The 56,988-nt window shown below is 62.8% G+C and carries 54 protein-coding genes and 1 tRNA gene; 47 read left to right on the forward strand and 8 right to left on the reverse strand.

The window, feature by feature from the left end; all coding sequences use genetic code 11:
* The 6 genes from DC522_RS35985 to hemB all read right to left on the reverse strand — a co-directional run.
* Window positions 1-110 (reverse strand): flavodoxin domain-containing protein (locus tag DC522_RS35985; RefSeq protein WP_371679798.1); only part of this gene is annotated, 110 nt, incomplete at its 3' end.
* A gap of 102 nt (window positions 111-212) precedes the next feature.
* On the reverse strand, window positions 213-959 hold the full coding sequence (locus DC522_RS16610; protein ID WP_116529790.1) for an arginyltransferase: 747 nt from the start codon (window positions 957-959) through the stop codon (window positions 213-215).
* 103 nt (window positions 960-1,062) lie between these two features.
* A complete protein-coding gene (locus DC522_RS16615) occupies window positions 1,063-1,548 on the reverse strand; it encodes an RDD family protein (RefSeq protein ID WP_116529791.1) in 486 nt (161 codons plus the stop codon).
* Between the two features lie 12 nt (window positions 1,549-1,560).
* A complete protein-coding gene (locus tag DC522_RS16620; protein WP_116529847.1) occupies window positions 1,561-2,802 on the reverse strand; it encodes a threonine ammonia-lyase in 1,242 nt (413 codons plus the stop codon).
* Between the two features lie 30 nt (window positions 2,803-2,832).
* Window positions 2,833-4,188 carry a branched-chain amino acid ABC transporter permease gene (locus DC522_RS16625; protein ID WP_116529792.1) on the reverse strand — a complete coding sequence of 452 codons (1,356 nt, stop codon included), beginning with the start codon at window positions 4,186-4,188 and terminating at the stop codon, window positions 2,833-2,835.
* A 19-nt stretch (window positions 4,189-4,207) separates the two neighbouring features.
* Window positions 4,208-5,248 (reverse strand): porphobilinogen synthase, encoded by a 1,041-nt coding sequence (gene hemB, locus DC522_RS16630; protein WP_116529793.1) that lies wholly within the window; start codon window positions 5,246-5,248, stop codon window positions 4,208-4,210.
* Between the two features lie 319 nt (window positions 5,249-5,567).
* Between hemB and DC522_RS16635 the strand changes: the two genes are divergently transcribed.
* From DC522_RS16635 to DC522_RS16690, 12 genes are all read left to right on the forward strand, one after another.
* Complete coding sequence (locus DC522_RS16635) at window positions 5,568-6,620, forward strand: enoyl-CoA hydratase/isomerase family protein (protein ID WP_116529794.1); 1,053 nt, start codon at window positions 5,568-5,570, stop codon at window positions 6,618-6,620.
* Window positions 6,620-7,078: a DUF6163 family protein gene (locus DC522_RS16640; protein ID WP_116529795.1), complete on the forward strand. Its 459-nt coding sequence runs from the start codon at window positions 6,620-6,622 to the stop codon at window positions 7,076-7,078. The genes DC522_RS16635 and DC522_RS16640 overlap by 1 nt, the downstream gene beginning before the upstream one ends.
* A 288-nt stretch (window positions 7,079-7,366) precedes the next feature.
* Window positions 7,367-8,623: a murein L,D-transpeptidase gene (locus DC522_RS16645; protein ID WP_116529796.1), complete on the forward strand. Its 1,257-nt coding sequence runs from the start codon at window positions 7,367-7,369 to the stop codon at window positions 8,621-8,623.
* Between the two features lie 175 nt (window positions 8,624-8,798).
* Complete coding sequence (gene glyA / locus DC522_RS16650; protein ID WP_116529848.1) at window positions 8,799-10,103, forward strand: serine hydroxymethyltransferase; 1,305 nt, start codon at window positions 8,799-8,801, stop codon at window positions 10,101-10,103.
* Between the two features lie 15 nt (window positions 10,104-10,118).
* Window positions 10,119-10,625 carry a transcriptional regulator NrdR gene (gene nrdR, locus DC522_RS16655; protein ID WP_116529797.1) on the forward strand — a complete coding sequence of 169 codons (507 nt, stop codon included), beginning with the start codon at window positions 10,119-10,121 and terminating at the stop codon, window positions 10,623-10,625.
* Window positions 10,622-11,737 carry a bifunctional diaminohydroxyphosphoribosylaminopyrimidine deaminase/5-amino-6-(5-phosphoribosylamino)uracil reductase RibD gene (gene ribD, locus DC522_RS16660; protein ID WP_245444241.1) on the forward strand — a complete coding sequence of 372 codons (1,116 nt, stop codon included), beginning with the start codon at window positions 10,622-10,624 and terminating at the stop codon, window positions 11,735-11,737. The genes nrdR and ribD overlap by 4 nt, the downstream gene beginning before the upstream one ends.
* Entirely contained in the window at window positions 11,737-12,372 is a 636-nt protein-coding gene (locus DC522_RS16665) for a riboflavin synthase (RefSeq protein ID WP_116529798.1), read from the forward strand. The genes ribD and DC522_RS16665 overlap by 1 nt, the downstream gene beginning before the upstream one ends.
* Window positions 12,373-12,463: 91 nt before the next feature.
* A complete protein-coding gene (ribH, locus tag DC522_RS16670) occupies window positions 12,464-12,952 on the forward strand; it encodes a 6,7-dimethyl-8-ribityllumazine synthase (protein ID WP_116529799.1) in 489 nt (162 codons plus the stop codon).
* Between the two features lie 5 nt (window positions 12,953-12,957).
* Window positions 12,958-13,440, forward strand: a complete 483-nt coding sequence (gene nusB / locus DC522_RS16675) for a transcription antitermination factor NusB (RefSeq protein ID WP_116529800.1) — start codon at window positions 12,958-12,960, stop codon at window positions 13,438-13,440.
* A 28-nt stretch (window positions 13,441-13,468) separates the two neighbouring features.
* Complete coding sequence (thiL, locus tag DC522_RS16680; protein WP_116529801.1) at window positions 13,469-14,458, forward strand: thiamine-phosphate kinase; 990 nt, start codon at window positions 13,469-13,471, stop codon at window positions 14,456-14,458.
* Window positions 14,433-15,635 (forward strand): MFS transporter, encoded by a 1,203-nt coding sequence (locus tag DC522_RS16685; protein ID WP_116529802.1) that lies wholly within the window; start codon window positions 14,433-14,435, stop codon window positions 15,633-15,635. The genes thiL and DC522_RS16685 overlap by 26 nt, the downstream gene beginning before the upstream one ends.
* Window positions 15,636-15,791: 156 nt before the next feature.
* Window positions 15,792-17,918, forward strand: coding sequence for a sodium-translocating pyrophosphatase (locus DC522_RS16690; protein WP_116529803.1), 2,127 nt, complete (start codon window positions 15,792-15,794; stop codon window positions 17,916-17,918).
* Window positions 17,919-18,038: 120 nt separating this feature from the next.
* Here the strand turns inward: DC522_RS16690 and DC522_RS16695 are convergent, their stop codons facing one another.
* A complete protein-coding gene (locus DC522_RS16695; protein WP_116529804.1) occupies window positions 18,039-18,494 on the reverse strand; it encodes an outer membrane protein assembly factor BamE in 456 nt (151 codons plus the stop codon).
* A 101-nt stretch (window positions 18,495-18,595) separates the two neighbouring features.
* On the opposite strand from DC522_RS16695, the gene DC522_RS16700 reads away from it, so the two are divergent.
* From DC522_RS16700 to DC522_RS16860, 33 genes are all read left to right on the forward strand, one after another.
* A complete protein-coding gene (locus DC522_RS16700; protein ID WP_116529805.1) occupies window positions 18,596-19,141 on the forward strand; it encodes a ubiquinol-cytochrome C chaperone family protein in 546 nt (181 codons plus the stop codon).
* Window positions 19,138-19,653: a DUF177 domain-containing protein gene (locus DC522_RS16705; protein ID WP_116529806.1), complete on the forward strand. Its 516-nt coding sequence runs from the start codon at window positions 19,138-19,140 to the stop codon at window positions 19,651-19,653. Before DC522_RS16700 ends, DC522_RS16705 begins: the two co-directional genes overlap by 4 nt.
* Window positions 19,654-19,797: 144 nt before the next feature.
* Window positions 19,798-20,832, forward strand: coding sequence for a phosphate acyltransferase PlsX (gene plsX, locus DC522_RS16710; RefSeq protein WP_116529807.1), 1,035 nt, complete (start codon window positions 19,798-19,800; stop codon window positions 20,830-20,832).
* Entirely contained in the window at window positions 20,807-21,823 is a 1,017-nt protein-coding gene (locus DC522_RS16715) for a beta-ketoacyl-ACP synthase III (protein WP_371679781.1), read from the forward strand. The genes plsX and DC522_RS16715 overlap by 26 nt, the downstream gene beginning before the upstream one ends.
* A gap of 140 nt (window positions 21,824-21,963) precedes the next feature.
* Window positions 21,964-22,275, forward strand: a complete 312-nt coding sequence (locus DC522_RS16720) for an integration host factor subunit alpha (RefSeq protein ID WP_116529808.1) — start codon at window positions 21,964-21,966, stop codon at window positions 22,273-22,275.
* 22 nt (window positions 22,276-22,297) lie between these two features.
* Window positions 22,298-22,792, forward strand: coding sequence for a MerR family transcriptional regulator (locus DC522_RS16725; RefSeq protein ID WP_116529851.1), 495 nt, complete (start codon window positions 22,298-22,300; stop codon window positions 22,790-22,792).
* Window positions 22,793-22,956: 164 nt separating this feature from the next.
* Window positions 22,957-23,033, forward strand: a tRNA-Asp gene (locus DC522_RS16730).
* Window positions 23,034-23,219: 186 nt separating this feature from the next.
* Complete coding sequence (locus tag DC522_RS16735) at window positions 23,220-23,648, forward strand: low affinity iron permease family protein (protein ID WP_116529809.1); 429 nt, start codon at window positions 23,220-23,222, stop codon at window positions 23,646-23,648.
* 176 nt (window positions 23,649-23,824) lie between these two features.
* A complete protein-coding gene (locus DC522_RS16740; RefSeq protein WP_116529810.1) occupies window positions 23,825-24,190 on the forward strand; it encodes an NADH-quinone oxidoreductase subunit A in 366 nt (121 codons plus the stop codon).
* The gene (locus DC522_RS16745; protein WP_116529811.1) at window positions 24,181-24,765 is read left to right on the forward strand and encodes an NADH-quinone oxidoreductase subunit B family protein; all 585 of its coding nucleotides are present in this window, start codon (window positions 24,181-24,183) and stop codon (window positions 24,763-24,765) included. Before DC522_RS16740 ends, DC522_RS16745 begins: the two co-directional genes overlap by 10 nt.
* A gap of 14 nt (window positions 24,766-24,779) precedes the next feature.
* Entirely contained in the window at window positions 24,780-25,382 is a 603-nt protein-coding gene (locus DC522_RS16750) for an NADH-quinone oxidoreductase subunit C (RefSeq protein WP_116529812.1), read from the forward strand.
* Between the two features lie 18 nt (window positions 25,383-25,400).
* Window positions 25,401-26,591: an NADH-quinone oxidoreductase subunit D gene (locus tag DC522_RS16755; protein ID WP_116529813.1), complete on the forward strand. Its 1,191-nt coding sequence runs from the start codon at window positions 25,401-25,403 to the stop codon at window positions 26,589-26,591.
* A gap of 119 nt (window positions 26,592-26,710) precedes the next feature.
* Entirely contained in the window at window positions 26,711-27,763 is a 1,053-nt protein-coding gene (gene nuoE, locus DC522_RS16760) for an NADH-quinone oxidoreductase subunit NuoE (protein ID WP_116529814.1), read from the forward strand.
* Window positions 27,764-27,779: 16 nt separating this feature from the next.
* Window positions 27,780-29,081 carry an NADH-quinone oxidoreductase subunit NuoF gene (gene nuoF, locus DC522_RS16765; RefSeq protein WP_116529815.1) on the forward strand — a complete coding sequence of 434 codons (1,302 nt, stop codon included), beginning with the start codon at window positions 27,780-27,782 and terminating at the stop codon, window positions 29,079-29,081.
* 8 nt (window positions 29,082-29,089) lie between these two features.
* Window positions 29,090-31,168 carry an NADH-quinone oxidoreductase subunit NuoG gene (gene nuoG, locus DC522_RS16770; protein WP_116529816.1) on the forward strand — a complete coding sequence of 693 codons (2,079 nt, stop codon included), beginning with the start codon at window positions 29,090-29,092 and terminating at the stop codon, window positions 31,166-31,168.
* Between the two features lie 14 nt (window positions 31,169-31,182).
* On the forward strand, window positions 31,183-32,208 hold the full coding sequence (nuoH, locus tag DC522_RS16775; RefSeq protein WP_116529817.1) for an NADH-quinone oxidoreductase subunit NuoH: 1,026 nt from the start codon (window positions 31,183-31,185) through the stop codon (window positions 32,206-32,208).
* Window positions 32,209-32,222: 14 nt separating this feature from the next.
* Entirely contained in the window at window positions 32,223-32,711 is a 489-nt protein-coding gene (gene nuoI, locus DC522_RS16780; protein ID WP_116529818.1) for an NADH-quinone oxidoreductase subunit NuoI, read from the forward strand.
* Between the two features lie 142 nt (window positions 32,712-32,853).
* Window positions 32,854-33,468: an NADH-quinone oxidoreductase subunit J gene (locus DC522_RS16785; RefSeq protein WP_116529819.1), complete on the forward strand. Its 615-nt coding sequence runs from the start codon at window positions 32,854-32,856 to the stop codon at window positions 33,466-33,468.
* 11 nt (window positions 33,469-33,479) lie between these two features.
* Window positions 33,480-33,788 (forward strand): NADH-quinone oxidoreductase subunit NuoK, encoded by a 309-nt coding sequence (gene nuoK / locus DC522_RS16790; RefSeq protein WP_116529820.1) that lies wholly within the window; start codon window positions 33,480-33,482, stop codon window positions 33,786-33,788.
* A gap of 84 nt (window positions 33,789-33,872) precedes the next feature.
* Window positions 33,873-35,912 (forward strand): NADH-quinone oxidoreductase subunit L, encoded by a 2,040-nt coding sequence (gene nuoL / locus DC522_RS16795; protein WP_116529821.1) that lies wholly within the window; start codon window positions 33,873-33,875, stop codon window positions 35,910-35,912.
* On the forward strand, window positions 35,913-37,424 hold the full coding sequence (locus DC522_RS16800; RefSeq protein ID WP_116529822.1) for an NADH-quinone oxidoreductase subunit M: 1,512 nt from the start codon (window positions 35,913-35,915) through the stop codon (window positions 37,422-37,424).
* Window positions 37,425-37,431: 7 nt separating this feature from the next.
* On the forward strand, window positions 37,432-38,871 hold the full coding sequence (gene nuoN, locus DC522_RS16805; protein ID WP_116529823.1) for an NADH-quinone oxidoreductase subunit NuoN: 1,440 nt from the start codon (window positions 37,432-37,434) through the stop codon (window positions 38,869-38,871).
* Window positions 38,871-39,677, forward strand: a complete 807-nt coding sequence (locus DC522_RS16810) for a biotin--[acetyl-CoA-carboxylase] ligase (RefSeq protein ID WP_116529824.1) — start codon at window positions 38,871-38,873, stop codon at window positions 39,675-39,677. The genes nuoN and DC522_RS16810 overlap by 1 nt, the downstream gene beginning before the upstream one ends.
* Window positions 39,678-39,705: 28 nt before the next feature.
* Window positions 39,706-41,379: a ribonuclease J gene (locus DC522_RS16815; protein ID WP_116529825.1), complete on the forward strand. Its 1,674-nt coding sequence runs from the start codon at window positions 39,706-39,708 to the stop codon at window positions 41,377-41,379.
* A gap of 124 nt (window positions 41,380-41,503) precedes the next feature.
* The gene (mce, locus tag DC522_RS16820) at window positions 41,504-41,908 is read left to right on the forward strand and encodes a methylmalonyl-CoA epimerase (RefSeq protein WP_116529826.1); all 405 of its coding nucleotides are present in this window, start codon (window positions 41,504-41,506) and stop codon (window positions 41,906-41,908) included.
* Window positions 41,909-41,918: 10 nt separating this feature from the next.
* Complete coding sequence (locus tag DC522_RS16825) at window positions 41,919-42,254, forward strand: DUF1467 family protein (protein WP_245444243.1); 336 nt, start codon at window positions 41,919-41,921, stop codon at window positions 42,252-42,254.
* Between the two features lie 513 nt (window positions 42,255-42,767).
* The gene (gene proS, locus DC522_RS16830; RefSeq protein ID WP_116529827.1) at window positions 42,768-44,096 is read left to right on the forward strand and encodes a proline--tRNA ligase; all 1,329 of its coding nucleotides are present in this window, start codon (window positions 42,768-42,770) and stop codon (window positions 44,094-44,096) included.
* A 6-nt stretch (window positions 44,097-44,102) separates the two neighbouring features.
* Window positions 44,103-45,377, forward strand: coding sequence for a lipoprotein-releasing ABC transporter permease subunit (locus tag DC522_RS16835; RefSeq protein ID WP_116529828.1), 1,275 nt, complete (start codon window positions 44,103-44,105; stop codon window positions 45,375-45,377).
* 2 nt (window positions 45,378-45,379) lie between these two features.
* Complete coding sequence (locus DC522_RS16840) at window positions 45,380-46,075, forward strand: ABC transporter ATP-binding protein (protein ID WP_116529829.1); 696 nt, start codon at window positions 45,380-45,382, stop codon at window positions 46,073-46,075.
* A 380-nt stretch (window positions 46,076-46,455) separates the two neighbouring features.
* Window positions 46,456-49,929 carry a DNA polymerase III subunit alpha gene (gene dnaE / locus DC522_RS16845; RefSeq protein WP_116529830.1) on the forward strand — a complete coding sequence of 1,158 codons (3,474 nt, stop codon included), beginning with the start codon at window positions 46,456-46,458 and terminating at the stop codon, window positions 49,927-49,929.
* A 185-nt stretch (window positions 49,930-50,114) separates the two neighbouring features.
* Window positions 50,115-51,167, forward strand: a complete 1,053-nt coding sequence (locus DC522_RS16850) for a type III polyketide synthase (protein ID WP_116529831.1) — start codon at window positions 50,115-50,117, stop codon at window positions 51,165-51,167.
* Window positions 51,164-51,670 (forward strand): isoprenylcysteine carboxyl methyltransferase family protein, encoded by a 507-nt coding sequence (locus DC522_RS16855; RefSeq protein ID WP_116529832.1) that lies wholly within the window; start codon window positions 51,164-51,166, stop codon window positions 51,668-51,670. The genes DC522_RS16850 and DC522_RS16855 overlap by 4 nt, the downstream gene beginning before the upstream one ends.
* Window positions 51,671-51,674: 4 nt before the next feature.
* Entirely contained in the window at window positions 51,675-53,231 is a 1,557-nt protein-coding gene (locus tag DC522_RS16860; RefSeq protein ID WP_116529833.1) for a DHA2 family efflux MFS transporter permease subunit, read from the forward strand.
* 46 nt (window positions 53,232-53,277) lie between these two features.
* Here DC522_RS16860 and DC522_RS16865 read toward each other — a convergent pair whose 3' ends face one another.
* On the reverse strand, window positions 53,278-54,498 hold the full coding sequence (locus DC522_RS16865; protein ID WP_116529853.1) for an MFS transporter: 1,221 nt from the start codon (window positions 54,496-54,498) through the stop codon (window positions 53,278-53,280).
* A 178-nt stretch (window positions 54,499-54,676) separates the two neighbouring features.
* Between DC522_RS16865 and DC522_RS16870 the strand changes: the two genes are divergently transcribed.
* Together DC522_RS16870 and DC522_RS16875 are read left to right on the forward strand one after the other, a co-directional pair.
* Window positions 54,677-55,669: a LysR substrate-binding domain-containing protein gene (locus DC522_RS16870; protein WP_116529834.1), complete on the forward strand. Its 993-nt coding sequence runs from the start codon at window positions 54,677-54,679 to the stop codon at window positions 55,667-55,669.
* 197 nt (window positions 55,670-55,866) lie between these two features.
* Complete coding sequence (locus DC522_RS16875) at window positions 55,867-56,883, forward strand: 30S ribosomal protein S2 (protein WP_116529835.1); 1,017 nt, start codon at window positions 55,867-55,869, stop codon at window positions 56,881-56,883.
* Window positions 56,884-56,988: the final 105 nt, after the last annotated feature.

Genomic DNA, 56,988 nt, shown 5'->3' on the forward strand with positions numbered 1-56,988 from the left:
TTGAGGGCGACCTCGGTGCCCGGCACCGCGCGCGCGCCTTCCGCAATGGCCTGCGCCATCGTCTCGATGTGACCGTACGACGAGTAATAGACGACCAAGATCCTTGCCATTGCGCATCCCTTTATGCTTGAGGGTCACGCAACGAACGAGCGGCTGGTGCCGTTGTTCCGGCGGGTTTCGGAAACCTCTTTATGCTCACGTTTGAGCTAGGCTTAATCGACGCGCACCCAGCCGTGGCCCCCTAAGCGCTCCTGAGGAGTGAAGCGGGCCTTGTAGCCCATCTTCTTCGAGCCCTCGACCCAATAGCCGAGATAGAGATAGGGCAGGCCCATCATCCGCGCGCGGCGGATGTGATCGAGGATCATGTAGGTGCCGAGGCTTCGGTCTTGATGGTCCGGGTCATAGAAGGAATAGACCATCGACAGGCCGTCGCTCATCACGTCCATCAGGCTGACGGCGATGAGATCGCCTTCGCCCCTGCCGGTGATGCCGCTGTCGATGCCGCGACGGCGATACTCGATGAGCTTCGTGTCCACATGGCTGTCTTCAACCATCATGGAGTAGTCGAGCACGGACATATCCGCCATGCCGCCGTCAGCGTGGCGCGCATCCACGTAGCGGCGAAAGAGCGCGTATTGGTCCGAGGATGGGCGGTTGGGAATTTCGTAGCCGATCAGGTCGGTGTTGTTTTTCAGAACACGCTTCAGATTGCCCGAGGGCTCGAATTCATCGACGAGAACGCGAACGGACACGCAGGCGCGGCACGTATCGCAGGCGGGGCGATAGGCGATCGTCTGCGAGCGGCGGAACCCGCCTTGCGTGAGGATCTCGTTCAACTCGCGACCGCGCCGGCCGACGATATGCGTGAAGACTTTTCGCTCCTCCTTGCCCGGCAGATAGGGGCACGCGGATGGCGAGGTGAGATAGAATTGCGGTGCGTCGCGGGAGTGACTCGTCAAGCCGGAAAGCCTTGTGGAGAAACCTTGAGCGCTGATTCAACGCCCAAAGAATAACATTGGTGCCCGCCTCGTCCAGGAAAAGAGGAGGGATATCGCCGTCTCCTTAGTCGACGCGAATGATCATCATGCCCGTGAGAAGATCGCGGATGAACCGTCCGTCGTTGCGCAGGAAGCCGACGAGCACGTCGCAGAGCCAGAGCAGGAAGGTCGAGATCGCGACGTAGAAGAACAGGGCATGCACGGCAGCCGCGAGCATGGAGACGCCTCGTCCGGTCGCAGGATCGATGACGCGAAGGCCCATGATGCGCATGCCCACCGTCGCCTGATTGGGGCCGCCGATGGTCACCGCGTTGTAGACGATGAAGATGAGGGCGGTGAGGGGCAGGGCGAAGAACAAGCCCCACCCGAGCCCCAGGGTGATGATCCCGAGGAAGAAAATACCGATGGAGATCAGCACCACCCAGAGGGCAATCACGAACAGGTCGATGAGATAGGACCAGAACCGGCGCGCGATGACGCCTTCCGTCAGGCGGGTGTCGACCTGATAGGTGTTGTACTCGATGGTCGGCGGGTAGGGCCGATTGACCATTGTCTTAAGTCCTCAATAGGCGGTCTCCGACAGGCAGCGGGAGTCGATCCGCTGCGGAGCGAGGCCTTCCGCCTTCAAGGCCTCGAATACCTCCAATGTATGCTGTCTGTCGCGAGTTTCGATAGTGATGTCGATCGAAACACCCTTCGCGGGCACATCAAGGAAGAGACGGCCGTGCGAAACCTCGAGGATGTTCGCGCCGAGGCTGCCGAGAAGGCTCGCCACCCGGCCGAGCAGGCCCGGCCTGTCGTGGGAGGTGATGCGGAAGGAGGTGATACGGTCGTCGCGCTCGAGCTCGCGCACCATGACGGATGCGAGGATGCGCGCGTCGATATTGCCGCCGCAGAGCACGAGACCCACCCGCTTGCCCTCGAAGCGCTTCGGCTCGGCGAGCATCGCGGCAAGGCCCGCCGCGCCCGCGCCTTCGGCCATGGTCCGCTGCAAGGTAGCGTAGGCGTTCACCGCACGCTCGATCAGCGGCTCCTCGACAAGGATGATGTCGGAGACGAGCTCGCGCACGATAGGCAGAGGCAGTTGCCCCACAGTTTTCACTGCGATGCCTTCAGCCAGCGTCGCGCCGCCGATAGGGCGGTCTTCGTTCCTGATGGCGTTGGTGAAGGACGGATAGAGCGACGCCTCGACGCCGACGATCTCGATGGAGGGTTTCAAGGCCTTTGCGGCGATGGTGATGCCGGAGATCAGGCCGCCGCCGCCGATCGGCACGATGATCTGGTCGAGATCGGGCGCGTCCGCCAGCATCTCCATGGCGATCGTGCCTTGGCCCGCCATCACCTTTGGATCGTCGTAAGGATGGACGAGGACGAGGCCTTCCGTCTCGATGATTTCGCGGACGCGGTGAGCGGATTCGTAGAGGGTCTCACCGTAAAGAATGACGCGCGCGCCGTAAGAGCGGGTGTTTTCTGCCTTCACCAGGGGGGCGCTTTCCGGCATGACGATGGTGGCCGGGATGCCGAGGCGGCGAGCATGATAGGCCACGGCCTGGGCATGATTGCCTGCCGACATGGCGATGACCCCGCGCTTGCGCTCATCGGGGGCGAGGCTCTCCAGTTTGTTCACGGCGCCGCGCTCCTTGAAGGAGCCGGTGGGCTGCATGTTCTCGTGCTTCACGCAGACATTCGCGCGGGTCATCTGGGACAGGCGCGGAGCGGGCACGAGCGGCGTGCGCAGAACCTGCCCATGGATGGTGCTGGCGGCGCGCTCCACATCCTGCAGGGTGATAGCGTAATCGGCCAAGGTTTCCTCCAATACTTTTCATTATAGCTCTTAAACGGGTCTTGGTGTTGGTTCCTGAAAGCCCAGCAGGCCACCGGGACGGAAAATCAGGAAGACGACGAGCGCGGCATAGAGAGCTATGTCACGCGCTTCGATGGGTAGATAAGCCGACCAGACGGTTTCGAACAATCCTATAATGAAACCTCCTAACAGCGCGCCGGGCACAGAACCGATCCCGCCGATGATCGCGCCGATCAGGGCCTTGAGGCCGTATTGGAAGCCTCCGGCGAAGCCCAAGCCTCCGTATTGCACCACGATCAGCATGCCGGAGAGGCCGGCCATTCCGCCTGCCAGCGCCAGCGTCATGGTGAGAAGGCGAGGGCCGTTGACGCCCATGAGTGCCGCGGCTTTGGCATCGTCCGCATAGGCGCGCCATGACCGCCCGAAGCCTGTTGCCTTCATCAGCCAAAGAAGGGCAAGTGCGGCAGCAAGGCCCAGGCCTGATGTGAGAAGGCTTATCGGCGTGAGGCTGACCAGAAAGTCTTCCGAGCGGGCGACGGGCAGGGCTTCCGACCAGACCGGAGGCAGCCAGACCGTCACGGGGCTCTGCACGAGGCGCAGGTATTCCATCAGCGCGAGCGACAGGCCGACGGTGGCGATGAGGCTCGGCTGGGTGCCGGCAGTGGTGATGCGGCCGATCGTGAAATATCCGCCGACGGCACCGTGCATGGCACCTGCAAACAACGCGCCAACGAAGCCAATTGCGATGCCAAGAGGCGGGGAGTTCAACCCGGACACCAGGACCAGTGAGGCTCCTGCGACCGTTGCCGCCGAACCGACAGCGGCCAGCTCGCCGAAGGCCAAGTTGACCCGCCCGCTCAAGCCGAAGACGAGGGCAAAGGCGACCGAGAGCAGCGCATAGATGGCGGTGCGTGGCAGGCTGACCAGGATCTGCTGCGCCCAGTAGGCAAGGCCGGGGGGAAGCTCGATCACATCCGCCGCAGGCGGACTCCCCGGATCGGCCGCAACACCTTCCGGTGTATTGAGATAGTACTGCTTCAGGAGATAGAGGCTCGCGCCCGAGATCGGTCCTTCCTCCGTGGCAAGGCCGGTCAGTTCCGCTTTGTTGAGCGAAAGTCCCTCGGCGGCGAAGGTGCAGACTGCAAAGCGGTCGAGCGGCGGGCGATCTGGATATTGGGCCGTATAAAGGACCCTCAGGCTTCGCGGGGTGAGGCCCTCTTGAACGCGGTGCACGATGATCACCGCACCGGGATTGAGCGCAGGCAAGGCGGACCGGCACACGCGCGCCTGATCTGCATCGATGGACAAGCCACAGGCCGAAAGGAGGCTCAGGCCCACAAGACAGGCAATCAGTCGCGATGCCTTCAGAAAGCCTGCCCCCTTCATGCAGCGGCCTTGCCGGCGATCAGGCTTGAGCCTTCAGCTTCTCCGCCACCCGCGGCGCGAAATAGGTGAGGATGCCGTCGGCGCCAGCGCGCTTGAAGGCGAGCAGGCTTTCCATCATGGCGCGGTCGCCGTCGATCCAGCCGTTCTGGGCAGCCGCCTGGATCATCGCGTATTCGCCGGAGACCTGATAGGCGAAGGTCGGGACCGCGAAGGTCTCCTTCACCCGATGCACGATGTCGAGATAGGGCATGCCCGGTTTGACCATGATCATGTCCGCCCCTTCCTCGAGATCAAGGGCAACTTCGCGCAGGGCCTCGTCCGTATTGGCCGGGTCCATCTGATAGGTGCGCTTGTCGCCGACGAGCGTGGCGTTGGTGCCGATGGCATCGCGGAACGGGCCATAGAAGGCCGAAGCGTATTTCGCCGCATAGGACATGATCTGCACGTCCTGGAAGCCGGCCTCGTCGAGCGCAGCGCGGATCGCGCCCACACGCCCGTCCATCATGTCGGAGGGGGCGATGATGTCGGAACCGGCTTCCGCCTGAAGAACAGCCTGCTTGGCAAGAAGCGCCACCGTTTCGTCGTTGAGGATCTTCTCACCCTCCAGAAGGCCGTCATGGCCGTGGCTGGTATACGGATCGAGAGCGATGTCCGTGATCACGCCGATCTCGGGCGCGACGCGCTTGATCTCGCGCACGGCGCGGTTGACGAGGTTTCGAGGGTTGAGGGACTCGGAGCCCGTATGGTCGCGAAGAGCGGGGTCGGTATAGGGAAAGAGTGCGATGGCGGGGATGTTGAGGCTGGCTGCCCGCTCGGCTTCCTTCGCTACCTCGGCGATGGTCAGGCGTTCCACGCCCGGCATGGAGGCGACCGGCTGACGGCCGCTCGCGCCCTCGACCACGAAGACGGGCCAGATCAGGTCGTTTGTCGTCAGCACGTTTTCGCGCACCAGCCGCCTCGACCACTCCGCCTTGCGATTGCGTCGCGGGCGGTGGCTCAGGTTCAGGCGAGAAGCGGCTTCCTGAGCGGAGGTGCGGGGGAACGGCGACAGTTTCGACATGATCCTCATCCGGCGTCGGCTTCGCTGCGCCGACGAACGCGAAAAGAGGGGTAGCACATTTAAAACGCTCTAAAAAAGGGTTCGGCGTCGCTTTAGCGCATCGTAGGGGAAAGTGGACCCGGTTTTCCGCTTTCAACGATGCGCTGCTTAAAAGATGAGCATCGGACTAATCCCAAAAGTGGAAGCCACTTTTGGGTTCGAGGCTCTAGGAACAATACGGAGGGAAAACCGGCTCAGGGCAGCCATGCATTGACGGTAACCTTGAGCCCTGTTTAATCCACAGGCAGGCTTTAGAGAGACAGGCGAGGGGGAGCGCACCATGGACGAGACCGCAGAAGTCATTTGCGAAAAGCAAGGCCAGGCTGGTGTCATCACCCTCAATCGTCCGCGCGCACTCAATGCCCTGACCCTCACCATGGTCCGCGAGATGCACCAGGCTCTGGATGCCTGGGCCGCGGATCCGCAAGTCACGCGTGTGATCGTGCAGGGCGCAGGCGAGAAGGCTTTCTGCGCCGGTGGCGATATTCGCCGCCTGACCGATCTCCTGCAGGCTGGCGAGCGGGACGAGGCGCTCGCATTCTGGCGCGAGGAATACCAGCTCAACATTCTCATCAAGCGCTTCCCGAAGCCGTACATCTCTCTCATCGACGGCATCGTGATGGGCGGTGGCGTCGGCGTGTCCCTGCATGGTTCACACCGGGTCGCGGGCGAGCGCTATCTCTTCGCGATGCCTGAGGTCGGCATCGGCTTCTTCCCCGATGTGGGCGCGACATACGCCCTGCCGCGCCTTCCAGGCCAGATGGGCATGTATCTCGCGCTCACCGGCGAGCGCGTGAGGCGGGCCGATGCCGTGATGTTGGGCCTGGCTACCCATTCGGTCGATAGCGGAGCTATCGCGGCTTTGCGCAAGGCGCTGATCGCCGGCGAGCCGGTCGATGAGGCACTGGCGAAAGCCTCAACCGATCCGGGGGCTGCACCTTTGAGCGCCGAACGGGCCATTATAGATTCCTGCTTCTCCGCCGAAAGCGTGGCCGCCGTGCTTCAGCGTCTCGACGAAGCGGCGAGCAAGGGCTCCGAATTCGCCGCCAAGACAGCGGCGGGCATGCGCACGAAGTCGCCGACGAGCATGTGCATTGCCTTTGAGCAGGTGCGCCGGGGCGCGTCACTCGATTTCGAGGAGGCCATGAGGACGGAGTTCCGCGTCGTCTCCCGCATCGGCGACGGTAAGGACTTCTTCGAGGGCGTTCGGGCGGTTCTGATCGACAAGGACAATCAGCCTCGCTGGGACCCGGCCTCTCTCGATGCCGTGAAGCGGGAGATCATCGACCACCATTTCGCGAACCTCGGTCCGCACGAGCTGGAGACCGCTTGATGCCCCGCAACGGCAACCATGGCGCACCGCACGATGCAGCCCGGGATTATCTCTCCGACAGGATCGAGGAGCGCCCCGCTGCTCCGGCCGCCATGCGCTGGAGCTTCATCCTCACCTGGTTCATGCGGGTGCTTGCGATCCTCTGGATCATGAAGGGGTTGAGTTCCTGGGCGGTGATCCTCGGCATCTGGACGCCGGTCGGCCAGTTTGAGGCCCGCTCCATGGGCTATCAGACCACCATCATCTATTTCGCCCTGATCGACCTCATCGCTGCTGTGGGCTTATGGATGGCGAGCACCTGGGGTGGAATCATGTGGCTGCTGGCCGTCATGAGCCACCTGATTCTCGCGGCCTTCTTTCCCACCATTGTCGCGAGCGGCCTTCTGACGATTCTGTTCTTCCTGACCCTGATCGCCGTCTATGTCGCGGTGTCCTGGCTGGCGGCTCAGGAAGAGTAGAAAATCTTTTTGTAAATAAGGCTTTACTAGGCGGGGCGGAGATTCTTGTTGAGGCGCGCGCAGCTCTGCCGTGCATTTGCGGCCAAGCTCCTCACACAGAAGTGTATCCTCAAGAACACAGTTCAGAGTTACATCGTTGTCCAGCCCAGTTTCGGGGGCTGAAGATGCAATCAAGGAACATTTTGCCACAAAACGGCCCCGATGTTCTTGGTTTTCGATACCGTTCGTTAATCCAATCCCGGCAGTTTCCGAAGCCGACCCACAACTAACTGAGAAGAGCCTGCGCTCATGTTGTCCCGCCGTGCCCTCCTGACCGGATCGCTTGCCCTCATCTTGACACCCGCCACCGTGGCCATGGCTCAGACCCAGGCCGAGTGGTCGCAGAATTACGAGGCTGTCTCCCGCACCCGGGTGCAGCGGACCTCGACTCCGATGCTTTCGGCCGAATCCCTGGCGGCCACCGAGCAGATGATCGAGTACTACCGCAACATCGCCGCCCGCGGCGGATGGCAGCCGGTTCAGGGCGTGCAGGGCCTGCGCGTCGGCTCCAAGAGCCCTGCCGTCATCGCTTTGCGTCAGCGCCTCATCATCACGGGTGACCTCGACCCGGCTGCAGGCGAGTCGCCGATTTTCGACTCGTATGTCGAGGCCGGCGTGCGCCGCTTCCAGGCCCGCCATGGCATCAGCTCCACCGGCACAATGACGGCCACTACCGTAACCGCCATGAACGTGCCGGTCGACATTCGCATCCGTCAGCTCGAGATCAACGTGGCGCGCCTGCGCAGCCTCGTGGCCGGCGGCCTGTCGAACCGTTATGTGGTGGCCAATATCCCTGCCGCCCTCGTCGAGACCGTGGAAGGCGGCATGGTTCATACCCGCCACGCTGCTGGTGTCGGCAAGATCGACCGTCAATCGCCGCTCCTGAACTCCAAGGTGGTCGAGGTCAACTTCAACCCGTTCTGGACCGTGCCCGCTTCGATCATCAAGAAGGACCTGATTCCGAAGATGCAGAAGGAGCCGAACTACCTGACGGACAACAAGATCCGCATCTTCAACGGCAATCAGGAACTCTCGCCGTCTCAGGTGAACTGGTTCTCGGACGAGGCCACCCGCTACCGCTTCCGCCAAGATCCGGGTGGCGAACTGAACTCGATGGGCTTCGTGCGCATCAACATCCCCAATAAGGATGGTGTCTACATGCACGACACGCCCTCCAAGGGCATCTTCGGCGACGATTTCCGCTTCGTCTCCTCGGGCTGCATCCGCGTGCAGAACGTGCGCGACTATATCGAGTGGCTCCTGAAGGACACGCCCGGCTGGAGCCGCGAGCAGATCGACGCCACCTTCAAGTCCGGCGAACGCATCGACGCACGCCTGTCGCAGCCGGTTCCGATCCACTGGATCTACATGACCGCCTGGGCCACCCCGGACGGCCTCGTGCAGTTCCGCGACGACATCTATAACAAGGACGGTCTCGGCGCCTCCATCCCGGTGGCAAGCCGCACCCCGACCGAGCCGGACGAGGAAATGTTCCTCCAGAACTAAGGTTCTCCGTCCAAGCCACGGCAGCCCGCCTCCAAAGGCGGGCTGTTGCTTTTCAAAAGCCTGATCAACATGTCTCCAGAGCGGGTTGGCGTGCTTGGGCAGGCCATGATAAAGGCCAGGGCCATCGGGAACTGAGCGCCAGTCAGGCGGGGCTCACAGCAAGGCGAGAATGACCATGAGCGCGAGCGAAGCAGCAACAAATCACCTCTCCAACAGCTTTTTCTCGGCCAGTCTCGCCGACAGCGACCCTGAGATCGCCCGCGCCATCGGGCTCGAGCTCGGCCGCCAGCGCGATGAGATCGAGCTTATCGCTTCGGAGAACATCGTTTCCCGCGCGGTCCTGGAGGCTCAGGGCTCGGTGATGACGAACAAGTACGCGGAAGGCTATCCGGGCCGCCGCTACTATGGGGGTTGCCAATTCGTCGATATGGCCGAGGAACTCGCCATTGACCGCGCCAAGCGCCTCTTCGACTGCAAATTCGCGAACGTGCAGCCCAATTCCGGCTCCCAGGCCAACCAGGCCGTGTTCATGGCGCTCATGAAGCCGGGCGACACCTTCATGGGCCTCGACCTCGCCTGCGGCGGCCATCTGACCCACGGTTCGCCGGTCAACATGTCCGGCAAGTGGTTCAACGTGGTGAGCTACAAGGTTCGCGAGAGCGACCAGATCATCGACATGGACGAGGTCGCCCGCCTGGCTCGTGAGCACAAGCCCAAGGTGATCGTGGCCGGCGGCTCGGCCTATTCCCGCTTTTGGGACTTCGCCCGCTTCCGCGAGATCGCGGATGAGGTCGGTGCTTTCTTCATGGTCGACATCGCGCATTTTGCGGGCCTTGTGGCCGGTGGCGCACATCCATCTCCGTTCCCCCACGCTCACGTGGTCACCACCACCACCCACAAGACCCTGCGCGGTCCGCGCGGCGGCATGATCCTCACGAATGACGAGGATCTCGCCAAGAAGATCAATTCCGCGATCTTCCCCGGTCTCCAGGGCGGCCCGCTCATGCACGTGATTGCCGCGAAGGCTGTGGCCTTCGGCGAGGCGCTGCGTCCCGAGTTCAAGCTCTACGCCCGTTCCGTCGTCGAGAACGCGAAGGTTCTGGCCGACACGATGCTCGAAAACGGCTATGCCATTGTCGCCGGCGGCACGGATAACCACCTGATGCTCGTGGACCTGCGTCCGAAGAAGCTCACCGGCAAGGCTGCCGAGGCTGCTCTGGGCCGTGCCCACATCACCTGCAACAAGAACGGCGTGCCCTTCGATCCCGAGAAGCCGATGGTCACCTCCGGCATCCGCCTCGGCACTCCCGCCGCCACCTCGCGCGGCTTCGGCGTGGCCGAGTTCCGGAAGGTCGGCGAGCTGATTGTCGAGACGCTCGACGGTCTCGCCAAGCACGGTGAAGAAGGTAATGCCGCGGTCGAGGAATCGGTGAAGGCCCGCGTTCACGAGCTGACCCGCCGCTTCCCGATCTACGCTTAACATTCGGACTGATCGATGCGTTGTCCTTATTGCGGGAGTCTCGACACTCAGGTGAAGGACTCCCGGCCGACGGACGATTCTTCCTCCATCCGCCGCCGCCGGATCTGTCCGGATTGCGGCGGCAGATTCACGACTTTCGAGCGCGTGCAGCTTCGCGAGCTGACGGTGGTGAAGCGTTCGGGCCGTCGCGTGCCGTTCGACCGCGACAAGCTCCAGCAATCGGTGGAAGTGGCCCTGCGCAAGCGTTCGGTCGATCCTGAGCGCGTGGAGCGCATGATCAACGGCATCGTGCGGCAGCTCGAGAGCATGGGTGACGGCGAGGTGCCGAGTGAAACCGTGGGCGAGCTCGTCATGGAGGGCCTGAAAGGTCTCGACGACGTGGCCTATGTGCGCTTCGCCTCCGTCTACAAGAACTTTCGCGAGGCCAAAGACTTCGAGGAAATCCTTGGTAAGCTGGCGGAAGAGCCGGAATCGGAGGAAACTCCGCGCCTGAAGAAGAAGCCTGCGCAGTCCGAGCAATGAACGCCGACCGATCTCAGCGGGACGAGCGCTTCATGCGCCTCGCCATTGCCCTCGGTGAGCGCAATCTCGGCTTGACCTGGCCCAATCCCTCCGTTGGTTCCGTCGTGGTGGACGAGAGCGGCGATGCTCCCGTCATTGTCGCGCAAGGTGCCACCCAAAAGGGCGGCCGCCCGCATGCGGAGCGCGTGGCTCTTGTCGCCGCTGGGGAGCGCGCGAAAGGCGCGACGCTCTACGTCTCGCTGGAGCCATGCTCCCACCATGGCAAGACACCTCCCTGTGCCGATGCAGCGGTCGAGGCAGGCATCGCGCGTGTCGTTTCTGCCATCGAAGATCCCGATATACGTGTCGCCGGTCTCGGCCATGCTCGCCTTCGTGCGGCCGGGATCGAAGTCGTCACGGGCTGCCTGGAGCCTCTGGCCCGTCGCGCCCATCGCGGGCACATCACGCGCGTCACCAAAGGCCGTCCCGCCATCACCGTCAAACTCGCCCGCACGACGGAGGGTCTTGCTGGTTCCCGCCACGGACCACGCCTGATGATCACGGGTGAGATCGCGAATGCGAAAGTTCACCTGATGCGCGCCCATGCGGATGCTATAATGGTCGGTGTTGGCACGATTCTGGCGGATGATCCGCTCCTCAATGTGCGCCTGCCGGGTCTTGAAAGCTGCTCACCCATTCGCATCGTCGTCGACTCGCATCTGCGCACGCCGCTCGCCTCGCGCCTCGTGACAGGCGCGCGTGCAATCCCGACGTGGATCGTCACGACTGTCGAGGCGCCCATTGTGGCCGAGCATGCGCTCGTGGCGCAGGGCGTCGAGGTTCTGCGCGTCTCGGCGGACCAGGCTGGGCATGTGTCCTTGCCCGAGGCCCTTCAGCTGCTCGGTACGCGTGGCCTGACCCGTGTATTCTGCGAGGGCGGGCCAGGGCTGGCTGACGCGCTCGCTCAGGCCGATCTCATCGACGAGCTGATCCTCATCACCGGCCGCTCCGCGCGCGGTCAGGGCGATGTACCGGCTCTCGGGCTTGCGCTGCAGGACCGCATGGACGCACTGGATCTTTACGCCGACGAGCAGGTCGGTCCCGATCTTTTCATGTTTTGGGAGAAGCCCTGATGTTTACGGGTATCGTCACCGATGTCGGCGAGGTCGTGTCCGCCGAGGGATCGCAGGACACCCTGAAGCGCCTGCGCATCCACTCGTCCTACGATCCCGCGACGATCGCGCTCGGCGCGTCCATCGCCTGCGGCGGACCGTGCCTCACGGTCGTTGCCGTTGGTTCTCGTGACGGCGGTTGCTGGTTCGATGTGGATGCCGCCGCCGAAACGCTCGAGCGCACCACGGTCGGCGGGTGGGAGCCCGGCACGAAGATAAACCTGGAGCGCTCGCTCAAGATCGGCGACGAGCTCGGCGGCCATATCGTCACTGGGCACGTGGATGGCTTGGCCACCATCGTGAAGGTGGAGGCGATCACGGCAGGCGACGATCCTTGGGGGCCGACCGCCCGTTTCACCATCAAGGCTCCTTCCAATCTGGCGCCTTTCATTGCCGAGAAGGGCTCCGTCTGCCTTGACGGCACGTCGCTGACCGTGAACTCCGTCGATGGCGATCTCTTCTCCGTGCTCATCATCCCCCATACGCTCGCCGTGACCACATGGGGCGAGCGCAAGGAGGGGGACAAGCTGAATATCGAGGTCGATCTCATGGCCCGCTACGCCGCACGCCTTGCGGATGCCCGCCAGGCGGGGTAGGGAACGCCCAACTCACTCCTTTCCAACCATCTCCGGCGCCACCTTATCGGCGCCGAACCTCTCCTTTGAGGAGAGGCTGAAGGACTGCCTCATGGTCTCGGATTCCGCAAAGCCGCAACGCTCCCGCCCGCCGGTTCCCGGCGCACGCATCCTCATCGTCGAGGCGCGGTTCTATGAAGATATCGCCGACGAACTGCTGCGGGGCGCACAAGCCGCTGTCGAAGCCGCGCAGGCCACCATGGAGGTGCTGACCCTCGACGGCGCCCTCGAAATCCCGGCAACCGTCGCCATCGCCCTCGATGCCGCCGATAAAGCCGGCAAGCCCTATGACGCCGTCGTGGCGCTGGGCTGCGTGATCCGTGGCGAGACGGGGCATTACGACATCGTGGCCGGTGAGAGCGCCCGCGCCCTCATGGATCTGTCGATCGGCCGCAAGATCCCGCTCGCCAACGGCATCCTGACCGTGGAGAATGAGCAGCAGGCCTGGACCCGGGCGAGCGTGAATGAATTGAATAAGGGCGGGGGTGCGGTGGAAGCGGCGCTCGCCGTTCTGCGCATCAAGAAGAAGCTGGAGGCCTGATCATCATGGCAAAGCCTGCAGAGCGTTCCGCCGCTCGTCTTGCTGCCGTCCAGGCCCTCTACCAGATGGATCTCTCCGGCAAGACCGTCGTCGATGCGTTGGCCGAGTTCGAGGCCTTCTGGATCGGCCGCGAGGTCGAGGGCATCGAGTTCAAGCCGTCCGACATCGAGTTCTTCCGCAATGTGATCTCCGGCGTGGTACAGAATCAGCGCGCCATCGACGTGAAGATCGACAAGGCCCTGGCCGAGGGCTGGCCCCTGCGCCGCGTCGAGGCCGTGCTGCGCGCCATCCTGCGCGCCGGCGGCTATGAGCTCATGTTCCGCAAGGATGTGCCCGCCCGCGTCGTCATCACCGAATATGTGGACGTGACCCATGGCTTCTACGGCGAGGACGAGCCGGGTCTCGTGAACGCCGTTCTCGATACGCTCGCCCGCGACGTTCGCCCGGGCGAGCTGGAGAAGAAGGCGGCTGGGCAGACGAAGCGCTGAGGCCTCGGACAAGCGGGATCGTCGGGCTATGGCTTCTCATGAACGCCCCAACGAGGATGGCCTGATCGCCCGCTTCTTCGCGCCTCTGGCGGGCGAGGGCGCTCTTGGCCTGCAGGATGACGCCGCCTGCCTGTCTCCCAAGCCGGGGCACGATCTTGTGCTCACGACGGATGCGCTGGTCGAGACGGTTCATTTCCTGCCCGAGGATTCGCCGGCTTCCATCGCCCGGAAGGCGCTGGGCGTGAACGTCTCGGATCTTGCGGCCAAAGGCGCGGATCCTGCGGGCTTTCTTTTAAGCATCGCGCTTCCTGAGAACTGGACCGAGGAGTGGCTGGCCGCGTTCTCTGCTGGTCTCGGAGAGGCAGCGCGCGATTTTGCCTGTCCGCTTCTTGGCGGTGATACCGTGAAGGCGAGGGGGGCTCTCACGCTGTCCGTGACCGCCATGGGCGAAGTGCCGACGGGGCGCATGGTCCGGCGCACTGCGGCACAAGTCGGAGACATCATCTGCATCACCGGCACCATCGGCGATGCAGCCCTCGGTTTGAGACTTCGGAAGGCCCCCGCCTGGGCCGCGAGTCTGTCGGCGGAGGAAAAGGCGCATCTCGCCGACCGCTATCTCCATCCCCAACCTCGTCATCATCTTGCTTGCGCGTTGAGAACCCATGCTCATGCGGCCATGGACGTCTCTGATGGGCTTGCGGGTGATCTCGCCAAGATGATGCGGGTGAGCGGAGTGTCGGCTGTCGTGGAGGCCGACAAGGTGCCGTTCTCTCCAGGGGGGCGGAGGGCCATCAAGGTCGATCCGAGCCTCTACGATCTGGCCGTCACGGGGGGCGACGATTACGAGATTCTCTGCACGGTTCCGGAAAAGAACCTCGACAGCTTCATGAAAGAGGCCGATAGCGTGGGCGTAATGTTGTCCGCCATAGGCCGAGTCGTTCAAGGGCATGAGACCCCGGTCTTTCGGATGCACGGTTCCGAAAGACGCTACGATGCAGGTTCATTCTCACACTTCTGATATCCTCGCCAAGCGCAACGCGCTCGTGCTCGCCTGCGCCCAAGCGTTCGGCGGATCGAGCCCTGCTATCGTGGTGTCGCTTGGCGGCCTCGTGGGACAGAACCTTGCCGAGAACAAGGAACTCGCCACTCTTCCTGTCAGCCTTCTCAATCTCGGACTGGCGCTCGGCACCATTCCTGCCGCCGTGCTGATGCGGCGGGCGGGGCGGCGCACCGGCTATATCGTGGGCGCCGGGATCGGTCTGCTCGGTGGATGCCTTGCAGCATTGGGCATCGCCTCTTTCAGCTTCGTGCTCTTCTGCCTCGGCACCACGATCATCGGCATGTACGGCTCGTTCAACCAGAGCTACCGCTTCGCCGCGACCGATGCGGCCTCCGATTCCTTCAAGCCCCGGGCGATCGCCTGGGTCATGACCGGCGGTCTCGTGGCGGGTGTCCTCGGCCCTCAGACGGTGATCTGGCTCAGGGATGCGGTTCAGACTGCGCCGTTCTCCGGTGCCTTCCTGGGGCAGGCGGCCCTGGCCCTGCTGTCGATGGTGGTCGTCTCGTTCCTGAGGCCCGTGCCGGTGAGCATCGCGCCGAAGGCCGGAGGCGGCAGGCCGCTGATTGAAATCGTCCGGCAGCCCCGCTTCATTGTCGCGGTAGTGGCTGGCCTCGTCTCCTATGCCCTCATGAGCTTCCTCATGACGGCTGCGCCCATGGCCATGGTCGGCTGCGGCCTGCCGATCGAGGCGGCAGCGCTCGGTATCCAGTGGCATATCCTGGCTATGTTCGGCCCCAGCTTCTTTACGGGCCGCCTGATCACGCGGTTCGGTAAGGAGCGGGTGACGGCTGCGGGTTTGATCCTGATCGCGCTCTCGTCGGCGATCGGTTTGTCCGGCATTGAAATCGCCCATTTCTGGGCGACCCTCATCCTCCTCGGCATCGGCTGGAACTTCGGCTTCATCGGCGCGACCGCCATGGTCACCGATTGCTACCGCCCCGAGGAGTGCACGAAGGTTCAGGCGGCCAACGACTTCCTGGTCTTCGGCTCGGTCGCCGCTGCATCCTTCTCTTCCGGCAAGCTCCTCAATGCGGGCGGTTGGGACAGTGTGAACTGGATGGTCTTCCCGCCGGTCGTCGTCGCTCTACTTCTGCTAGCCTGGCAGCATAAGGCACGAGCAACAATACCCGCTTAAAGTCTTACAGGGTTCCTGTGAGTAAAAAGGCAGGTATCGTTGCGAACTGCCTCCTTTTTTGCCACCAACTATAAAGTTCGCAGGGGGTGGAGGCCGTCCAAGGCCAAAATTCAGGCTTTGAGAACCGGCTTTCTGCCTTCCCATAACAAGGATGGCATGATGGCACTCACCCTAATTATCTTGGGCGGGCTTCTCTCGATCGCGTATGGCCTCTGGGCCATCAGCGACGTGATGAAGCGGGACGCCGGTTCTCAGCGCATGCAGGAAATTGCAGGCGCGGTCGCTGAAGGCGCGAAAGCCTATCTCCGCAGGCAATATACGACGATCGGCATCGTAGGCGTGGTGCTCTTTGCCATTATTGCTTACTTCCTCGGCATTCGCGTCGCGATCGGGTTTGCCATCGGTGCGATCCTCTCGGGCGCTGCCGGCTTCATCGGCATGAACGTTTCCGTTCGGGCCAATGTCCGCACCGCCCAGGCTGCCACGCAATCGCTCGGCGGCGGCCTCGATGTGGCCTTCAAGGCAGGCGCCGTCACGGGCATGCTGGTGGCGGGTCTCGCGCTTCTCGGCGTTGCTCTCTACTATGGCTATCTCACCCGCATCGCGGGCCTCAACTCCGCCGACCGCGTGGTGATCGACAGCCTCGTGGCTCTCGGCTTTGGCGCTTCGCTCATTTCGATCTTCGCCCGTCTCGGCGGCGGCATCTTCACTAAGGGTGCGGACGTCGGCGGCGACCTCGTGGGCAAGGTGGAAGCAGGCATTCCGGAAGACGATCCGCGCAATCCCGCAACGATTGCCGACAACGTGGGCGACAATGTCGGCGACTGCGCCGGCATGGCCGCCGACCTGTTCGAGACCTATGCGGTGACCGTGGTCGCCACCATGGTGCTGGCTGCGATCTTCTTCGCCGGTCAGCCGATTCTGGAAACGATGCTGCTCTACCCGCTCGGTATTGGCGCGGTCTGCATTCTGACCTCGATCATCGGCACCTTCTTCGTGAAGCTCGGTCAGAACGAGTCCATCATGGGCGCGCTCTACAAGGGCCTCATCGTGACGGGCATTCTCTCTATCGTCGCCATTGGCGTCGTGACATGGCAGACGATTGGCTTCGGTCCGATTGCGGGTACGGAATACACAGGCCAGTCGCTGTTCTGGTGTGCCGTCATCGGTCTCGCGGTCACGGCGTTCATCGTCGTGATCACCGAGTACTACACCGGTGTCGGTTTCCGTCCCGTGCGCTCCATCGCCCAGTCTTCCGTGACGGGTCATGGCACGAACGTGATCCAGGGCCTCGCCGTCTCGCTCGAATCCACGGCCCTGCCGACCGTCGTGATCATTGCGGGCATCATCGTGGCCTTCAAGCTCGCGGGCCTCTTCGGCATCGCGATTGCAGTGACGGCCATGCTGGCGCTCGCCGGTATGATCGTGGCGCTCGATGCGTTTGGTCCGGTAACCGACAACGCAGGCGGCATCGCTGAAATGGCGGGTCTTCCGAAAGAAGTCCGCAGGTCCACGGACGCGCTCGACGCCGTTGGCAACACCACGAAGGCCGTCACCAAGGGCTACGCCATTGGCTCCGCAGGCCTTGGCGCTCTCGTTCTCTTCGCGGCCTATACCTCCGACCTCAACCACTTCACGCAGAATGCGGCTCAGTATCCATACTTCCAGGACGTGAAGCCGGACTTCTCCCTGGCGAATCCGTACGTGGTCGTTGGTCTTCTCTTCGGCGGCCTGATCCCGTTCCTATTCGGTGGCATCGCCATGACGGCTGTGGGCCGTGCGGCGGGCTCCGTGGTGGAAGAGGTGCGCCGTCAGTTCCGCGAGAAGCCGGGCATCATGCAAGGCACCGACCGTCCCGATTACGGACGCGCGGTGGACATGCTCACCCGCGCCGCGATCAAAGAGATGATCGTGCCGTCCCTCCTGCCGGTTCTGGCACCCATCGTGACCTACTTCGTCGTCCTCTGGATCGCCGGCAAGTCGCAGGCCTTCTCGGCCGTGGGTGCGATGCTCCTCGGCGTCATCGTGACGGGTCTCTTCGTCGCAATCTCCATGACCTCCGGCGGCGGCGCCTGGGACAACGCGAAGAAGTCCTTCGAGGACGGCTTCACGGATGCTTCCGGCACGACGCACCACAAGGGTTCCGAGGCTCACAAGGCATCTGTGACGGGCGACACCGTCGGCGATCCCTACAAGGACACGGCAGGCCCTGCCGTGAACCCGGCGATCAAGATCACCAACATCATCGCTCTGCTGCTGCTGGCGATCCTGGCGCATTCGTAACACGCAGAGAAGCGAATTCCTCCAAACCCGCGGTGTCAGCCGCGGGTTTTTCGTGAGTGGGACGGCAAAAGAAAAAGGCCGGGACATGAGCCCGGCCTTTTCCATTGAGTGGGAGTTTTCCTACGAGCCGAACGGGTTGAAGTTGTTCGTGCCGCGCAGGAGCTGCCCGAGGAAGCTCGTCTCCTGGCCGCCGGACGGGGTGGTGCGGCTGATGAAGTCGAACACCTGGCCGTCCTGGATGCCGTAGAGAGCCACGCGCTCGACACGCAGGTTGTTGTCGAAGTAAACGGCGGTGACCCGCTGATCCACGACGGTCTCGCCCATGAACCGAAGGGGGCGGCGGGATTTCTGGCTGATGTAGTACCAGTTCTTGTTGCCGACCGTTGACACCGTCGAGGGCGTTCCGAGGGTCTGGAGGACCTGCTCGCCGCTCATACCCTTCTTGACCTGGGCCACGGCGTTCTCGTCCAGCTGGTACCCGCGGGCGAACTCCTCGCCCATGGTGCAGGCGGCAACGGAGGTGGCCAGGAAAGTCGCAGTAGCCAAGCGTACCAAAAGGGTATGATATCGACGCATCGTACGGTTCTTCCAGGAATGCGGCGCGGATACTTGCGCCTGTGGATCGTGATGGCGTAACCCGAAGGTTCGATTTTGACAACCTTAGAAGGGAATAGGCTGTGATCTTCAGTCTCTTCCGCAAGGATCCCCGGCGCACGGCCATCGCGGCTCTCTATGCGAGAATCGCCAATGCCTCCCGCAATCCGGGCCTCTACGCGGCACTCGGCATCCCGGATACTCTCGAGGGGCGGTTCGAATCCCTCTCTCTCCACGTGATCCTTGTTTTGCGGGCTCTGAGGGAGCTTCCCCCGCCTGCGGATGATGTCGCCAAGGACCTGACGGACGCCTTTTTCCGGGACATAGACGCCTCTTTGAGGGAAATGGGCGTCGGCGACACGGTTGTGCCCAAGCGCATGAAGAAGGTGGCCGCGGCCTTTTATGGCCGGGCCCAGGCCTATGACCCGGCCTTCAATGCTGGGGACAAGGGGGCATTGGCCGAGGCGCTCGGCCGGAACGCCTTGGGGGGCGATGCACCTGCCGCTTCGCTGGCGCGTTATGTCCTGGCGGCGGACAAGGGTCTTAAGGCCGTTACGCTTGACGTGTTACTCGAATCCGGGCCCACTTTCCCGGCGCCCGAGGCCTTTGCAGAGGAGGGAAACCGATGACCCCTGAAACCGTAGGTCCCCTGTCGCGCCTCGTGGACGTCATGAACATCCCACCCCGGGGGCAGGAGGTCCATGTGGAGGCGAGCGCCGAGGAACGCGCTGCTTTGGCGAAGGATTTCGGGCTTCCTGGTATTCAGTCTCTCTCCGGCGACTTCAAGCTGACCACCTCCGCCAAGGGCATCCACGTGACGGGCCTGGTGAAGGCCTCGATCAGTCAGATCTGCGTCGTGACCCTCGATTCGTTCGATTCCGACATCGAGGAGGAGGTCGAGGTCGATTTCGCGGAATCCTCAGGCATGCCCGCTGAGCCCCCCACCGACATCAACGAATACGAGCCGCCGGACGAGATCATCAATGGCCAGATCGATCTGGGTGCGCTCACCGCCGAGTTCCTGGCCCTCGGACTCGATCCGTATCCGCGCAAGCCGGGGGTCGATTTCGATTACCGCGATCCCCGGGACGAGAAGGATTCGCCTTTCGCTGCTCTGGGCAAGCTGAAGACGGACAAGTAAAACGATCCCTTGAAAATGACGGGTTTCAGAGGCTCTTCAGCCTCTGAGCCCTGTTGCGCCGAGGGCTACAGAATTCGGTTGCGATGCCGACGCAAACCGGTATTTTCCGCCCCCTGTTCAAGCCGAAAGAAAGAAAAACCGGTTATGTCGAAGCCAGTGCGGATTTCGCTCGATGCGATGGGGGGGGATCATGGCCCTTCAATCGTCATCCCTGGTGCGGCCCTGGCCCTCGAACGGCATCCCGATATCCGTTTTCTCATGTTCGGCAACGAGGCGCTGATCGCGCCTCTCCTGAATGCCCATCCCAAGCTGAAGGCAGCGACCGAGCTTCGTCACACCGACATCGCCATTGCGATGGACGAGAAGCCGAGCCAGGCGATCCGCATGGGCCGTGGTAAGTCCTCCATGTGGAAGGCCGTCCAGGCCGTCCGGGACGGGGAGGCAGATGCCTGCGTCTCCGCCGGCAATACCGGTGCCCTCATGGCGACGGCCAAGATCTGCCTGAAGACCATGGCCCATATCGAGCGCCCGGCGATTGCCGCCATGTGGCCGACCATGCGGGGCGAGAGCATCGTGCTCGATGTAGGCGCCACCATCGGCGCGGATGCGGGGCACCTCGTCGACATGGCCATCATGGGCGCTGCCATGGCGCGCATCGTGTTCGACCTGGAGCGCCCCACCGTGGGCCTGCTCAACGTGGGCACGGAAGAAATCAAGGGAATCGAGGCCGTCAAGGAAGCCGGCCGCATTCTCAAAGACATGGATGCTCCTTATCTGGAGTATCGCGGCTTCGTGGAAGGTGACGATATCGGCAGGGGAACCGTCGACGTGGTAGTGACCGAGGGCTTTACGGGCAACATCGCCCTGAAGACCGCCGAGGGCACGGCCAAGCAGATCGGCCAATACCTGCGCTCAGCCATGAGCCGCACGCTGATGGCCAAGATCGGCTATCTGTTCGCGAAACAGGCCTTTAACGCTCTCAAGGACAAGATGGACCCGCGCAAGGTCAATGGCGGCGTCTTCCTTGGTCTCGAAGGCGTTGTCGTGAAGAGCCACGGCGGTACGGACGATCTGGGCTTCGCCAGTGCCATCGACGTGGCCTACGACATGGCGCATTTTGAATTGATGAACACAATTCGGGGCATGCTGGAGCATGGTCCGGTCGGGCACTCCGCCTGAGGAAAGTATCACCTTGAAACGTATCCGTTCCATCGTACGCGGCATCGGGTCCTACCTGCCGAAGCGAAAGCTGACCAACCAGGAACTTGAGAAAATCGTGGACACCACCCACGAGTGGATCGTGCAGCGGACCGGCATCGAGCAGCGCTACGTCGCGGACGATGGCGAGACCACTTCGGTCCTGGGCATCAAGGCCGCCGAGGCCGCGCTTGCCGATGCGGGCCTCACGGCGCAGGACATCGATCTCATCATCTGCGCCACCTCGACGCCGGACCATACCTTCCCGTCCACCGCGACGATGATCCAGAACGGTCTAGGGATCACCCACGGCGCGGCCTTCGATCTGCAGGCGGTCTGCACCGGCTTCGTCTATGCGGTGGCCACCGCCGACAAGTTCCTCCAGTCCGGGTCGCACAAGCGCGCCCTGGTGATCGGCGCCGAGACCTTCTCGCGCATTCTCGACTGGAACGACCGCACCACCTGCGTTCTCTTCGGCGATGGCGCCGGCGCACTCGTTCTCGAAGCCCAGGAGGGAGAGGGACTCTCTGCGGACCGGGGCGTTCTTACGTCGCACCTGCGCTCGGACGGCCGCTACCGCGAAAAGCTCTATGTCGATGGCGGTCCGGGGTCCACCAAGACCACCGGTGTCCTGAAAATGGAAGGCAAGGAAGTCTTCAAGTTCGCCGTCGGCATGGTCACCGACGTCGTGCAGGACGCATTCAAGGCCAGCGGCACGACACCCGAAGAGCTGAAGTGGTTCGTGCCGCATCAGGCCAACAAGCGCATCATCACCGCCAGCGCCGACAAGCTCGGCATTGCGCCCGAGAAGGTGGTGATCACCGTCGACAAGCACGGCAATACCTCGGCGGCCTCGATCCCGCTCGCTCTCGATGTCGCCCGCAAGGACGGGCGGATCAAGGATGGCGACCTCGTCATGATCGAAGCCATCGGCGGCGGCTTCACCTGGGGAAGCGCGCTCATTCGCTGGTAGGAATATAGACCATATGGCCTATCCATCTGGCCTATATGGTAACCGCTTGACGACAACTCTAAGGTTGACCATACGGAGCCATCTGCATAGCGTCTTAACCGATTGAAAGACCAAAGAACTCATTCTTGCTGGGGAGCTCAATGGCTGGCAAAACTGTGACGAGAGCGGATCTGAGTGAGGCCGTCTACCAGAAGGTGGGCCTCTCGAGGACCGAATCGGCCGAACTGGTCGAAAGGGTCCTGGCGGAGATCTGTGACAGCCTGGCCGCCGGTGAGACCGTCAAGCTCTCGTCCTTCGGCTCTTTCGTAGTGCGCAGCAAAGGCGAGCGCGTTGGCCGCAATCCGAAAACGGGTGTCGAGGTGCCGATCGATCCGCGCCGGGTCATGGTCTTCAAGCCCTCCAACGTGCTGAAGGCCTATATCAACGGCGAAACCATCGAAGGCGAGGATTAAGGCCTCAATGTCGGGCGGCGCCATGGACAAGAGCCCTGACGCGTTCCGCACCATCAGCGAGGTGGCAGAGGACCTTGATCTGCCGCAGCACGTGCTGCGCTTCTGGGAAACCCGCTTCACCCATATCAAGCCCCTGAAGCGCGGCGGTGGGCGCCGCTACTACCGACCGGATGATGTCGATCTCCTCAAGGGGATCCGTCATCTCCTCTATGGCGAAGGCTACACTATCCGGGGCGTGCAGCGGATCCTCAAGGAGGAGGGTGTCCGCTTCGTCCAGGCCGTCGGCCGAGGCGAGGAGAGCGTGGCAGCGCCGCGCTCGGAGCCGAAGGACGTGTTCGCCGAGGCGGATGAGGAGTTTCTCGCTCCTGAGAACTCTGAGCCTGTTATCGCAGCCTCTGAATCTCTCCTCTCGGACGATACTTTGCGGAAGCTGCGAGGGGCCCTGGATGAACTGGTCGAATGCGACCGTGTTCTGAGGTCCCTGAAGGCTCCGACTGAAACGCTCCCGTCTGAATAGGCCAGGGCTCCATTTTCACGCCCGACTTCGCTCAGGAGTCGGGAGGGATCGGATGCGTTTTGCAGGTTTTTGGCGTTGATCCAAAAATGCGTGCAGGGAACGCTTGACAGGGGGCAGGGCGGCCCTTAAACCGCACCCCACACACCGCTTCGGCGGTCCGATGCGCGGGCGTAGCTCAGTCGGTTAGAGTGCCGGCCTGTCACGCCGGAGGTCGCGGGTTCGAGCCCCGTCGCCCGCGCCACTTTTACCCTTCCGAAATCACGAAAAGAAACGAGCGCCGCAAGCCTTGGCTCAGGGCGTTTTTGTCGTGCCTGCACCAAGCAGATCCGAAAGCGCGGCACTTTTTCAGGCATTGCGCATTCTCCTAGGGTTTTTGGCCGTTGTGCAGGAATTTCTGCAGCCCAATGGAAAGACGAGGCTTCTTGTAATGTGGACGTCGAGGCTTTTTACCAGCTTTTCCAATTGGGTAGCGCAGGTTTCGGGGCGTCCCGGGACCTTCGCCATTTCTCTGGTCGTGATTCTGCTCTGGGCTTTGAGTGGTCCAATCTTCGGATTTTCCGATACGTGGCAACTCGTCGTGAACACCGGCACGACCATCGTGACCTTCCTGATGGTGTTCCTGATCCAGAACACCCAGAACCGGGACGGGGCGGCGATTCAGGCCAAGCTCGACGAATTGATCAGGGCCAGCGCTGCTCAAAACGTATTCATTGGCATCGAACACCTGACGCAGGAGGAGCTCGACGAGATTCGGGCGAAATGCATGGCCAAGGCCAAGGCCGAATCCGCCGCAAATCGGGCGGAGGAGAGGGCGAACCGCAAGGCGGCCCAGGCTGCGGAACAAGCCACATCTTAGTTTGGAATGGTTCTTTTTACGGCACCGCAAACACTTGTCAGGGAAGGGGATCTCGGATAAGCCTCCCGCCACAAACCGCCGTTTGTCGCAGGACCTTTATTCAGGCCTTTCTGTGGCTTAAATGCGTGGCATGTCGCCGGCCTTTCCGGCCGCGCTCCGTTCCTTCTGGGTGTCGTATGACGAATCTCCTCGCCGACTACCTGCCTCTCGTGATCTTCATCGGCGTGTCGCTCCTGATCGGGGTGGCGCTGCTCGTGGCGCCGTTCATCGTCGCCTACAGCAAGCCCGATACGGAAAAGCTGTCCGCTTACGAGTGCGGGTTCAATGCCTTCGATGACGCACGCATGAAATTCGACGTGCGGTTCTATCTGGTCGCCATTCTCTTCATCATCTTCGACCTGGAAGTCGCGTTCCTGTTCCCCTGGGCCATCATGTTCGGGAGCCTGGGCTGGTTCGGCTTCATCTCAATGATGATCTTCCTTGGCGTCCTGACGGTCGGCTTCGTGTATGAGTGGAAGAAGGGAGCCCTGGAATGGGATTGATCTCCGATAACCAGTCTACCCTGGTGGCTCCCGCCCCGCGCGGCATCATCGACCCCAATACCGGCAAGCCGGTGGGCTCGACCGATCCCTATTTCGTGTCCATCAACGAGGAACTGTCCGACAAGGGCTTCCTCGTGACCTCGACCGAGGACCTCATCACCTGGGCACGGACCGGCTCGCTCATGTGGATGACCTTCGGCCTGGCCTGCTGTGCGGTCGAGATGATGCAGATGTCCATGCCCCGGTACGACGCCGAGCGCTTCGGATTCGCGCCCCGCGCCTCACCGCGTCAGTCGGACGTGATGATCGTCGCCGGTACGCTCACCAACAAGATGGCGCCCGCGCTCCGCAAGGTCTACGACCAGATGCCGGAGCCGCGTTACGTCATCTCCATGGGCTCCTGCGCCAATGGTGGCGGCTATTATCATTATTCCTATTCGGTGGTTCGTGGCTGCGACCGTATCGTGCCGGTCGACATCTACGTGCCTGGCTGCCCCCCGACCGCGGAGGCGCTCCTTTACGGCGTCCTGCTTCTCCAGAAGAAGATCCGCCGCACCGGCACCATCGAGCGCTGAGCAAAGGTCATTTCATGAGTGCTGAGCTCCAAGCCCTGAGCGACCACATCGCCTCGTCCCTCGGCGAGGCGATCGAGGATCGCGCCATCGCCTATGGCGAGCTGACGATCGTCGCCCGCCGCGAGGACATCGTGCGGGTGGTGACGTTCCTGCGGGACGATCCGCAATGCCGCTTCGTCTGCTTTATCGACATTTGCGGGGCGGATTATCCGGCCCGTGAACGCCGTTTCGACGTGGTCTACCACCTCCTGTCGCCGTATCAGAACCGCCGCATCCGCGTGAAGGTGGAGACGGACGAGGTGACCCCCGTTCCCTCGCTGGTCGAGGTGTTTCCGGCGGCGAACTGGTTCGAGCGCGAGGCCTATGACCTCTACGGCATCCTGTTCTCGGGCCATCCGGACCTGCGCCGGATCCTGACCGATTACGGCTTCGAAGGGCATCCGCTCCGCAAGGACTTCCCGATGACCGGCTATGTCGAGGTTCGCTACGACGACGGCCAGGGCCGCGTGGTCTACGAGCCGGTGAAGCTCAGCCAGGAATTCCGCAACTTCGACTTCCTTTCTCCCTGGGAAGGCACGGACTACGTGCTGCCCGGCGACGAGAAGGCCAAGGCATAAAGGCGGAAAGGGCCACCCATGGGCGAGCATAATATCCGCAATTTCACGATCAACTTCGGTCCCCAGCACCCGGCCGCGCACGGCGTGCTCCGCCTTGTGCTGGAGCTCGACGGGGAGGTAGTCGAGCGTGTCGATCCGCATATCGGCCTGCTCCACCGTGGCACCGAGAAGCTGATCGAGTACAAGACCTACGTTCAGGCCAATCCCTATTTCGACCGGCTCGACTATGTCGCGCCCATGAACCAGGAGCACGCCTATTGCATGGCGGTAGAGAAGCTCCTCGGCATCGAGGTGCCTCGCCGCGCTCAGCTGATCCGCGTGCTGTTCTCGGAAATCGGGCGCCTGCTCTCGCACCTCCTCAACGTGACCACGCAGGCGATGGACGTCGGCGCGCTCACGCCGCCTCTCTGGGGATTCGAGGAGCGCGAGAAGCTGATGATCTTCTACGAGCGCGTCTCCGGATCGCGCATGCACGCCAACTACTTCCGTCCGGGTGGCGTGAACATGGACATCCAGCCCGAGCTGATCGATGACATCGAGGCCTTCTGCGATCCTTTCCTGAAGGTGCTGGACGATCTCGACACGCTCGTCATGGGCAGCCGAATCTTCAAGCAGCGTAATGTCGATATCGGTGTCCTGACACTCGAAGATTGCTGGAAGTGGGGCTTCTCAGGTCCATTGGTGCGCAGCTGCGGCGTTCCGTGGGATCTCCGTAAGTCGCAGCCCTACGAGCGCTACGAGGAGATGGAATTCGACATCCCCGTGGGCAAGAACGGCGACAACTACGACCGTCAGGTCATCCGCATGGAAGAGATGCGCCAGTCCGTGCGCATCATGCGCCAGTGCATCGACAAGCTGCGGGCTCCGGACGGGCAGGGCCCCGTGACCACGCTCGACGGCAAGGTCGCGCCGCCGTCGCGCAAGGACATGAAGCGCTCCATGGAAGCGCTGATTCATCACTTCAAGCTCTACACGGAAGGCTTCCACGTCCCCGCGGGCGAGGTCTATGTCGCCGTGGAGGCTCCGAAGGGCGAGTTCGGCGTCTACCTCGTGTCGGACGGCACCAACAAGCCCTACCGCTGCAAGGTGCGCGCCCCGGGTTTCGCGCATCTGCAAGGCATGGATTTCATGTGCCGCGGTCACATGCTGGCCGATGTCGCAGGCGTTCTGGGTTCCATCGACATCGTGTTCGGTGAAGTGGACCGGTAAGTAAAAATCCGGACTCGATTTCGGATCCGGCGCCACGCTCTGAAAACGCGTGATGGAAGAGTTCAAGTCGTGAATGGCCGGGTTGACGCCCGGCCATGACGATGAGGAGAAGAGTCAAAATGGCCGTTCGTAAGCTCGCGCCTGAAGAATTGCAGCCCGAGAGCTTCGTGTTCTCGTCCGAGACGGAAGCTTTTGCTGAGCAGCAGATCGCCAAGTATCCGCCCGGCCGCCAGGCCTCGGCGGTGATCCCGCTGCTGTGGAAGGCGCAGGAGCAGGCCGGTGGCTGGCTGCCGCGCAAGGCCGTCGAGGCCGTGGCCACCCGGCTCGACATGCCTTTCATCCGCGTGATGGAAGTGGCGACATTCTACACGATGTTCAACCTGGAGCCGGTTGGAAAGTATTTCATCCAGTTCTGCGGCACCACGCCCTGCGTGCTGCGCGGCGCGGGCGACATCAAAAAGGTGCTCGAAAAGCGCATCGGCGAACAGAACCACGTCACCGCCGACGGCAAGTTCTCCTGGCTCGAGGTCGAGTGCTTGGGCGCGTGCTGCAACGCCCCGATGGTGCAGATCAACGACGACTATTACGAGGACCTGACGACGGAGAACTTCGAGAAGCTTCTCGACGATCTCGCGGCAGGCCGCCCGGTGAAGACGGGTTCGCAGATCGGCCGCAACACCTCCGAGCCGTTCGAGGCAGTCAACACCCTGCAGGATCCATCGCTCTACGACGGCTCGCAGATCGGCGCCTGGCGCAAGCGCTTCGAGGAGCAGGCTCAGCCTGCCGCTACTGGCGAGATCGCCGCTGCCGTCGCATCCATTCCGCAGGAAGCCAAGGCTGCAAAGCCCACGGCCGGTCGCGCTATTGAGAGCGAGGTCGCCGATACCCCGGCTGAGCGCGCCAAGAAAGGCGAGGCTCCCGTGAGCCCGGTCGACCAGAAGGAAGCAGCCGACCCATCGCGCGCGACCAAGGTCGAGCCGCGCACCGAAGACGCCGCCAAGCCCGCTCCGCAGAGCGGCAAGTCCTATGTAACGACGCCGGGCGAGGGCGCGACCCCGACAAGCCCCACGACGCCGATCGCTGGTACGCCTCCGGCTGAAGGCCAGACGCGTCGCGACGGCAGCGAGAGCAAGCCGGGCGTGGTCGTCGACAAAGACAACAAGACGTCCTGAGGGGGAGTGAACTGAGATGCTTCACGATAGAGATCGCATTTTCACCAACCTCTATGGCTTCCATTCGCCGGACCTGCAGGCCGCGAAGATGCGCGGCGCGTGGGACGGCACCAAGTTCCTTCTCGAGAAGGGCCGTGACTGGATCGTCGACGAGATGAAGGCGTCGGGCCTGCGTGGCCGCGGCGGCGCGGGCTTCCCGACGGGCCTGAAATGGTCCTTCATGCCCAAGCAGTCGGATGGCCGTCCGCACTACCTCGTCGTCAATGCCGACGAGTCGGAGCCTGGCACCTGTAAGGACCGTGAGATCATGCGGAACGATCCGCATCTTCTCATCGAAGGCTGCCTTATCGCTTCCTTCGCCATGGGTGCGCATGCGGCCTACATCTACATCCGCGGCGAGTACATCGCCGAGAAGCACGCGCTTCAGCGCGCGGTGGACGAAGCCTACGCAGCCGGCCTCATCGGCAAGAACAACGTCCACGGCTTTCCCTTCGATCTCTACGTCCACCACGGCGCCGGTGCTTACATCTGCGGCGAGGAGACGGCGCTTATCGAGAGCCTGGAGGGCAAGAAGGGCATGCCGCGCCTGAAGCCTCCGTTCCCGGCGAACATGGGCCTCTATGGCTGCCCGACCACGGTGAACAACGTGGAGTCGATCGCGGTCGCAGGCACGATCCTGCGTCGCGGCGCGTCCTGGTTCTCCGGCATCGGCCGTCCGAACAACGTTGGCACCAAGCTCTTCTGCGTGTCCGGTCACGTCAACAAGCCCTGCAATGTGGAAGAGGCCATGGGCCTCACCTTCCGCGAACTGATCGACACGCATTGCGGCGGCATTCGTGGCGGCTGGGACAACCTGCTCGCCGTGATCCCCGGCGGCTCGTCCGTTCCGGTCGTGCCGGCCGACCAGATCATCGACGCGCCGATGGACTTCGACACCCTGCGTGGCCTGCGCTCGGGTCTCGGCACCGCCGCCGTGATCGTCATGGACAAGTCCACCGACATCGTCCGCGCCATCGCCCGCATCTCCTACTTCTACAAGCATGAGAGCTGCGGCCAGTGCACGCCGTGCCGCGAGGGCACCGGTTGGATGTGGCGCGTGCTCAACCGCATGGCCGAAGGCCGCGCCCAGAAGCGCGAAATCGACATGCTGCTCGAAGTCTCGACCCAGATCGAAGGTCACACCATCTGCGCGCTCGGCGACGCGGCGGCCTGGCCGGTTCAGGGTCTGATCCGTCACTTCCGTCATGAGATCGAGAAGCGGATCGACGACTACGCGGCGAACCCGCATTCAGAATCCGTCATGATCGCGGCGGAGTGAGAGTAGAGATGGCTAAGATCATCGTTGATGGCGTCGAAGTCGACGTTCCCGCCGAATACACGCTGCTCCAGGCCGCCGAGGCCGCGGGTGCGGAAGTTCCGCGCTTCTGCTTCCACGAGCGGCTGTCGATTGCCGGCAACTGTCGCATGTGCCTCGTCGAGGTGAAGGGCGCGCCGAAGCCGGTCGCGTCCTGCGCCTGGGGCGTGCGCGACTGCCGTCCGGGCCCGAACGGCGAGCCGCCGGAAATCTCGACCAAGTCGCCGACCGTGAAGAAGGCGCGCGAGGGTGTGATGGAGTTCCTCCTGATCAACCACCCGCTCGATTGCCCGATCTGCGACCAGGGCGGCCAGTGCGACCTGCAGGACCAAGCCATGGCCTACGGCGTCGACACCAGCCGCTTCCACGAGAACAAGCGGGCGGTCACCGACAAGTATCTCGGCCCGCTCGTTCGCACCTCCATGAACCGCTGCATTCACTGCACCCGCTGCGTGCGCTTCACCGCCGAGGTGGCTGGCGTGCCGGACATGGGCGCCCTGTGGCGCGGCGAGGACATGGAGATCACGAGCTATCTCGAAAAGGCGCTCGGCTCCGAGCTGCAGGCCAATATCGCGGATCTCTGCCCTGTTGGCGCGCTCACCCATAAGCCTGAGTCCTTCCACTTCCGTCCGTGGGAGCTCACCAAGACCGATTCCGTCGATGTGATGGATGCGGTCGGCTCCTCGATCCGCGTGGATTCCCGTGGCCGTGAGGTCATGCGCATCCTGCCGCGCGTGAACGAGGCGGTGAACGAGGAATGGATTTCCGACAAGACCCGCCAGATCGTCGACGGCCTGCGCCTGCAGCGCCTCGACCGTCCGTTCGTGCGGGAAAACGGCCGCCTGCGTCCGGCTTCCTGGCAGGAGGCTTTCGCCACCATCGCCGCCAAGGTGAAGGGCACGGACGTTAAGAAGATCGGCGCCATCGTCGGCGATCTCGCTGCGGTCGAAGAGATGTTCGCGCTTAAGTTCCTCATGCAGAGCCTCGGCGTCACGAACATCGATGCCCGTCAGGACGGCACGGTGCTGTCGCCGGCCTACGGCCGTGGCTCCTATCTCTTCAACACCACCATCGCCGGCATCGAGGATGCTGATGCGATCCTGATCGTGGGTTCCAACCCGCGCATCGAGGCTTCGCTCGTCAACGTGCGCATCCGCAAGCGCTGGCGCGTGGCTCCGCCGCCGATCGCGCTCATCGGCGAGAACGCGGACCTGACCTACCCTTATGAGTATCTCGGCGCGGGTCCGGATACCCTGGCGGAGCTGGTCGCAGGCCGGAACAGCTTCATCGAGAAGCTCCGCACCGCCGAGCGTCCGCTGATCATCGTGGGGCAGGGCGCTCTCTCGCGTCCGGATGGCCTCGCGATCCTCTCCGCCGTCGCCCAGCTTGCCCGCGACGTCGGCGCGGTGAAGGACGGCTGGAACGGCTTCTCGGTCCTCCACACGGCAGCGTCACGGGTTGGTGCGCTCGATCTTGGCCTCGTGCCGGGCGAGGGCGGCCTGACGGCCCAGCAGATGGCTCAGGGCGGTGTTGAGGTGCTGTTCAACCTCGGCGCCGACGAGCTCGATATCGCCCCCGGCGCCTTCGTGATCTACCAGGGCACCCACGGCGACCGCGGCGCTCACCGGGCCGACGTGATCCTGCCGGCGGCCACCTACACGGAAAAGTCCGGAACGTACGTGAACACGGAAGGCCGGGTGCAGATGGCCAACCGCGCAGCCTTCGCGCCGGGCGAGGCCCGTGAGGACTGGGCGATCCTGCGCGCTCTCTCCGACGTGCTGGGCCACCGTCTGCCGTTCGACTCGCTCAACGCGCTTCGCGCCAAGCTCTATGCGGCTTACCCGCATTTCGCGGCCATCGAGACCGTGCAGCCTGCTGACGGCGGTGCCGCCATCCAGGCGCTCGCTGGCATTGGCGGCACCGCTGGCCGCGAGGTTTTCGCGAGCCCCGTGAAGGACTTCTACCTGACGAATCCGATCGCCCGCGCCTCCGGCGTCATGGCCGAGTGCTCCGCGCTCGCCCGTGAGCTGAAGCTCGAAGCGGCCGAGTAAGAGAGGAGAGAACCATGGAATTTGGAGATATCCTCCTCGCCGTCGCGATCATGCTGGGCAAGAGCCTGCTCATGCTCGTGGCGCTTCTCATCTTCATCGCCTATGCGCTCTATGCCGACCGCAAGGTCTGGGCCGCGGTTCAGCTGCGGCGCGGCCCGAACGTGGTCGGTCCATGGGGCCTGCTGCAGTCCTTTGCCGACCTGCTCAAGTTCGTGCTGAAGGAGCCGGTGATCCCGTCCTCGGCCAACAAGGGCATGTTCCTCCTGGCGCCGCTGGTGATGTGCACGCTCTCGCTCGCAGCCTGGGCGGTCATTCCGCTCAACGCCGGCTGGGCGATCGCCGACATTAACGTCGGCATCCTCTACATCTTCGCGATCTCGTCGCTCGGCGTTTACGGCGTCATCATGGGCGGCTGGGCCTCGAACTCGAAGTACCCGTTCCTCGGCGCGCTCCGCTCGGCGGCCCAGATGGTGTCCTATGAGGTCTCCATCGGCTTCGTCATCGTGACGGTGCTCATGTGCGCCGGCACCCTGAATCTGTCGCGGATCGTCGAGGCCCAGAACACGAGCCTCGGCATCCTCGGCTGGTACTGGCTGCCGCTGTTCCCGATGTTTGTGGTGTTCTTCATCTCGGCCATGGCCGAGACGAACCGCCCGCCCTTCGATCTGCCGGAAGCCGAATCGGAGCTCGTTGCCGGCTACATGGTGGAATATTCCTCCACCCCGTACCTGCTGTTCATGCTCGGCGAATACGTGGCCATCATGACCATGTGCGCGCTCGGCACGATCCTGTTCCTCGGCGGCTGGCTGTCCCCGATCCCGTTCGCGCCCTTCACCTGGGTCCCCGGCGTGATCTGGTTCGTGCTGAAGGCGAGCTTCCTCTTCATTCTCATCGCCATGGTGAAGGCCCTGGTGCCGCGCTATCGCTACGATCAGCTCATGCGCCTGGGCTGGAAGGTCTTCCTTCCGCTGTCGCTGGCAATGGTCGTCATCGTGGCGGGCGTGCTGATGGCAACCGGCCTCGCGCCGGGCATGCGCTAAAGGAGTTCGGCGACATGAAGATCGCTCAGTTCTTCAACGCCCTTCTGCTGAAGGAATTCGTGGCCGGTTTCATCCTGACCACGAAGTACTTCTTCAAGCCGAAGGCTACGCTCAACTACCCGTTCGAGATGGGCCATCGCGGACCGCGCTTCCGCGGTGAGCACGCGCTGCGCCGCTACCCCAACGGGGAAGAGCGCTGCATCGCCTGCAAGCTCTGCGAGGCGATCTGCCCGGCCCAGGCCATCACCATCGAGGCCGGTCCGCGCCGCAACGACGGCACCCGCCGCACGACGCGCTACGACATCGACATGGTGAAGTGCATCTATTGCGGCATGTGCCAGGAGGCATGCCCGGTGGACGCCATCGTGGAAGGCCCGAACTTCGAGTTCTCGGTCGAGACCCGCGAGGAGCTTCTCTACGACAAGGCCAAGCTGCTCGCGAACGGCGAGCGCTGGGAGCGGGAAATCGCGCGTAACATCGCGAAGACTGCGCCTTACCGCTAACAATCGCTTCCTGCCCGGAAAGGGCAGGGGGCAAGCATGTCCGGCGGGTTGTTCCTGTCGGGTTCGGAATTTATAGACAGGCCACTGGATTCTCCGGGGCCACGTCGGAAGGGGCCGCTCTTGGGGCGGCTTGTGTTTGAGCATGACGGTTACCGCCGCCTTCTTCTATTTGTTCGCGACGATTACGATCGCATCCGGTTTCATGGTGATCGCCTCCCGCAATCCCGTGCAGTCGGTGCTCTTCCTCATCCTGGCCTTCGTCAATGCGGCGGGCCTGTTCCTGATGATGGGAGCCGAGTTCCTCGCGATGATCCTGGTCATCGTCTATGTGGGCGCGGTCGCGGTGCTCTTCCTCTTCGTCGTCATGATGCTCGACGTGGACTTCGCGGCGCTGCGACAGGGCTTCCTCCAATACCTGCCCTTCGGCGCTTTGATCGGCATCGTGCTCCTGATCGAGCTCATCTTCGTCGTCGGCGCCTATGTGGTCGATCCGGGCCTTGTCCGCTCGCCTGCGGTTCCGATTCCGGCCGCTGACGTGATGACCAACACCGAGGCCCTCGGTCAGGTGCTCTATACCCGCTACTTCTACTTCTTCCAGGCGGCAGGCCTGATCCTGCTGGTGGCCATGATCGGCGCCATCGTGCTGACGCTCCGCGAGCGCGTGGGCATCCGCCGCCAGGACATCTCGAAGCAGAACGCTCGCACGAAGGAAACCGCTGTCGAGGTGCGGAAGGTTCCCTTCCGTCAGGGCATCTAAGGAGACACGCGATGGTTATCGGACTGGGCCATTATCTCACCGTCGCCGCCGTGCTCTTCACGCTCGGCGTGTTCGGCATCTTCATCAACCGGAAGAACGTCATCGTCATCCTGATGTCCATCGAGCTGATCCTGCTCTCGGTGAACATCAACATGGTGGCCTTCTCGACCCACCTGAACGACATCGTCGGCCAAGTCTTCGCGCTGCTGATCCTCACGGTCGCGGCGGCCGAGGCGGCCATCGGCCTTGCCATTCTGGTGGTCTTCTTCCGCAACCGCGGCTCCATCGCGGTCGAAGACGTGAACATGATGAGGGGCTAAAGCATGATCCAGGAAAGTGGGAACCGGTTTTCTGACCAAGATCATGCGGCCATGAGCCAGGCCCTAACGGCAAAGTAGACGACAATGTACCACGCAATCGTTTTTCTGCCGCTCGTCGGCTTCCTCATCGCAGGCCTCTTGGGACGCGTCATCGGCGCCCGGCCGAGCGAGATCATCACCACGGCTCTGCTATTCGTGTCGGCGGTCCTCTCCTGGGTGGCCTTCATCCAAGTGGGCTTCGGCGAAGAGCCGATGGTCCGCGTTCAGGTGGCCCAGTGGATGTCCGTCGGCGACGTTCAGGTCGATTGGGCGTTCCGCATCGACACGCTTACTGCCATGATGCTGGTGGTGGTCAACACCGTGTCGGCGCTGGTCCACCTCTACGCCATCGGCTACATGCACGAGGATCCGCACCGTCCGCGCTTCTTTGCCTATCTGTCGCTCTTCACCTTCGCCATGCTCATGCTGGTGACGGCGGACAATCTGGTCCAGATGTTCTTCGGCTGGGAAGGCGTGGGTCTGGCGAGCTACCTGCTCATTGGCTTCTGGTACAAGAAGGACTCGGCGAATGCCGCGGCCATGAAGGCCTTCATCGTCAACCGCGTCGGTGACTTTGGCTTCCTGCTCGGCATCTTCACGATCTTCGTGTTGTTCAACGGCGTCACTTTTGACGCGATCTTCCCGCGCGTGGGGGAGTTCGCCAATGCCCGCTTCACCTTCCTCGGCATCGAGTGGCACGCCCTGACGATTGCCGGCCTGCTGCTCTTCATGGGCGCCATGGGTAAGTCGGCGCAGTTCCTGCTGCACACTTGGCTGCCGGACGCGATGGAAGGCCCGACCCCGGTCTCGGCGCTCATCCACGCCGCCACCATGGTGACCGCCGGCGTGTTCATGGTCGCGCGCCTGTCGCCGGTCTTCGAATATGCACCCGCCGCTCTCACGGTCGTGACCGTGATCGGGGGAATCACGGCCTTCTTCGCCGCGACCGTGGGTCTCGTACAGAACGACATCAAGCGCGTGATCGCGTACTCGACCTGCTCGCAGCTCGGCTACATGTTCGTGGGCCTTGGCGTCGGCGCCTACAGCGCCGGTGTGTTCCACCTCTTCACGCACGCCTTCTTCAAGGCACTCCTCTTCCTGGGCGCAGGCTCCGTCATCCATGCCATGCACCACGAGCAGGATATCCGGAACATGGGCAACTTACGCCGCTATATCCCGCTCACCACGGCGATGATGGCGATCGGTACGCTCGCGCTCACAGGCTTCCCCTTCACGGCAGGCTATTACTCCAAGGACGCGATCATCGAAGCGGCTTACGCCTCGCACAGCGCGGCCGGCTCCTTCGCCTTCTTGGCGACGGTGGTCGCAGCCTTCATGACCTCATTCTATTCCTGGCGCCTGTTCTTCATGACCTTCGAGGGCAATGCACGTTGGGCTGCCTCGCATCATCATGCTCCGAGCGATCACGAAGGTGTCGAGCACGACGAGCGCGGTCATGACGTGGAGCCCGCCAGCCACGCCGATCACGAGCACGGCCACCACGGCCATGGGGCTCACACCCCCCATGAGAGCCCGCTGGTGATGGTGCTGCCGCTCATCGTGCTGGCCATCGGTGCCGTCGTTGCCGGCATCGTGTTCCACGAAGCGTTCCTCGGCGAGGGCTACAAGGAGTTCTGGAAGGGTGCGCTCTTCACCCGTCCCGAAAACCACATCCTGGAAGAGATGCATCATCTCCCGTTCTGGGTGCCGTTGCTCCCGACCGTGATGATGATCCTCGGCTTCGTGCTTGCGTATTACATGTATATCGTCGACGCCAAGCAGCCGGCGCGGCTCGCGGCGGATCACCCGATCCTATACCGCTTCCTGCTCAACAAATGGTACTTCGACGAGCTCTACGACGCGATCTTCGTGCGTCCCGCCATGGCCATCGGCCGCTTCTTCTGGCGCACGGGCGATCAGAAGATCATCGACGGGCTCGGGCCTGACGGCATCTCCGCCCGGGTGCTCGACGTGACCCGCGGCGCAGTACGGTTGCAGTCCGGCTACGTCTATCACTACGCCTTCGCAATGCTGATCGGCGTTGCGGCTCTCGTGACCTTCTATCTCTTCAGGGGAGCCCACTAAATGCTCGGCTTCGGCATCCTCTCCGGCCTTCTCATCCTGCCGCTGGTTGGCGCGGCCTTCATCCTGACGCTGCGTGGCGACAGCGAGGCGAGCCGCTCCAACGCACGCTGGGCGGCGCTTGCCACCACGCTCGCGACCTTCGTCCTCTCGCTCGTGGCCTGGGGCCGCTTCGACACGGCGACCGCCAGCTTCCAGCTGGTCGAGAGCCACGCCTGGCTGACGGAAACCATCCGCTACAAGCTCGGTGTCGACGGCTTCTCCATTCCACTCATCCTGCTCACCACGTTCCTGATGCCCTTCTGCATCCTGGCTTCGTGGGAATCCATTGGGCACCGGGTGAAGGAGTATTACGTCGCCTTCCTCGTCCTCGAGACCACCATGATCGGCGTGTTCTGCGCGCTCGATCTCGTGCTCTTCTACCTGTTCTTCGAGGCGGGCCTCATCCCGATGTTCCTCATCATCGGCATCTGGGGCGGCAAGCGGCGCATCTACGCCAGCTTCAAGTTCTTCCTCTATACGCTGCTCGGCTCGGTGCTGATGCTGCTCGCCATCATGGCCATGTACTGGCAGGCCGGCACCACCGACATCCCGACGCTGCTGGCCTTCAAGTTCCCGTCTAACCTGCAGATCTGGCTGTGGCTGGCCTTCTTCGCCTCCTTCGCAGTGAAGATGCCCATGTGGCCGGTCCATACCTGGCTGCCGGACGCGCACGTGGAAGCTCCGACGGCCGGCTCCGTGATCCTGGCGGGCGTCCTGCTGAAGATGGGCGGTTACGGCTTCATCCGAGTGTCGCTGCCGATGTTCCCGGAGGCTTCGGTGTATTTCGCGCCGCTGGTCTTCGCTCTCTCGGTCATCGCGATCATCTACACCTCGCTGGTGGCCCTGATGCAGGAAGACATCAAGAAGCTCATTGCCTACTCCTCGGTGGCGCATATGGGCTTCGTGACCATGGGCCTGTTCAGCATGAACGAGCAGGGCATCCAGGGCGCCATGTTCACCATGATCTCCCACGGTTTGGTTTCCGGCGCGCTCTTCCTAGGCGTCGGCGTGATCTACGACCGGATGCACACCCGCGAGATCAAGGCCTATGGCGGCCTCGTGAACCGCATGCCCATGTACGCGGTGGTGTTCATGATCCTCACCATGGCCAATGTGGCGCTCCCGGGCACTTCGGGCTTCATCGGCGAGTTTCTGACGCTCATCGGCGCGTTCCGCTCCAACACCTGGGTGGCCTTCTTCGCCGCCACGGGCGTGATCCTCTCGGCCGCCTATGCGCTCTGGCTCTACCGCCGCGTCGTCTACGGAGAGCTCGACAAGCCCGCACTCCAGACCATCACGGATCTGAACCGCCGCGAAATCATCACCTTCGCGCCGCTCATCCTCCTGATCATCTATTACGGCGTGCAGCCCGGCCCGATCCTCGACGCCTTCGCGGCACCGACGGATCAGCTCCTGAAGGGTGTCCAGGCCGCGCTCTCCACCGTTAAAACGGCGGCTCTCACCGCACACTGAGGTCATGATGAACCCCGTCCTCACCATTCCCGCTTTCGGCCCCGTGCTGCCGGAGATCATCCTGGCAGCGGGCGCTCTCGTCCTGGTTCTCTTCGGTGCGATGCGCGGAGAGCGCTCCGAGGAGGGCATGAACATCATCGCCCTTGCGCTCCTGGCCGTCGCTTTCGTGGCGGTGCTGATGCTGCCTGGCGAGCGCGTCGAAACCATGAACGGTTCCTTCGTGATCGACGGCTTCGCCAAGTTCATGAAGGCTCTCACCCTCGTCGCCTCGGCAGGCGGTGTCATCCTCTCCATGGATTACATGCGCCGCGAGGGCATCAGCCGCTTCGAGTACCCGATCCTGATCGTGCTCTCGACGCTCGGCATGATGATGGTGATTTCGGCGAACGACCTGATCGCCCTCTATCTCGGCCTCGAGTTGCTCAGCCTCTCGTCCTACGTGATCGCCGCCTTCGACCGTGACAACGTGCGTTCGACGGAAGCTGGCCTGAAGTATTTCGTGCTTGGTTCGCTGTCCTCGGGCATGCTGCTCTACGGTGCTTCGCTGGTCTATGGCTTCACCGGCAACGTGTCGTTCCCGGCAATTGCGGGCATTCTGCAGGGACAAGTGGGCATCGGTGCTGTCATCGGCATCGTGTTCGTGGCCGCCGGTATCGCCTTCAAGATCTCCGCCGTGCCGTTCCACATGTGGACGCCGGACGTGTACGAAGGCTCGCCGACCCCGGTGACCGCCTTCTTCGCCGCCGCTCCCAAAATGGCCGGCATGGCCATGGCCACCCGCGTGTTCATCGATGCCTTCCCGAACATCGTCGGCCAATGGCAGCAGATCATCGTGTTCATCTCCATCGCCTCCATGGCGCTGGGTTCGTTCGCCGCCATCGGCCAGCGCAACATCAAGCGCCTGATGGCCTATTCCTCCATCGGCAACGTGGGCTATGCGCTGATCGGCCTTGCCGCCGGCACGGTCGAGGGCGTCCAGGGCGTGGTCGTCTATATGGCGATCTATCTCGCCATGACGCTCGGTGCCTTTGCGGTCATCCTCGGCCTTCGCCGCGGCAAGGTGATGTTCGAGAACATCGAGGATCTGTCGGGCCTTGCCCGCACGCATCCGGTCCTCGCCTTCTGCCTCGCGATGATGATGTTCTCGCTCGCGGGCATTCCGCCGCTCGCCGGATTCTTCGCGAAGTTCGCGGTGTTCAACGCTGCTATCAACGCCAACCTCGTGGCGCTTGCCATCATCGGTGTCGTTACCAGCGTGATCGGCGCTTACTATTACCTTCGCATCGTGAAGGTCATGTACTTCGATGAGCCCGCTGCCGCCTACGATGCGATGCCTGCCGGCGTGAAGCTGGTGCTGGCCCTCTCCAGCATCTTCGTGGTGCTCTTCGGCATCGTTCCGGCTCCGCTGGTTGCCGCTGCGGGCGCCGCCGCGCGCTCCTTGTTCTGATGGTGAATCTGTCGCCAGAAGCCGAGGCCGCCGGTTATCGGCTCATTTCGCTCGAGGCGACAGAATCGACCAACGATGACGCGCTCCATGCTGCGCGCTCCGGCGATCCGGGCCAGCTCTGGATTGTGGCGGGCGAGCAGCACGCGGGCAGGGGGCGGCATGGCCGGCAATGGTCGTCGCCTCCCGGCAATCTCTACTCCAGCCTTCTGCTGATCGATCCTTGCGAGCCGCAACACGCCCCGCAGCTCGGCTTCGTCGCCGGGCTCGCCTTGCACGAGGCGATCGAGGCCGTGACGGGCGTGAGCGCCCCGCGTCTATCGCTCAAATGGCCGAACGATCTCTTGCTCGATGGCGCGAAGGTCTCCGGCCTTCTCCTTGAAGGCCACAGGCTCCGGAACAACGGTCCGCTTGCGATCATCATCGGCATGGGCGTGAACGTGGCTTTCTCGCCGACCGGAACGCCTTATCCGGCCTTGGCTCTGCAGAGCGTACGGTCTGGATTAAGGCGTGAGGATGTGTTCCGGGCTCTGTCCGCTAGTTTCGCGCAAACCTTTTCCGCCTGGCGCAATGCGGCGCGCATGAACGCCGCCGACCCGTTCGGACCCATCCGGCGGCTCTGGCTGGAGCGGGCGGCAGGGTTAGGGCAGGAGGTGACCCTTCGCCTTCCATCCGGTGAGAAGCGCGGTATTTTCGAAGGGCTCGACCGGTTCGGCCGCCTGCATCTGAAAACTGTCTCAGGCGCGGAACTCATCGATGCGGGCGACCTTTATTTTCCTCATTTGCTGCACGATATTGCCAGGCCTTAAGGCTGGCATGACAAGGTCACAATCAGGTATGGCATCCCCCCAGGACGAATTGGTGTTTCTGCCCCTCGGCGGGCTCGGCGAAATCGGCATGAATGCCGCCCTCTACGGCTTCGGGCCGGAGACGGACCGGCAGTGGATCCTTGTCGATTGCGGTATGGGCTTTGGCGGCGAGGAGCAGCTTCCGGGGATCGACCTCGTCTATCCGGACCTGCGTTTCATCGAGGAAGAGCGGCACAACCTTCTGGGCATCTTCATCACCCATGCGCATGAGGATCACATCGGCGCGTTGGTCGAGATGTGGCCGCGCCTGCGCGCGCCGGTCTATGCCACGAGGTTCGCCATCGGCCTTCTGGAAACGCGCCGTTTGTCCGAACCGGACGCGCCGAAGATCGAGCTCAACGAGATCGCGCCCGGCCAGCGCCTGAAGCTCGGCGCCTTCGATGTCGAATACGTGCCGGTCGCCCACTCGATTCCGGAATCCAACGCACTCGCCATCCGCACTCCGCACGGCCTCATCGTGCATACGGGCGACTGGAAGCTCGATCCGACACCTTATCTCGGCAGCCTCACCTCGGAAGAATCCTTCCGGAAGTTGGGTGAGGAGGGCGTTCTCGCCCTCGTCTGCGATTCCACCAACGTGGTGCGCGAGGGTACGAGCCCGAGCGAGGCTGATGTCGCCAAGAATCTTGCCACGCTCATCAAGGACGCACCGCATCGCGTCGCGATAACGACCTTCGCCTCCAATGTCGCCCGCATCCGCTCGGTGGCGGAAGCAGCGCGCGAGTGCGGGCGCGACATTGTCGTCGTCGGCCGCGCCATGGATCGTGTCGTCGATGTGGCGCGGGAGTGCGGTTATCTCGAGGATCTGCCGGAATTCCATTCGGCCGAAAACTTCGGCTACATGCCGCGCGACAAGGTCGTCGCCGTCCTCACCGGCTCGCAGGGTGAGCCCCGCGCAGCGCTCGCGCGGATTGCCTTCGACGAGCATCCGGACATCGCGTTGTCCGCAGGCGACCGCGTGATCTTTTCGTCCCGCGCCATTCCCGGCAACGAAAAGGCTGTGGGCTCCATCATCAACAGCCTGATCGAGCAGGGCATCGAGGTCATCACCGATCGCACGGAACTCGTGCACGTCTCCGGACACCCGCGCCGGGGCGAGCTTGCCCAGATGTATGAATGGACAAAGCCGCGGATTGCCATTCCTGCCCACGGCGAGCCGCTGCATCTGGCCGAGCACGCCAAGTTCGCGCGCCAGCAGGGCGTGCCGGAGGTGGTCCGCGCCAAGAACGGAACTCTCGTGCGCCTGGCTCCGGGCAAGGCGGAGATTATCGACACCATCCCGGCAGGCCGCGTCTACAAGGACGGCAACATCGTCATTCCGGCCGGCGAGCGCGCCTTGCCGGAGCGCCGCAAGCTTGCCTTCGCTGGCATCGTGACGGTGGCGATTGCCATCGATGACCGAGGCGAGATCGCGGGTGATCCTGTGGTGGATGCCATGGGGCTTCCTGAGAAGAACCGGCAGGGCCGCGATTTGACCGATATCATTGCCGACACGGTGGCTGATACGCTCGATGGTCTCCCGAAGGCCAAGCGTCGCGACCCGGACGCTGTCGAGAACGCCGTCCACCGGGCCGTGCGCGCTGCCGTGAACCAGGAATGGGGCAAGAAGCCAGCCTGTCATGTCCTCGTGATCGAGGTATAAAGCGGCCAAGGCAGGAGCATTTTTCGGCGAAGTGGATCCGATTCGCCGTCAAAAATGCGTCACAGTGAAGAAGAGAGCTGATTCTAGTGCGTGGAAGCAGCTCTTATCCTTAAGAGGAGCCAACATGCTCGGTCGCTTGAACCACGTTGCCATTGCCGTCCGCGATATCGCGGCGGCCGCAAAGCTCTATCGCGGCACGCTCGGGGCCGAGGTGTCCGAGCCGGAGGCGCTTGCAGAGCATGGGGTAACGGTCGTGTTCATCACCTTGCCGAACACCAAGATCGAGCTTCTGGAGCCTCTTGGCGCAGATTCGCCCATCGCCAAGTTCCTGGAGAAGAACCCGGACGGCGGCATTCACCACGTCTGCTACGAGGTGGAGAACATCCTTGAAGCGCGGGACAGGCTTGTGAATTCCGGGGCCAGGGTTCTTGGTTCGGGCGAGCCGAAGATCGGAGCCCATGGAAAGCCGGTGCTTTTCCTGCATCCGAAGGACTTCAACGGAACCCTCATCGAGCTTGAGCAGGCCTGAGGACAAGCTGTTGATAAGACTTGTAAAAGCTCTCGCTGCCTCGTTCTGGTCCACCCTTGCCGTAGTGGTGGTCATCTCGGCCATCGCCATTGCCGTCGTCGTCAATGCCTTTGGCCTGCGTGTGGCCGGAGGGCTCGCTCTTTACTTCGTGATCTGGTGGATCCTGCTCTTCGCCGTCCTGCCCTTCGGCGTCCGCAGCCAGGCGGAAAGCGGCGAGGTCACCGCCGGTACCGAACCGGGTGCTCCCTCTGCTCCGGGCCTTCAGGAAAAGGCGATCTGGACCACGTTGGTCGCGTCCGTGGTGCTGGTGGTCGTGACGGCAGTTTTCCCGCTGGCGGGGCTTTGAGAGTTCCAGCTGTCAGGGCTTCCACCGTCATGCCTGGGCTCGTCCCGGGCATCCCGCCATTTAACGCTGCGGGTCCAAGACGTGGATGGCCGCAACCTGTGCGGCCATGACGGGCGGAACTCTAAAATCCTGAAAACAAAAAAGAAAAAGCAAGGCTTTCGCCTTGCCTGAACTGCCTTTTGGCGTTGTTTATGACCCCTGGCTTTTTGGCGCCGGCGCCTGTCTGGCGCTTAGGGATCGCGTTCCTCCCGAAACTCGGACCGCAGCCTCTGCCTTTTTGAAGGTCTGAGACGTTAGCTGTTCGGTTATAGGTGACTCACCTTACGTTGTCATCTTTTTTAGGCACTCTGTGATGCATTTTGCGACACTTGTTGTATCAATCTTTGGTCTAATCCATTGCGTCGCAGGCCAGGACAGGCAATGGCAGCTTGTCTTTTCGCCATGGCCTGTGTTGTGTGCTGGAAACGAGTCGCGACTCACTGTTCCATTCCTGACCGAGACTGAAGGCGTCCTATGCGTTTGAGCCGCTATTTCCTCCCCATTCTCCGCGAGACGCCGAAAGAGGCGGAGATCGTCTCCCATCGCCTGATGCTGCGGACCGGCATGATCCGTCAGGAGGCTGCGGGCATCTATGCTTGGCTGCCGTTGGGTTTGAGGGTGCTCAACAAGGTCAATGCCATCGTCCGCGAGGAACAGGACCGCTCCGGCGCCATCGAGCTTCTGATGCCCACGATCCAGTCGGCGGACCTCTGGCGTGAGTCGGGCCGCTACGACGCCTATGGCAAGGAGATGCTGCGCATTCAAGATCGGCATGAGCGCGAGATGCTCTTCGGCCCCACCAATGAGGAAATGATCACGGAAATCTTCCGGGGCTATGTGCGTTCCTACAAGGACCTGCCGCTGAACCTTTATCACATTCAGTGGAAGTTCCGTGACGAGGTGCGCCCGCGCTTCGGCGTCATGCGCTCCCGCGAGTTCCTGATGAAGGATGCCTATTCCTTCGACCTGGATCAGGCCGGGGCCGTCCATTCCTACAACAGGATGTTCGTGGCTTATCTGCGCACCTTCGCTCGCATGGGCCTGAAGGCGATCCCGATGCGCGCTGATACTGGCCCCATCGGCGGAAACTTGAGCCACGAATTCATCATTCTCGCCTCCACCGGCGAGAGCGAGGTGTTCTGCCACGCGGATTATCTCAATTACGAGATCCCGCCGGCCGACACGAATTTCGACGACATTCCGGGCCTCCAGAGCACCGTCGACAAGTGGACGTCGCTCTATGCCGCGACCTCGGAAATGCACGATCAGACTGCTTTCGACGCTGTCCCCGCCGACAGGAAGATGTCCGCGCGCGGCATCGAGGTCGGCCACATCTTCTATTTCGGCACCAAGTATTCCGAGCCCATGGGCGCGAAGGTCATGGGGCCGGACGGGCAGGAGAGGCCGGTCCACATGGGCTCCTACGGCATCGGCCCGAGCCGTCTCATCGCCGCCATCATCGAGGCGAGCCACGACGAGAATGGCATCATCTGGCCAGAGGCCGTTGCGCCGTTCGATGTGGCAATCCTGAACCTGAAGGTCGGAGATTCCGGCACCGATGCCGCGAGCGAGCGCCTCTACCGCGAACTCTCTGCCGCTGGCTACGACGTGCTCTATGACGACCGTGACGAGCGTCCGGGCGGAAAGTTCGCCACTGCCGATCTCATCGGCGTTCCGTGGCAGGTGCTGATCGGCCCGAAGAGCCTCGCCGAGGGCAAGGTGGAGCTGAAAAACCGCGCCACGGGCGCGCGTGAGCTTTTGTCGGTCGATGATGTAGCCGCACGGCTGACGGCCCATAAATAAGCGCCCATGGCCAAAACAGCACCGACCGGAACCAAGCCTTTCTCGCTCTTCGAGTGGATGCTCGCGGGGCGCTACCTGCGCACGCGGCGGCGGGAAGGGTTTGTTTCGGTCATCGCGGGCTTCTCGTTCCTCGGCATCATGCTGGGCGTCGCGACGCTCATCGTGGTGCTCTCGGTCATGAATGGCTTCCGCAAGGAACTGCTCGACAAGATCGTGGGCATCAACGGCCATATCTTCGTGGCACCCATCGAAAGTCCGTTGACCGATTATCCGGAAGTGTCCGCGCGCATTGCCGCCGTTCCCGGCGTGAAGCGGGCGATCCCGCTCGTGGAAGGCCAGGCCTTCGGCTCCTCGCAATACAACGGCAGCGGCGTACTGGTGCGCGGCATTCGCTCGAACGACCTGCGTCAGATCGAGCATATTGCCGGCAATCTCCGCCAGGGCTCGCTCGACAATTTCGAGGAAGGCGAGGGCGTCGCTATCGGCCGTCGTCTCGCGGAGGCCTTGTCCATACAGGCGGGCGATACCCTGACGCTGATCACGCCACGCGGCGCCGCAACGCCCTTCGGCACTGCGCCACGCGTGAAGGGCTATCCCGTCAAGGCCGTGTTCGAGATCGGCATGTCGGAGTTCGATTCCACCTTCGTCTTCATGCCGCTCACCGAGGCGCAGAACTACTTCAACCGCCAGGGCGACGTGCAGCTGATCGAGGTCTATCTCAACGACGCCGACAAGGTGGACGAGGCCCGCGCCGCCATCGAAGAGGCAGCAGGCAGGCCTGTTCTGATGACCGATTGGCGGCAGCGCAATCGCACCTTCTTCGGCGCGCTGGAGGTTGAACGGAACGTGATGTTCCTGATCCTCACGCTCATCGTGCTGGTCGCCGCGCTCAACATCATCTCCGGGCTCATCATGCTCGTGAAGGACAAGTCGAGCGACATCGCAATCCTGCGCACCATGGGCGCGACACGCGGTGCGATCATGCGCATCTTCCTGATCACGGGCGCGTCCATTGGCATTGTCGGCACGATTGCGGGCTTCGGCCTTGGGCTGCTGCTCGCGCTCAATGTCGAGACCATCCGCGATTTCATCTCGACGCTCACGAACACGAATCTCTTCCCGGCGGAGCTCTATTTCCTGAGCCGCCTGCCGGCCGACGTGAACCCGACCGAAGTCGCCACCATTCTCATCATGGCGATGGTCCTGTCGCTTCTGGCGACCCTCTATCCCTCGTGGCGGGCCGCGAAGCTCGATCCCGTCGAAGCGTTGCGTTACGGTTGATCATGGCGTCCGGACAAACCCAGCCCGCTCTCCACCTGTCCCAAGTCGAACGTCGCTATCCCCAGGGAGACACCTTCCTGGAGGTGCTGCGCGGGGCGGAGCTTGCGATCTGGCCGGGCGAAATCGTGGCCCTCATTGCGCCGTCCGGCACGGGCAAATCCACGCTCCTGCATGTGGCGGGCCTGCTCGAAAAGCCCGACGGTGGCGAGGTCTATGTGGGCGGCAAGCCCACCTCGCATATGAACGACCAGGAGCGCACGCGCATCCGCCGTGAGGAGCTGGGCTTCGTCTATCAGTTCCACCACCTGCTGCCCGAGCTGTCGGCGCTCGAAAACGTTGTGATCCCGCAGCTCATTCGCGGCTTGCCGAAGCCGGAGGCCGAGGACCGGGCAAGCCAGCTCCTGACCTTCCTAGGATTGGGCAAGCGTCTCAAGCATCGTCCCGGCGAACTCTCGGGCGGTGAGCAGCAGCGTGTGGCGATTGCCCGTGCGGTTGCCAATGCGCCACGCCTCCTTCTCGCGGACGAGCCCACCGGCAATCTCGACCCACACACTGCGGACCGGGTGTTCCAGACACTCGTCGCCATCGTGCGCGCCTCGCGCCTCGCGGCGCTGATCGCCACGCACAACATGGATCTGGCTGCCCGCATGGACCGCCGGGTGACCATCCGTGACGGACTGATCGTGCAGCTCCCTTAACCGGTTTTCCACAGCATCCCACAGCCTGACGTCCTTAGGCCATCCAAGGGCACGCCTTCGCGCGTCTTAAGGCTTTGTTGACTCCGTCTGAACGGCCCGATCCACAGCCGCTTTACAAGGAACATTTAACGAACATAATTGAACACATAGAGAACACGGAGATCCAACATGCTTCGCATCATCCTCGAAACCGCCGCTGAAATCACCTCTCTCGTCATGTTCGGATCGGCCGTGGCAATCTGGGCTCTGGTGCTGGCACCGGTCGCCTGATACCCGCAATTCACAACGCCTTCTCGACATCCACAGGAAGGTAGTCCTCATTAAGATCCGGTGAACGGGGAATCGTGGCAGTATGCGTGCCATTTACTGAGTAGAGTTTCATGGCGCGCATTCTTCAAGACATCGGCTTCGTGCACCTGCACGTGCACTCCTCGTATTCGCTGCTCGAGGGGGCTCTGAAGATCGCGCAGCTGCAGAAGCTCGCCGCCGCCGATAAGCAGCCCGCACTCGCGCTCACGGACACCAACAATCTCTTCGGTGCGCTCGAATTCTCGGAGAAGATGGCCGGCTCCGGCATTCAGCCGATTGCCGGCGTGCAGCTCTCCGTCTGCTTCGAGGAGGCCGATCCCGTCGCCCGCGTGGTGCCGGTGCCTTCCAGCATTGTACTGCTCGCGCAGACGGAGGAAGGCTACCGCAACCTCATGCGCTTGGTGAGTCACGCCTATTTTGGCGTGCCGCTCGGCGAGGAGCCGCGCGTGGCCGCGCCCATTCTCGAAAAGCATAGCGAGGGTCTCATCGCGCTCACCGGCGGCTTCACAGGGCCGCTCGATTGCGCGCTTCGCAGCGGCGGTCGGCAGGAACTGGCGCAGGCGCGACTCGACATCTTGAAGAATGCCTTCGGCCACCAGCTTTATGTGGAGATCCAGCGCCACGGCCTCGATGAGCAAAGGATGGTGGAGGGCGAGCTGATTGGGCTTGCCGACCGCAACGGTCTGCCGATCGTCGCCACGAATGAACCGTTCTTCGCCTCGCCGAAAGATTACGAGGCGCATGACGCGCTGCTCGCCATTGCGGAAGGCCAGATCGTCTCCAACGATGACCGCCGCCGTCTCTCGCCGGAGCATCACTTCAAGACACGCCAGCAGATGATGGAGCTGTTCTCCGATCTGCCGGATGCGCTGAATGCCAGTGTCGAAATCGCCATGCGTTGCGCAACGCGCGTACGAACCCGCAAGCCTATCCTGCCGAATTTCGGCACGGGTCCCGACGCTGCCAACCTCGACGAAGGTGCGGAGCTGCAGCGCCAGGCCGAGGAGGGCCTTGCCAAGCGCCTGGCTGCGCATGGTCCCGCGCCGGGCCTGACCGAGCAGGATTATCACGACCGTCTTGCGTTCGAGATCAGCATCATCCGCAAGATGAAGTTCCCCGGCTACTTCCTGATCGTGTCGGACTTCATCAAATGGGCGAAGGATCACGACATTCCCGTCGGTCCGGGCCGAGGTTCGGGTGCGGGCTCGCTGGTCGCTTACGCGCTCACCATCACCGATCTCGATCCGCTGCGGTTCAGCCTGCTGTTCGAGCGCTTCCTGAATCCCGAACGCGTGTCGATGCCCGACTTCGATATCGACTTCTGCGTCGATAACCGCGAACGCGTGATCGAATACGTGCAGAAACGCTATGGCGAAGAGCAGGTCGCGCAGATCATCACCTTCGGCACGCTGCTCGCACGCGGCGTGATGCGCGACGTGGGCCGTGTGCTCGAAATGCCCTATGGCCAGGTGGACAAGCTCACGAAGCTCGTGCCGCAGAATCCGGCGAACCCCGTGACGCTCGCGCAGGCCATTGAAGGCGAGCCGAAACTGCAGGCCGCCATCGAGGAAGAGCCCGTCGTCAAGCGCATGCTCGACATCGCGCAGAAGCTCGAAGGCCTGCATCGCCATGCGTCGACACACGCCGCAGGCGTGGTGATCGGCGATCGTCCGCTGCAGGAACTGGTGCCGCTCTACCGAGACCCGAAGACGGGCATGCGCGTGACCCAGTTCAACATGAAATGGGTCGAGCAGGCGGGCCTCGTGAAGTTCGACTTCCTGGGTCTGAAAACGCTCACCGTGTTGCGCACGGCGGTTGATCTGATCAAGCGCAAAGGCATCCAGATCGATCTGTCGGCGCTGCCGCTCGATGACCGTAAAAGCTACGAGATGCTCCGGCGCGGCGAAACGGTCGGCGTGTTCCAGGTGGAATCGGTGGGCATGAGAAAAGCCCTCGTCGAGATGGAGACCGACCGTTTCGAGGACATCATCGCGCTCGTGGCGCTCTACCGTCCGGGCCCGATGGCGAACATCCCGGTCTATTGCGCGCGCAAGCTCGGTAAGGACGAACACAACAAGAAGGATTGGTATCCCCACGACAAGCTGGAGCCGATCCTGCGGGAAACCTTCGGCATCATCGTCTACCAAGAGCAGGTGATGGAGGTGGCCAAAGTCCTCGCCGGCTATTCGCTCGGCGATGCAGATCTTCTGCGCCGCGCCATGGGTAAGAAGATCAAGGCCGAGATGGACGCGCAGCGCGAACGCTTCGTGTCGGGCGCGGCCAAGGGCGGCCTTGAGAAGGCGAAGGCCAACGAGATCTTCGACCTGCTCGCGAAGTTCGCGGATTACGGCTTCAACAAGAGTCACGCGGCCGCCTACGCGCTCGTCGCCTTCCAGACCGCCTATCTGAAGGCAAACTTCCCGGTCGAGTTCATCGCTGCGTCCATGACGCTCGATCTCGACAACACGGACAAGCTCTCCGAATTCCGCCGCGAGGCCCAGCGCCTCGGCTTCAAGGTGATCCCGCCTTCCATCAACCGCTCGGGCGTGGTGTTCGACGTGGTCTATGACGAGGAGGGCAAGGGTTCCATCCTCTATGCGCTCGCCGCCGTGAAGGGCGTGGGCCGCCAGGCCATCGAGGCCGTGGTGGAGGCGAGGGGGGACGAGCCCTTCAAGGACCTCGCGGATTTCGCGCGCCGTATCAATCCGCGAGCGCTGAACAAGCGTACCATCGAGAACCTGATCGCCGCAGGCGCCTTCGACGAGTTGGAGCCGGACCGGGCCAAGGCCTGCGCCTCCATCGACGCCATGATGAGCCTTGCCCAGCAGGCTCATGAGGCGGCCAATGGCGGCATGATCGATATGTTCGGTGGCATGAACGCGGCGGATGTGCAGCTGCGCATTCCCTCTTACGAGCCCTGGCCTTCTGCCGAGCGCCTGCAGCGGGAATACGATGCCGTCGGCTTCTTCCTTTCCGGCCATCCGCTCGATGAATACGGCGATCTTCTGCAGAAGCTGCGCGTCCAGACCTGGGTGGATTTCTGCCGCTCGGTGAAGGCGGGCAACTCGGTCGGCAAGGTCGCAGCGACCGTGCTCGACCGGCAGGAGCGTCGGACCAAGACCGGTAACAAGATGGGCATTCTGACCCTCTCGGATCAGACCGGGCAATTCGAAGCCATCATCTTCTCGGAAGGGTTGATGCGCTATCGCGATACGCTTGAGCCCGGCACCGCCGTGTTGCTCATGCTCCAGGCGGGTGTCGAGGGTGAAGAGGTGAGGGCGCGCATCGGCACCGCCGAGCCCTTGGAAGAAGCCATCGCCAAGCACCAGAAGGGCATGCGCATCTTCCTGCGCGACGAGCGCCCCATCTCCAGCGTCTACGAGCGCCTGAGGGCGAAAGGCGAAGGCGAGGTCTCCCTGGTTCTGATCCTCGACGAGGGCCACCGGGAGGTCGAGGTGAAGCTCCCGGGCAAATACATGGCCAGCCCGCAGATCGCGGGCGCTCTCCGTGCGGTGCCTGGCGTGGTGGATGTGCAGATGAGCTAGCGCCAAAGCCGATCCGGCAACGCTCGGATCGGTGAATCTCAAAGCGGAAGCTCTGAGGCAATCTGCTCATGCAGTCCAACGCCTTGTGCGGTTACTCGCGCGGGAATTGCTGGTATAATAATGGAAATTGGCTTGTTGGACTTCCGAGGATAGCGACCACGTCCGCGGAAGTGTGAGAATGCCCGATGGCACCTCGCCCGGCTCTTCTGTCGCTCGCGACCGCCGTTCCGCCCTATATCCTGACACAGAAGGATATCGCAGCGGCTGCCCGGCAGGTTTTTGGCGAGCAGTTCGGCGATTTCGACAAGGTCGAGCAGGTCTTCGAAACGGCAGGAGTCATTCAGCGCCATGCAGCACGGCCGCTCGAATGGTATCTGGAGCCGCATGGCTGGCCTGATCGGACGGAGGTCTACCTGCAGAGTGGTGCGGATCTCTTCGAGGAGGCGGCGCGCAAGGCTCTCGCGGCCGCCGGCTTGAAGGGCTCCGATGTCGACACGGTCATCACCGCATCCTCAACGGGGGTCGCAACACCAAGTCTCGATTCGTATCTGCTCGACCGTCTCGGCTTTCGTGAAGATGTGACGCGCATCCCGCTCTTCGGTCTCGGCTGCGCCGCGGGCGTGACCGGGCTGGCGGTCGCGACGCGCCTGGCGGCCGCCTCTCCGGGAACCACCATCCTGTTCGTCACCGTCGAGTTGTCCACGCTGGCAGTCAGACCCGACAAGCTGACCGCTGCGAACGTGGTCTCCACGGCTCTCTTCGCCGACGGCGCCGCAGCCCTCCTCGTCAGGGCCGGAGATGGCGGCTTCGCCACGGCGCAGGGTTCCGGGGAGCATACCTGGCACGACACCCTCGACATCATGGGGTGGGATATCGACCCGGACGGGTTCGGCGTCGTCCTCGCACGGGCGCTGCCGCCTTTTGCCGAAACCCACCTGGGGCCCGCCATCGCCGGCATCCTCCAACGGCTCCGCATCCCGATGTCGTCCATTGACCGCTTCGTGTGCCATCCCGGCGGACCAAAAATCATTACGGCGCTCGAGCGCGTGCTCCATCTCAACCAAGGCACGCTCGACCATGAGCGGGAAATTCTGGCAACGCATGGCAATATGTCTGCCCCGACGGTTCTGTTCGTCCTGGAGAGGGTTCTGCGCGCCGGTCTCCCGCAGCGTTGCCTTCTGATTGCCATGGGACCGGGATTCACGGCCTCCTGCCTTGTCCTGGAACGCTGCTCATGAGTCTGAGCCTCGCTCTCCTGATCCTGGTAACGCTGCAAAGGATGAGCGAGCTTGCTTGGGCGCGACGCAACACGCGGCGCCTCAAGGCGCGCGGGGCTGTCGAGGTCGCGTCGGGGCATTACGGGCTGATCGTCCTCGTGCACACCGCCTGGCTCCTCGGTCTCTGGGTGTTGGCCTGGGATCGTCCTCTGGCGCCTGGCTGGGCGGGAGTTTATGTCGCCCTGCAGGTCGCGCGTTTCTGGGTTCTGGCATCCCTGGGCGAGCGCTGGACCACACGGATCATCGTCCTGCCGAGGACCCCGCTGGTTCGCACGGGACCATACCGGTTCATGAACCACCCGAATTATCTCGTCGTCGCCGCCGAGATCGCCGTTCTGCCGCTCGCCTTCGGGCTTGTCGGATATGCCATTCTGTTCTCCCTTTTGAACGCTGCCGTGCTGACGGTCCGGATCCGCGCAGAAACGCGGGCCCTCAAAGAGTTCTGTCAGCCCCAAGTCACGTAGAACGATGACGGCGGGCACCGTGCCAGACGAATTCGTTCCCTTCCGCATCTGGATGGGCTTCTGCGCCATGGGACTCGGCATGTTCATGGCGATCCTGGATATCCAGGTGGTGGCCACCTCTCTTCCGGAAATCCGGTCCGCACTCGAAATCCCGCCAGACCAGATGAGCTGGGTGCAGACTGCCTATCTCATTGCCGAGGTCATCTCGATTCCTCTGACCGGTTGGCTGACCCGCATGCTGACCATGCGCGGTCTGTTCACGATTGCCGTCGCCATCTTCACGATTGCGTCCGTCGGCTGTGCCGCCAGCACCGGATTCGCTTCGCTGACGACATGGCGGGTGTTGCAAGGGTTCGCGGGAGGGACGCTGATCCCTTTGGTTTTTTCGGCGGTCTTCCTGCTCTTTCCGAAGAAGGTCGAGCCGGTTGCGACCACCATCGCGGGCGTTCTCGCCGTTCTGGCACCGACATTGGGGCCTGTTGTCGGCGGTTGGATCACGCAGACCTATTCCTGGCATTGGCTATTCCTGATCAACGTCGTTCCAGGACTTGCCGCCGGCTTGGTCGGCCTGTTCTGCCTGCCGCGGGACCGCTCGAACTTTGGCTTGGCACGTGCATTCGATTGGACCGCGCTGCTCAGCATCGTTTTATGTCTTGCCGCCCTGGAGATAGGGTTGAAGGAGGCTCCCCATCGCGGATGGTTGTCGCCGAGTGTCTTTGCGATCTTCGCTCTCTGTGTTGCTTCAGGACGTCTTTTTGTCGCTCGTACATTGCGGACGTCAGAGCCTATCGTGAACCTGTCGGCTCTCCTCGATTGGCGCCTTGCCATCGGATGCACACTGAGTTTTCTCACCGGCATCGGGCTTTATGGTTCTGTTTACCTCATGCCGGTCTTTCTCTCCTTCGTACGCGGCCATGGGGCGCTGCGTATCGGAGAGATCATGTTGGTCACCGGTGTCGCACAGCTGGTGACCGCTCCTCTTGTCATTTGGGCAGAACGCCGGATCAGCGCAGTCGTCCTTACGGTCATTGGATTTATTCTCTTCGGCCTCGGCCTCGGCCTGAGCGCTTTTCAGCCGCGTGATGCCGACTTCGATGCGATGTTCTGGCCGCAGACGGTCCGCGGCATTGCGATCATGCTCTGCCTTCTGCCGCCGACGCGCGTCGCGCTGGGGCATCTTCCTCCCGAGCGCGTGCCAAATGCGAGCAGCCTGTTCAATCTCATGCGCAATCTTGGAGGTGCAATCGGTCTCGCCCTGATCGACACGGTGATCTGGGCCCGAGCTCCCGAGCATGCTGGACTCTTGCTCGCTCGTCTCAAGACAGGGGATCTCGATGCGGCACGCGCCATAGGCATTCCTGAAACCTTCCTGTCCGGACCGTTGCCATCTCCCGACAATCCCATGGTTCAGGCTTATGTACGGCCGCTGCTCGAGCGCGCGGGTCTGGCGACAGCAACGAACGAGGCATGGGCGATGATTGCCTCGCTCGTTCTTCTCGGCCCGATCATTCTCGTTCTGTCGCGTCCCGGGCGAGAAGCGGCCTCTGCCGCCAAGCCATAATTTGGTGCTTGCAGCTCATGGATCCGCAGAGGTGTCGATCTGACGATCAGCTTTGTTTCTGCTCTATCAGTCGCAGGCGGAGAGCGGTGACGAACGCCACGGCGAGCATCAGCGCGACAAAGCCCGCAACGGCACTCCAACCACCGCCCGCCCAGAACCAGCCACCAGCCGAGCCCAACACGCTCGAGCCGACATAGTAGGCGAGGAGATAAAGGGACGAGGCATGGCCTTTGGATCCGACGGCCATGCGTCCGACCCAACCGCTCGCCACAGAGTGAGTGACGAAGAAGCCGATCGTGCTGGCAACCACCCCGGCAATCACGCCTGTGAGCGACGACAGGAGTGTCAGGGCAATCCCGATCGCCATCGTGACAATTCCCGCAAACAGAACGGGGGAGCGCCCGAGCCGATCCGCCTGATGGCCCGCTACCGTCGATGCGATTGCACCGAGCATGTACACCAGAAAGATCGCGCCGATCTGCGCAGGAGTGAGGTTGAAGGGGGCCTCGCTCAGTCGGAACGTCAGATAATTGAACATAGTGACGTTGATCCCGAGCCCAAGAAAGCCCATCAGGAAGAGCAGCGGCAGGCCCGGCGTGCGCAGATGCCTGAGCCATGCATCCCGGTGATGGGCCAGTGTTCCCCTGGCTCGTGGGAAGAAGTTTCGCGACGGCGGCAGCAGAACAAAAAATCCCAGTGAGGCCATGAGCCCCAACACCCCGATGCCGCCGGATGCAAGGCGCCAGGAGAAGTACTCGGTTACCACTCCGGCGCTGATCCGCCCGAGCATGGCGCCGAAGGCTGTTCCGCCGACATAGAGACCCATGGCCGTGCCGAGCGCCTTCGGATGAATCTCTTCGGCAAGGTATGCCATGGCAACGGCCGGCACTCCTCCAAGCACGAGGCCTTCAAGAGCACGGAGGACCAGCAGCACATGCCAGTCCGGTGCGACGGCGCTTCCGATATGAAGAACGGCTGCGCCACCCATCGAGGAGAACATCAGTCCGCGCCGGCTCACTGTTTCCGACAGGGCTCCGGCGCACAGAATGGCGAAGGCGAGGCAGCCTGTCGCGAGAGACAGAGCAAGCGAACTCGCTGACGGACTGACGCCGAACTCATCGACCAGATGAGGCAGGAGCGGCTGTACCGCGTAAATCAACGAGAAGGTTGCAAACCCTGCCAGAAAGAGGGCCAGGCTGATCCGTCGGTAAGCCGGCGTCCCGCGCTCCGTCCATTGGGGGACGCGAGGTGCAGTATCGCCAGCCATGCGAATGTCCGAAGGGGCATTCGTATCACGATATGACCTGGGACGGGTCTGTGCGGCGGTCATTGCAGGGCTCTAAAAGACAGATCTTACGCTTCAATGCATCAAGCCCTACCGCGTCGCGAGCTATTCAACATCAGCAATTTACTTTGATCAGCTATAGCGAAATTATATAGGCGCCATGGAAATCGCACAGCTTCGGACTTTCGTCCACGTGGCCGAACTCGGCAGTCTCAGCAAGGCGTCGGGGCGGCTTCGTATTGCGCAACCCGCTCTCAGCCGCCAGATCCGGATGCTGGAAGAGGAGCTGGGCGTCCGCCTGTTCGAGCGTCATGGCCGAGGGATGATCATCACGGAGCAGGGGCGGAATGTTCTCAAGCATGCGGTCCGTGTCATCGCCGAGCTGGACGAGCTTAGAGCCAGCGCTGCCGGTTCGGAGGCCCCCCTGAGCGGACATGTGGCCATCGGCATCTCGCCGACTGTGGCGGATGTGGTTTCAGTCCCGTTTGTGACAGCCTTCCGGACCCAATATCCAGGCGTTATGGTGCAGCTGGTCAGCGCGTATACGGGATATCTCCTGGACTCGCTGTACCGGGGGGAGATCGATCTGGCGGTGCTCTATGATCCCCGGGTGACCCGCTCGCTCCGGTCCGAGCCGCTGATGCAGGAGAGCCTCTTCCTGATAGGGCCTGCTGACATGGAGGTGTCGGGCGAGAGCGCCGTGTCCTTCGCGGAAATGGCGCGCATGCCGCTTCTGCTGCCGAGCACCCGGCACGGGCTGCGCAATATCCTCGAGCGGTTTGCTGAAGAGGCCGGCGTTTCTCTAAACGTGACTGTGGAAATGGACAGCTATACGGCCATGAAAGACCTCGTGCGCCATGGCCACGGCTACACAATCCTGCCTCTCGCACCCATCTATGAGGACGTCGCTGCCGGTCGGCTGGTTGCCGTGCCGATCTGCAACCCTTCGCCTACCCGCCAGCTTGTGCTGTCGTATCCAAGCGACAGGCCGGTCTCTCGCGCGGCGCAGCTCGCGGGCGAATCCCTTTCCCGCATCATGGTCGAGCAGGTGAACCGTGGTATTTGGAGAGGGGAGCCGTTGACCAAAGGCAGAACGGATGGGGCGAACGAGCTAGACATTACAGGCCGCAGATCCCTGAGAATCAAGGAATAGGCCAAGCATTCCGGATCTCCTTCACGGCGCTCCTCCCCAATGGCTCGCACACTGCCGTTTCGGCTTGCGTTTTGAGCCGTTTACCCCTATATGCGCCCCCATTCCACACGCGGAAACCGCCTCGTGAGCCCATGAGGTATCCCGGTGGCCGGCAGGGCCGGTTCACTGTTCCGCGGAGGCTTAACCGGAGAAAAACTATGGCGCTTCCTGATTTCTCGATGCGTCAGCTGCTCGAAGCTGGCGCTCACTTTGGCCACCAAGCCCACCGCTGGAACCCGAAGATGGGTCAATACATCTTCGGCACCCGCAACAACATCCACATCATCGACCTCGCTCAGTCGGTCCCGATGATGCACCGCGCTCTCCAGGCCGTCAGCGACACGGTGGCCAAGGGCGGTCGCGTGCTCTTCGTCGGCACGAAGCGTCAGGCTGCTGACGCCGTTGCCGATGCTGCCAAGCGTTCGGCTCAGTACTATGTGAATTCCCGCTGGCTCGGCGGCATGCTCACCAACTGGAAGACGATCTCCGGCTCGATCCAGCGCCTGCGCAAGGTCGACGAGATCCTCGCCGGCGGCGGCCAGGGCCTCACGAAGAAAGAGCGTCTCATGCTCGCTCGCGAGAAGGAGAAGCTCGAGCGCGCTCTCGGCGGCATCAAGGACATGGGCGGCACGCCCGACCTGATCTTCGTCATCGACACCAACAAGGAACAGCTGGCGATCAAGGAGGCTAACCGCCTCGGTATCCCGGTTGCCGCCATCGTCGACACGAACTGCGATCCGGATGGCATCGCTTTCCCGGTCCCGGCTAACGACGACGCCGGTCGTGCAATCTCGCTCTACTGCGACCTCGTTGCCCGCGCCGCTCTCGACGGCATCTCCCGTGGCGCCGGCGCCATGGGCATCGACATCGGCGAGTCCGAGCATCCGCTCGCTGAAGAGCTCCCGGCGAGCGACGTTGCCGCCTATGACGGCGAGCAGTTCGAGCGTCTGGCCGCTCCCCGCGGCGCTCCGGACGACCTGACCAAGCTGAACGGCGTTGGCCCGCAGCTCGAGAAGAAGCTGAATGAAGCCGGCATTTTCCACTACTGGCAGCTGGCCGCCATGCAGCCGGGTGACATCGCCCAGCTCGACAAGGACCTGAAGCTCAACGGCCGCCTCGAGCGCGACGGTTGGATCAATCAGGCCCGCGCGATGATCGAAGCCGCTGCGGCGTAAGTCCCTCGGCGCCGTCCAAAAAGCGGCGGCGCTTGAACGAATGATTGAGCCCGGCGTTCCATGAGCGCCGGGCTCCCTCTATGCAAGAACCTGTGAAAGGATAAG

It is taken from the genome of Microvirga sp. KLBC 81, assembly GCF_003075415.1.
Lineage (GTDB): Bacteria > Pseudomonadota > Alphaproteobacteria > Rhizobiales > Beijerinckiaceae > Microvirga.

Coding starts and splice junctions, on each gene's coding strand:
- DC522_RS16835 (WP_116529828.1), top strand. CDS start 44,103: ATGGCCAAAACAGCACCGACCGGAACCAAGCCTTTCTCGCTCTTCGAG.
- nuoF (WP_116529815.1), top strand. CDS start 27,780: ATGCTTCACGATAGAGATCGCATTTTCACCAACCTCTATGGCTTCCAT.
- DC522_RS16635 (WP_116529794.1), top strand. CDS start 5,568: ATGGACGAGACCGCAGAAGTCATTTGCGAAAAGCAAGGCCAGGCTGGT.
- DC522_RS16745 (WP_116529811.1), top strand. CDS start 24,181: ATGGGATTGATCTCCGATAACCAGTCTACCCTGGTGGCTCCCGCCCCG.
- dnaE (WP_116529830.1), top strand. CDS start 46,456: ATGGCGCGCATTCTTCAAGACATCGGCTTCGTGCACCTGCACGTGCAC.
- DC522_RS16755 (WP_116529813.1), top strand. CDS start 25,401: ATGGGCGAGCATAATATCCGCAATTTCACGATCAACTTCGGTCCCCAG.
- DC522_RS16725 (WP_116529851.1), top strand. CDS start 22,298: ATGGACAAGAGCCCTGACGCGTTCCGCACCATCAGCGAGGTGGCAGAG.
- DC522_RS16750 (WP_116529812.1), top strand. CDS start 24,780: ATGAGTGCTGAGCTCCAAGCCCTGAGCGACCACATCGCCTCGTCCCTC.
- ribH (WP_116529799.1), top strand. CDS start 12,464: ATGGTCTCGGATTCCGCAAAGCCGCAACGCTCCCGCCCGCCGGTTCCC.
- nuoL (WP_116529821.1), top strand. CDS start 33,873: ATGTACCACGCAATCGTTTTTCTGCCGCTCGTCGGCTTCCTCATCGCA.
- ribD (WP_245444241.1), top strand. CDS start 10,622: ATGAACGCCGACCGATCTCAGCGGGACGAGCGCTTCATGCGCCTCGCC.
- DC522_RS16875 (WP_116529835.1), top strand. CDS start 55,867: ATGGCGCTTCCTGATTTCTCGATGCGTCAGCTGCTCGAAGCTGGCGCT.
- proS (WP_116529827.1), top strand. CDS start 42,768: ATGCGTTTGAGCCGCTATTTCCTCCCCATTCTCCGCGAGACGCCGAAA.
- DC522_RS16815 (WP_116529825.1), top strand. CDS start 39,706: ATGGCATCCCCCCAGGACGAATTGGTGTTTCTGCCCCTCGGCGGGCTC.
- nuoH (WP_116529817.1), top strand. CDS start 31,183: ATGGAATTTGGAGATATCCTCCTCGCCGTCGCGATCATGCTGGGCAAG.
- DC522_RS16690 (WP_116529803.1), top strand. CDS start 15,792: ATGATGGCACTCACCCTAATTATCTTGGGCGGGCTTCTCTCGATCGCG.
- DC522_RS16715 (WP_371679781.1), top strand. CDS start 20,807: ATGGTCCGGTCGGGCACTCCGCCTGAGGAAAGTATCACCTTGAAACGT.
- DC522_RS16640 (WP_116529795.1), top strand. CDS start 6,620: ATGCCCCGCAACGGCAACCATGGCGCACCGCACGATGCAGCCCGGGAT.
- DC522_RS16665 (WP_116529798.1), top strand. CDS start 11,737: ATGTTTACGGGTATCGTCACCGATGTCGGCGAGGTCGTGTCCGCCGAG.
- DC522_RS16810 (WP_116529824.1), top strand. CDS start 38,871: ATGGTGAATCTGTCGCCAGAAGCCGAGGCCGCCGGTTATCGGCTCATT.
- DC522_RS16850 (WP_116529831.1), top strand. CDS start 50,115: ATGGCACCTCGCCCGGCTCTTCTGTCGCTCGCGACCGCCGTTCCGCCC.
- DC522_RS16740 (WP_116529810.1), top strand. CDS start 23,825: ATGACGAATCTCCTCGCCGACTACCTGCCTCTCGTGATCTTCATCGGC.
- DC522_RS16735 (WP_116529809.1), top strand. CDS start 23,220: ATGTGGACGTCGAGGCTTTTTACCAGCTTTTCCAATTGGGTAGCGCAG.
- DC522_RS16705 (WP_116529806.1), top strand. CDS start 19,138: ATGACCCCTGAAACCGTAGGTCCCCTGTCGCGCCTCGTGGACGTCATG.
- nuoG (WP_116529816.1), top strand. CDS start 29,090: ATGGCTAAGATCATCGTTGATGGCGTCGAAGTCGACGTTCCCGCCGAA.
- DC522_RS16855 (WP_116529832.1), top strand. CDS start 51,164: ATGAGTCTGAGCCTCGCTCTCCTGATCCTGGTAACGCTGCAAAGGATG.
- DC522_RS16695 (WP_116529804.1), bottom strand. CDS start 18,494: ATGCGTCGATATCATACCCTTTTGGTACGCTTGGCTACTGCGACTTTC.
- nrdR (WP_116529797.1), top strand. CDS start 10,119: ATGCGTTGTCCTTATTGCGGGAGTCTCGACACTCAGGTGAAGGACTCC.
- DC522_RS16615 (WP_116529791.1), bottom strand. CDS start 1,548: ATGGTCAATCGGCCCTACCCGCCGACCATCGAGTACAACACCTATCAG.
- DC522_RS16625 (WP_116529792.1), bottom strand. CDS start 4,188: ATGAAGGGGGCAGGCTTTCTGAAGGCATCGCGACTGATTGCCTGTCTT.
- nuoI (WP_116529818.1), top strand. CDS start 32,223: ATGAAGATCGCTCAGTTCTTCAACGCCCTTCTGCTGAAGGAATTCGTG.
- nusB (WP_116529800.1), top strand. CDS start 12,958: ATGGCAAAGCCTGCAGAGCGTTCCGCCGCTCGTCTTGCTGCCGTCCAG.
- DC522_RS16800 (WP_116529822.1), top strand. CDS start 35,913: ATGCTCGGCTTCGGCATCCTCTCCGGCCTTCTCATCCTGCCGCTGGTT.
- DC522_RS16645 (WP_116529796.1), top strand. CDS start 7,367: ATGTTGTCCCGCCGTGCCCTCCTGACCGGATCGCTTGCCCTCATCTTG.
- DC522_RS16685 (WP_116529802.1), top strand. CDS start 14,433: ATGCAGGTTCATTCTCACACTTCTGATATCCTCGCCAAGCGCAACGCG.
- nuoE (WP_116529814.1), top strand. CDS start 26,711: ATGGCCGTTCGTAAGCTCGCGCCTGAAGAATTGCAGCCCGAGAGCTTC.
- nuoN (WP_116529823.1), top strand. CDS start 37,432: ATGAACCCCGTCCTCACCATTCCCGCTTTCGGCCCCGTGCTGCCGGAG.
- DC522_RS16865 (WP_116529853.1), bottom strand. CDS start 54,498: ATGGCTGGCGATACTGCACCTCGCGTCCCCCAATGGACGGAGCGCGGG.
- DC522_RS16860 (WP_116529833.1), top strand. CDS start 51,675: ATGACGGCGGGCACCGTGCCAGACGAATTCGTTCCCTTCCGCATCTGG.
- hemB (WP_116529793.1), bottom strand. CDS start 5,248: ATGTCGAAACTGTCGCCGTTCCCCCGCACCTCCGCTCAGGAAGCCGCT.
- DC522_RS16840 (WP_116529829.1), top strand. CDS start 45,380: ATGGCGTCCGGACAAACCCAGCCCGCTCTCCACCTGTCCCAAGTCGAA.
- DC522_RS16785 (WP_116529819.1), top strand. CDS start 32,854: ATGACGGTTACCGCCGCCTTCTTCTATTTGTTCGCGACGATTACGATC.
- DC522_RS16720 (WP_116529808.1), top strand. CDS start 21,964: ATGGCTGGCAAAACTGTGACGAGAGCGGATCTGAGTGAGGCCGTCTAC.
- thiL (WP_116529801.1), top strand. CDS start 13,469: ATGGCTTCTCATGAACGCCCCAACGAGGATGGCCTGATCGCCCGCTTC.
- mce (WP_116529826.1), top strand. CDS start 41,504: ATGCTCGGTCGCTTGAACCACGTTGCCATTGCCGTCCGCGATATCGCG.
- glyA (WP_116529848.1), top strand. CDS start 8,799: ATGAGCGCGAGCGAAGCAGCAACAAATCACCTCTCCAACAGCTTTTTC.
- DC522_RS16870 (WP_116529834.1), top strand. CDS start 54,677: ATGGAAATCGCACAGCTTCGGACTTTCGTCCACGTGGCCGAACTCGGC.
- plsX (WP_116529807.1), top strand. CDS start 19,798: ATGTCGAAGCCAGTGCGGATTTCGCTCGATGCGATGGGGGGGGATCAT.
- nuoK (WP_116529820.1), top strand. CDS start 33,480: ATGGTTATCGGACTGGGCCATTATCTCACCGTCGCCGCCGTGCTCTTC.